Here is a 44220-nt window from a genome sequence, read left to right on the forward strand (position 1 = left end):
GGCGCCGCGCCCGGGGCGGGCGGGGGGGCGGGCGCGCGCGCCCGCCCGCGCCCCCCCCCCCCCCGGGGGGGGGGGGGGCGCGGGGGCGCGCCGGCCCCCCCCCCCCCCCCCCCCCCCCCCCCCCCCCCCCCCCCCCCCCCCTCTGGAAGGCGACGTCAGCTGGGGTTGGTGTCGATGACCCCGACCCGGTTGCTCTTGCTCAACAGCGCCTGGCGCAGGGCGACGTAGACGTCCTGCGGGGTGACGGCCGTCTTCTCACCGGTGGCACGGGTGATCTTGACGCCGTCGAAGGCATTGCCGTAGAGGTCCTTGAGGGCGTTCAGATCGGGGCTGTCCACGAGCTTGCCGTCGACCGCCTTGACCCGGAGGAACTTCCACAGGGAGTTCTGCGGGCTCATCGGCACCGGGACGCCGTTTTCCGTCTTGACCGAGACGAGCGCCGACATCGCCGGCTCCGCGAACGCCTTCATCTCGCGGTCGACCTCCGCGTTGGAGACCGTCGGCTGCACGGTGGTCGTGGACACCGTCACCGGTGAGGCCGAGTTGGTCTCGACCATCGTCTCGTAGGCCTGCTTGACCGCTGTCGTCGACGCGGCCGCGTCGATGCCCTTGCCCGCCTTGCCGTAGACCGCGACGGCCTTGCCGGAGGTGAACTTGATGGTGCCCTCGGTGACGGAGCCGGAGCTGCCGCCGAGGTCCTTGAGGGCGGCCTGGAGCTTCTCCTCGTCGACCGGCATGACGGGGGCGACGACCCGCTTCTGGCCGAAGAGGGAGCCGATCACGGAGACCGGGTTGTAGTCGCTCTTGGCGGCGGCCTCGACCGTGTTCTGCATGTCGAACTGCAGGCCCGCCTGGTCCGGCGGCAGCGAGACGGTCTTGCCGTCGACGGACAGCTTCAGCGGCTGGTTGACCCGCTTGCCGAAGGCGTCGTCGAGCTTCTTGACGGCGTCGTCGCGGGTGCCGCCGCCGATGTCGACGCCGAGCACGGTGGTGCCCTTGGGCACGTCGGAGTGGTTCATGAGCAGCCCGGCGCCGTAGACGCCGAGGCCGGCGACCACCACGACACCGACGAGCAGCGGCAGCTTGCTCCGCTTCTTCTTGGCCTTGCCCTTCCCCTTGGACCCGGCGGGCGGCGGCGAGACCGGCTCGGGCAGCTTCGGGGGCGTGTGCGGCAGCGGCCCGTCGGCGGGCGCGCCCGGCGCGAACGGGGAGCCGGAGCCCGGCGGGACGACCGGGATGCCGCTGGTGACGGTGTGGCCGGAGACGTTGTCCGCCGGTGCGCCGTAGCCGGGCGTGCCCGGTTCGGGGGCGGGCTTCTGCGGGGTGAGGATCGCGGTGTCGTCGCTCAGGCCGCCGCCGGGGCCGAGGCCGGCACCGGCGGGGGCGGTGCGCGCGCCGGGTCCGGCCTGGGCGCCCGGGCGGGCGGCGGGGCCGGCGCCCGGGCGGCCGGTGCCGTTCGGCGCGCCGAAGGGCTCACCGCCGCCGAAGGACTCGCCGCCGGTGACCGGCGGGACGAACGGGCCGTCGCCGGTGACCGGGCCGCCGGTGGGGCCCGCCGGACCCTGCGGGCCGCCGGGGCCGCCGGGCAGGCCGGGGCCGTTGAAGCCGCTGGGGCCGCCGGGACCGGCCGGGCCGCCGCCGGGCGCGCCGGGACCGGCCGGGGCGCCGTGCCGGCCGCCGTTGTCGGAGAAGTACGGGAGTTCGTCGCGGCGGGTCTCGCCGCCGCCCTTCGCGCCGCCCCGGGGGCCGCCGAGCGGGCCCGCGGCGAGCGCCTCGGTCACGTCGAAGGAACCGGTGCCGCCGCCGTGCCCCGGGGCCACCGGGCCGCCGGTCGCGCCGGTGGGCAGCCCCGCGCCGTTCGTGGCACCGGGGCGCACGCTCATGGAGCCGACGACACCGCCGGGACGGCCGCCGCCCGGACGCGCACCGCCCGGGGCCGCCGGACCGCCCGGGCCCGCAGGGCCGCTCGGCGGGGCGGCGGGCGAAGCGCCGGGCGTACCGGCGCCGTTGGTGGCGCCGCCGCGCTGAGGGCCCTTGGCGGGGCCGGACTTGCGGGGCGCGAACCAGTCGCTGGCCTTCTCGTCGGGGGCGGGCGCGGGCGCCGGATCGGCGGCGGGCGGCTCGGTGGTGCCGGTGGCCATGGCGGGGGCCGTCGGCATCGCGTGCGTGCCCGTCTCCTCGCTCACGCCGGCCTCGGCCGTGTCCGTGACGGGAGTGCGGACGACCACGGGCGGAATCGGCCGGGATCCGGGGATGTTGATCCGGATCCGGGTCGTCAGCGTGGTCTCGGTCTTGCGCTCCTCCGGCTGCGCGGCCGAACGGCCCGCGCCCGTACCGTCGTCGGAAGCCATGGGGGTCCCGTACGGCGGCGTGCCCGAGGGGTATGCGGCTCCGCCGCGCCCGTCGGGCCCGGAGGACGGAGTGTCAGTTTCACGACTCAAGGCAGGTTCTCCCGGTTGGCTCCACCGCCTGTGACGACCTTGCGAGGGCGGCTCGGCGGCGCGCACCACCATACTGGCCACATCTGGCGCTTATCCCATGACCGCTGGGGAAACCCACACCGGACTCGCACGTGCGCCCTATGGCGAAGTGGTACGTCACTTGCCAAGTCGGGCGTCGTCGGCGTCGGGTTGCCGCCCCAAACCTATTGTGGCGCAGATCACAGCCAGCGCCATGCCGCCGAGCAGGAAGAGATACGAGCCCACTCCCGCGCCGAACAGGAAGTCCCCTTCGGGCCGGCTGGCGGTGAGGAAGATGACGGCGACGACCCAGCCGGCGGCGGGCGCCACGGCCCCGCCGCGGCTGCCCGTGACCCGGGAGCCGCCGAGGAAGAGCCCGGCGGCACCGGCCAGGGCGAGCAGCAGCCCGCCGGGGAACCAGCCGGCCTGCACCAGGGCTCCGGCGAAGCCGACCACGGCGCCGAGCACGACCAGCCCGACCAGGGCGGCGACCCGTCCGGCGGAGGGCGCCCGCAACGGTTGCGCGAGCATCGATCCACGTCCGGCGGAACTCATGACGCCTCCCCGATACCGGCGAAGAGATCGGTCTCGCGCGCCGCGCCCGGCTCGCCGACCGCCAACTCGTAGTACTCGGTGGTGAATACGGGCTGGGCCAGCTCATTGCTCAGCGCGAACCAGGGGGCCGCACCGGGCGCCACCTCGATCTGGGTGGCGTGGGCGGCCATCGCGGCGGTCTTCGCGGTGGTGTACGCGGTGCCGTCGATCTCGGCGGTGATCCGGTGGTCGTCGACCACACCCGGTACGTCCTCGACGGCGGCGGGCTTGTCGAAGGGCAGCCCCGGCAGTTCGTCCTGGAGCCGGGCGAAGGCGGCCTCGGCGACCGAGCGCGGCACGCGGTTCCAGTAGACCTTGGGGACGCGGTGACCGGCCTCGGCGGCCAGGGCGACGGCCCGCATGGCGACCCGGTGGGCCTGGATGTGGTCCGGGTGGCCGTATCCGCCGTTGTCGTCATAGGTGACGAGGACCTGGGGGCGGGTCTCCAGGATGACCGCGACCAGGTGTCCGGCGGCCTCGTCGAGGTCGGCCTGCCAGAAGCAGCCGGGCACGTCGTTCTCGGGCAGGCCCATCATCCCGGAGTCGCGGTAGCGGCCGGGGCCGCCGAGCAGCCGGAAGTCGCCGACGCCGAGTGCGCGCATGGCGGCGGTGAGCTCGCCCAGCCGGTACTCGCCCAGCGCGGGACCGGTCAGATGCCGCAACTCGGGCGGGATGACCTCCCCGCCCTCGCCGAGCGTGCAGGTGACCAGCGTCACATGGACGCCCTGGTCCGCGTAGCGGGCCATGGTGGCGCCGTTGTTGATCGACTCGTCGTCCGGGTGTGCGTGCACGAGCAGCAGGCGCCGGGCAGGGTCTTCCGTCATGACCCCACCCTACGAAACGACACCGACAGTGCCGCGCAGCCCCGGCGCCCGACGGGCCGGGGTCAGAACTTGATGCTGCCGATCATGCTGGCGACGTTCGTCGTCAGATCGCTGATCGTCGGCGCGATGGTCGAGGAGGCGAGATAGAAACCGAGCAACATGCAGACGACGGCATGACCGCCCTTCAGACCTGACTTCTTGATCAACAAGAAGACGATGATCGCCAGCAGCACCACCGCCGAAATCGAGAGTGCCACGGCGGCTCACCTCCAAAGATCCCAGGGACGCGGGGGGTTCGGGTATGGGGGTTGTAGATCGGTACAGCAATTCCATGCTCAAGCCAGCAGGTTCATACCCACTCAGCGGTAGTGATCATAACTATGCGTGCTCGCGCATCGCTCGGCGCACGGCCGCACAAGGGGGCGCATGGCCAATATGGTCGGGGGATGACGACCGAGGCTGTCTCATTCCCCCGCCGGCACGCCCGCACCCAGCGTTTCACGCTCGGCGCGCCGCGCGCGTTCACCGTGGCCCCCGACGGCTCCCGCGTGGCGTTTCTGCGCTCGGGTTCCGGTACGGACCGGGCCAACTCCCTGTGGGTTCTCGATGTTCCGGGCGGCCGGGAGCGCCTCGCGGCGGACCCCCGCGCCCTGCTCGACGGCACCGAGGAGCACCTCTCGCCGCAGGAGCGGGCCCGTCGTGAACGCAGCCGCGAGGGCGGTGCCGGCATCGTCGGCTACGCCACCGACGCGGCCTTGGAGCTGGCGTCTTTCGCCTTGTCAGGGCGGCTTTTCACGGCGGAGCTCAGGGCCGGCACGGCACGCGAACTCACCGTCCCGGGACCGGTGATCGACCCCCGTCCGTCCCCCGACGGCCGCCATGTCGCGTACGTCGCGGAGGGCGCCCTGCGGGTGGTGGGCGCCGAGGGCGAGGGCGACCGGGCGCTGGCGGAGCCGGAGTCGGAACAGGTCACCTATGGATTGGCCGAGTTCATCGCGGCCGAGGAGATGGGCCGTTCGCGCGGCTTCTGGTGGTCCCCTCGGTCCGACCGGCTGCTCGTGGCACGGGTGGACGACACGCCGGTACGGCGGTGGTGGATCGCCGACCCCGCCCACCCCGGGCGTGAGCCACATCATGTCGCCTACCCGGCGGCGGGCACCGCGAACGCGGAGGTTCGGCTGTTCGTCCAGGGCCTCGACGGGGAGCGCACGGAGGTCTCCTGGGACCGGGCGCGCTATCCGTATCTGGCGCATGTGCACTGGTCAGAGGCGGGTGCACCGCTGCTGCTCGTACAGGCGCGCGACCAGCGCAGCCAGCTGTTCCTCGCCGTGGACCCGGCCTCGGGGGCGACCCGGATGGTGCACGCCGACGAAGATCCAACATGGCTTGAATTGTTCGGTGGAGTGCCCTGCTGGAGCCCCTCCGGTCAGCTCGTGCGGATCGCCGACGAGGGCGGCGCCCGGGTGCTCGCGGTGGGTGAACGACCGCTCACGGGAGCCCAGTTGCACATCCGCGCGGTGCTCGACGTGACCGCCGATGACGTGCTGGTTTCCGCGTCCGCCGGCGAGGAGGCCGAGTCCCCCGAGATCGGCGAGGTGCACGTCTACCGGGTCAACGAACTCGGCGTGGAGCGCGTGTCGCAGGAGCCCGGCGTGCACACGGCGGTGCGCGCCGGGGGCGTGACCGTATTGGTGTCCGCCACCCTGGACCGTCCGGGCGCCCGCGTCCAGGTGCTGAGTGACGGAAAAGTCGTCGCCACTGTCCCGTCGTACGCCGAAGATCCCGGTCTGTCCCCGCGCGTGACGCTCACCGAGGGGGGCGCACGCCGAATTCCGTGCGCCGTGCTTATGCCACAGGACTACGACGGGAACACTCCCCTTCCGGTTTTGCTCGACCCCTACGGGGGTCCGCACGGCCAGCGGGTGGTCGCCGCGCACAACGCCCACCTCACCTCGCAGTGGTTCGCAGACCAGGGCTTCGCGGTGATCGTGGCCGACGGGCGGGGCACCCCGGGCCACTCCCCCGCCTGGGAGAAGTCCATCAAGGACGACGTCGCGGCGGTCGTCCTCCAGGACCAGGTCGACGCACTCCAGGCGCTCGCCGCCGACTTCCCCCTCGACCTCACCAAGGTGGCCGTCCGCGGCTGGTCCTTCGGCGGCTACCTCGCCGCCCTCGCGGCCCTGCGCCGCCCGGACGTCTTCCACGCGGCGGTGGTCGGCGCCCCGGTGACCGACCTGCGCCTGTACGACACCCACTACCAGGAGCGCTACCTCGGCCACCCGGCCGAGCAGCCGGAGGTCTACCGCCGCAACTCCGTGATCGACGACGAGGGCCTGGTCGACGCGGCCGACCCGCACCGCCCGATGATGATCATCCACGGCCTGGCGGACGACAACGTGGTGGTGGCCCACTCGCTCCGGCTCTCCTCGGCGCTGCTCGCGGCGGGCCGCGCGCACGAGGTGCTGCCGCTCTCGGGCGTCACGCACATGACCCCGCAGGAGCAGGTGGCGGAGAACCTGCTGCTGCTCCAGCTGGACTTCCTGAAGAGGTCCCTGGGGCTCGTCGACTAGAGGTGTCGACCAGAGGTACGGCAACGGGCCGGGGCGACATGGCGCGCCCCGGCCCGTTTACGGCACCCGCACGGCCGTACGCTCATTAGAGTGCCGCGTCCGTATATCGAGACCGGGTCGGAGAAGTTGCCTGCGTGTTAACGCGATTGGCCCGGATATGCCCCGCTATACACCCCCGTTGCCAAGATCGTCCGGCGCCTCCTGGGCCGGCTCCTCCGGCGGCACCACCTGCTTCTCCTCCGCGAAATGGCAGGCGGAGTCATGGGCCGCCGGACCCGACGCGAGCCGGAACTCCTCCGGGACCGCCAGCAGCGGCACCTCCACGGCGCACCGCTCCCGCGCCTTCCAGCACCGGGTCCGGAACCGGCACCCGGACGGGATGTTCGTCGGCGACGGCACGTCCCCGCTCAGGATGATCCGCTCCCGGTGCTCCCGCGCCTCCGGGTCCGGTACCGGCACCGCGGAGAGCAGCGCCTGGGTGTAGGGGTGGGTCGGGTGGTCGTAGATCTCCTCGTCCCTGCCGATCTCCACGATCCGTCCGAGGTACATCACCCCGACCCGGTCCGAGATGTGCCGCACGATCGACAGGTCGTGCGCGATGAAGACGTACGACAGCTCGAAGTCCTTCTGGAGCCGGTCCAGCAGGTTGATCACCTGGGCCTGCACGGACACGTCGAGGGCGGAGACCGGCTCGTCGGCGACGATCACCTCCGGGCGCAGCGCCAACCCGCGCGCGATGCCGATGCGTTGCCGCTGGCCGCCGGAGAACTGGTGCGGATAGCGGTTGATGTACTCGGGGTTGAGACCGACGACGTCCAGCAGGTCCTGGACCCGCCCCCGCCGGTCGCCCTTGGGGGCGGCCTCCGGGTGGATCTCGTACGGCTCGCCGATGATGTCGCCCACGGTCATGCGGGGGTTGAGCGAGGTGTACGGGTCCTGGAACACCATCTGGATGTTGCGGCGGACCGCCTTCAGCGCCCGGCCGCTCATCCTGGTGATGTCCTCGCCCTTGTACCTGATCGACCCCGCCGTCGGCCGTTCGAGGTTGACGAGCATCTTGGCGACGGTCGACTTGCCGCAGCCGGACTCCCCGACGATGCCGAGGGTCTCTCCCTTGTTGAGCGTGAAGTCCACACCGTCAACGGCCTTGACGGCGCCCACCTGTTTCTTGATCAAGATGCCCTGGGTCAACGGGTAGTACTTGACCAGTCCACTCACTTCCAGGATCGGCTCAACCACGGCGTCAACCATTGAGGCACTCCCTCCAGAAGTGACAGGCGCTGCCCCGGTGTTGATCCACCTCGTACAGCGGTGGTTCGTCGGTGCGGCACACGTCCTGGGCCATGGGGCAGCGCGGGTTGAAGGCGCACCCCGGAGGGATGTGCAGGAGGTTGGGCGGCAGACCTTTGATGGCGTAGAGCTCCTGGCCCTTCTGGTCGAGACGCGGGATGGAGTCGAGCAGCCCGCGCGTGTAGGGGTGCGCCGGCGCCTTGTAGATGTCGTGCACGGGTGCCGACTCCACGATCCGTCCCGCGTACATCACGGCGATCCGGTCGGCGACGTCCGCGACCACGCCGAGGTCGTGGGTGATGAGGATCAGGCCCATGCGGTACTCGCGCTGCAACTCCGCGAGCAGGTCCATGACCTGGGCCTGGACGGTCACGTCCAGGGCCGTCGTCGGCTCGTCGGCGATGATGAGCGCCGGTTCCAGGGCCAGCGCCATGGCGATCATGATGCGCTGGCGCATGCCCCCGGAGAACTGGTGCGGATAGTCCCGCACCCGCTGGGCGGCGGCCGGGATCCGCACCCGCTCCATCAGTTCGACGGCCCTGGCCCGGGCGTCCTTCTTCGACATCCCCCGGTGCACGACGAACATCTCGCCGAGCTGGTCGCCCACGCTCAGCACCGGGTTCAGCGCCGACAGCGCGTCCTGGAAGATCATCGCCATCCCGGCGCCCCGGATCCTCCGCCTCTCCTCTTCCTTCAGCTTCAGCAGGTCCCGCCCCTGGAAGAGGATCTCGCCCCCGCCGATCCGTCCCGGCGGCATGTCCAGGATCCCCATCACCGCCTGGGCGGTCACCGACTTGCCGGACCCCGACTCGCCCAGCACGGCCAGCGTCTCCCCCGCGTCGACGGCGTAGGAGACCCCGTTCACGGCGTGGGCGACGCCGTCCCGGGTCCGGAACTCCACGTGCAGGTCGCGCACTTCGAGCAGCACGGCGGCGCTCACCTCAGCTTCGGGTCGAGGGCGTCGCGCACCGCGTCGCCGAGCATGATGAAGGCCAGAACGGTGAGCGCGAGGGCCCCGGAGGGCCACAGCAGCGCGTGCGGGGCGTTGCGGATGTACGGGGAGGCGGCGGAGATGTCGATGCCCCAGGAGACGCTGGGCGGCTTCAGGCCGACGCCGAGGTACGACAGGGTCGCCTCCAGCGCGATGTAGGTGCCGAGCGCGATGGTCGCCACGACGATCACCGGGGCCACCGCGTTGGGTGCGATGTGCCGCAGCAGGATCCGGGAGTTGGAGGCGCCGAGGGCGCGGGCGGCCTGGACGTAGTCGTTCTGTTTCGCGGTGATCACCGAGCCGCGGGCGATCCGGCAGATCTGGGGCCAGCCGAGCAGCACCATGAACCCGATGACCGGCCAGACCGTATTGCTGGTCACCACGGAGAGGAGGACGAGACCGCCGAGGACGACCGGGATCGCGAAGAACACGTCGGTGATCCGGGACAGGATCGCGTCCCAGCCCCCGCCGAAGAACCCGGCGAGCCCGCCGAGCACCGACCCGAGCAGCGCGACCCCGAGCGTGGCGCAGACGCCCACCGTGACGGACGTACGGGCCCCGTAGACGGTCCGGGTGTAGACGTTGCAGCCCTGTCCGTCGTATCCGAAGGGCGCGCCCGGCTGGGAGCCCTCCTGGGCCTTGGCGAGGTCGCACTTGAGGGGGCTGCCGGAGGCGATGAGCGAGGGCCACAGGGAGATGACGACCAGGAAGAGGATGACGAGCGCGGAGACGATGAAGACCGGGTTGCGGCGCAGGTCCCGCCAGGCGTCGGACCAGAGCGAGCGCGGTTTGGCGGCCGGCCCTGTGCCGAGCGGCCCGCCTGGGGTCTTCTCCAGCGTCGCGGCCTCGCTCGTCGCGAGGTCCATCGCCCCGCCCGCGCCGGTGCCCGCGATCGCCCGGTCGGGCTCGAACGGCTGCTCAGGCATAGCGGATCCTCGGGTCGAGTACGGCGTAGAGGAGGTCGACGAGGAGGTTGGCCACCAGGAAGACGAGGACGAGGACGGTCACGAAGCCGACCACCGTCTGGGTGTTCTGCCGCAGGATCCCCTGGTAGAGCTGGTAGCCGACGCCGTGGATGTTGAAGATCCGCTCGGTGACGATGGCGCCGCCCATCAGCGCGCCGATGTCGGTGCCGATGAAGGTGACCACGGGGATGAGGGAGTTGCGCAGCAGATGCCGGGTGATGACCCGGTGGCGCGGCAGCCCCTTGGCGACGGCCGTACGGACGTAGTCGCTCCGTTTGTTCTCCGCGATGGAGGTACGGGTCAGTCGCGTCACGTACGCGAGCGACACGGAGGCGAGCACGAGTCCCGGCACGATCAGCTCGCCGAAGGTGGCCTCCGGGGAGACGGACGGTTTGATCCAGCCCCACTCCACGCCGAGCAGGAGCTGCAGCAGCAGACCGGTGACGAAGGTCGGTACGGAGATGACGACCAGGGTGGCCAGCAGCACGCCGGTGTCGACCGGCCGGCCGCGCTTGAGACCGGTGAGCACGCCGAGCGTGATGCCGATGACGATCTCGAAGAGGATCGCCACGATCGTCAGCCGGATGGTGACGGGGAACGCGGTGGACATCAGCTCGGTGACCGGCTGCCCGTTGAACGCCGTACCGAAGTCGCCGGTGAAGACGTTCCCCATATAGGTGAGGTATTGCTGCCACACCGGCTTGTCGAGGCCGAACTCCTTCTTCAGCTGGGCGGCGGTCGCCGGGTCGCAGGCGCGCTCGCCGCACAGCCCGGCGATCGGGTCGCCCATGACGTTGACCATCAGGAAGATCAGCAGCGTGGCCCCGACGAACACCGGGATCATCTGGAGCAGCCGCCGGACGACATAGCGCCCCATGCCGGCTCAGCTCACCTTGATCTCGTTGTAGACGGGGACGCTGAACGGATTGAGCGCCACGTCGGACAGCCGCTCCGAGTACCCCGCGCTGCCGTTCTGGTACCAGAGCGGGATGGCCGCCATGTTGTCGCGGACGACCCCCTCGGCCTGCTGGAAGGTGGACACGGCCTTGGCGGTGTCGGTATCGGCGTTGGCCTGGTCGACGAGCTTGTCGAAGTCCTTGTTGGACCACTTGCCGTCGTTGGAGGAGGCGTTGGTGTAGTAGAGCGGCTGGAGGAAGTTCTGGATGAGCGGGTAGTCCATCTGCCAGCCCGCGCGGAACGGGCCGGTCATCTTGTGCTGGCCGATCTGGTTGCGGAAGTCGGCGAAGGTGCCCACCGGGTTCCCGACGCACGCCTTGTCGTTGCCGAGCGCGTTGTTGATGGAGTTGCACACGGCGTCCACCCACATCCTGTGCGAGCCGGTGTCGGCGTTGTACGTGATCTTGAGCTGTCCGCCGGGCAGTCCCCCGCCCTCCTGGATGAGCTTCTTGGCCTGGGCCGGGTCGTAGTCGCAGGCGCTCCCGCACAGCCCCTCTTTGAAGCCGCCCTCGGCGCCGAGCACCGGCGAGGTCCAGTCGGTGGCCGGGGTGCGGGTGTTCTGGAAGATGGTGTCGGTGATCTGCTTCCGGTTGATGGCCATGGAGAGGCCGGTGCGGACCTTCTCCGATCCGCTCTTGTTCCAGGCGCTGTCGTAGTAGGGGAAGGCGAGCGTCTGGATGATCCCGGCCGGAGTGTTGATGTAACGACCACCGAGGTCGTTCTTGACGTTCTTCAGCTGCGAGGCGGGCACGTCGTCGACGAGGTCGAGGTTGCCGGCGATCAGGTCGGTGTAGGCGGTGTCGGTGTCCGTGTAGACCTTGAGGGTCACCCCGTCGTTCTGCGCCTTGTCGGCACCGGGGTAGCCGTCCCACTTCTTCAGGGCCATCTGTGAGCCCTTGGTGTACGAGTCGATGCTGTACGGCCCGTCACCGACCGGTTGCTTCAGCCAGCCGGCGTGGTCGGTGAAGAAGGACTGGGGCAGCGGGGCGAAGGCCGCGTAGCCGAGGGTGTCGGGGAAGCTGGAGAACTTCTGGCTCAGCTGGACGGTGAAGGTCTTGTCGTCGACGACCTTGAGTCCGCTCAACGTGGTGGCGGTCTGGGAGCCGGTGTCCGGGTGGGCCTTGTCGTAGCCCTGGATGTAGCCGAAGAAGTAGGCGTTCTTCTGGTTGTTCTTGAGGCTCGCGCCGTAGTTCCAGGCGTCGACGAAGGACTTGGCCGTGACCTTCTCGCCGTTGGAGAAGGTCCAGCCGTCCTTGAGGGTGATCGTGAAGTTCTGCGAGTCGCTCGTGTCGATCTTGTCGGCGAGCATGTTCTGGGCCTGGCCGGTCTTCGGGTCGTACTTCTTCAGGCCCCGGAAGATCATGTCGAGGACCTTGCCGCCCTGGACCTCGTTGGTGTTGGCCGGCTCCAGGGGGTTCTGCGGGTCGCCCCAGGAGGAGCTGAGCACACCGCTGCCGCCTCCGCCACCACTGCTGCCGCCGCCCCCGCAGGCCGTGGCGGCGAGCGCCGTCACCACCGCGCAGGCCGCCCATCGGGCGGGCGTGGCTGAACGCATGGCGTGCCTCCTCCGTGAAGGGTGATCCGTTACCGGTCAATATCGACACAATCGGCCGATACCGCTCACCCGGTGCGCCGAACGGAGGCCTTCCGAGGACCCCATGACGACCTTTAGAGGGACACGTCACCCGATTGCAGACGGACCCTCCGGAGCCCTCCGAGGATCTTGAAACGGCGGCGCAATGGATCTCCGCGCAACGATGCCGAAACGTTGGATTGCGACCTGCCCATGTACGCATTTCGGCACCCAGGCGTCCGCATAACGAACTCCTTGCCCGTTTCGCCCAGTTCGCCCGAACTAAAGCACGGTGCGATTACGAGGCGCTACCCGCGTAGCTACGGAACGGTCAAGACCAGGCAAAGAAAGTAAAGAGAAGCCCAAGTCGACCGAGAATTTATTGACCTTGAATGAATTGCGTTGAAAAAGTCCGGCGTAGCCCGTAGGGGAGTGTGCCCTGCGGAGTCATCAGACCCTCCCTTGGGCCAGGAGCACCATGACCCCCCCAACTTCATCCGCGGCTGCCCCGCTCGAGGTGACCGACGAGACCGAGAAGAAGTCGATCACTTCGGACGGCTCGAAGGGCAACGAGAGCAGGTCCCCGGGACAGCTCGCGTGGCGCCGCTTCAAGCGGGACCGCACGGGCGTCATATCCGCGGTCATCGTGATCTTCTTCTTCGTGATCGCCCTGGCCGCTCCGCTCATCGCCAAGCTGTACGGCAAGGATCCGTACACGACGTACGGGCTGAACACGCCCGGCCTGCTCGGGGACAACGGCTTCCCGGTCAAGCCCAACGGCGGCATGAGCCCGGACTTCTGGTTCGGCATCGACCCGCAGCTCGGCCGTGACGTCTTCACCTTCCTGCTCTACGCGATCCGCAACTCGCTGCTGATCTCCATCGCCATCACCCTCTTCGTCGTGATCTTCGGTGTGGTGATCGGCGTGACCGCCGGCTACATGGGCGGCAAGACGGACTGGTTCTTCGGCCGGGTCATCGACATCCTGCTCGCCTTCCCGCAGCAGCTGTTCTTCGTGGCCTTCACCCCGGTGGTGGTCTCCTTGTTCGTGCCGGACAACGAGAACACCCCGACCTGGCTCGTCGTCATCTGCCTCGTCGGCCTCCTGACGGCCTTCGGCTGGGCCTCCATCGCCCGACTGCTGCGCGGTCAGGTGCTGGCGCTGCGCGAACGCGAGTTCGTCGAGGCCGCCAAGGTCACGGGTGCGTCTCCCGCGCGGATCATCTTCAAGGAACTGCTGCCCAACCTGTGGACCCCGATCTTGATCCAGGGGACTCTGACTCTCCCGGCGATGGTCACCACAGAGGCAGGTCTCGCGTTCCTCGGTGTCGGTCTTCAGGACCCGACGCCCGACTGGGGCGTCATGATCGGATACGCCGCCAAGTTCTACCAGGACGACATCACCTTCCTGCTCTTCCCGGGCGTGGCCATGGTGATCTTCGTGTTGGCGTTCAACCTTCTCGGTGACTCGATGCGTGACGCGCTCGACCCGAAGACCAAGCGCTGATCTCCGGCTTCTTCAGGACCACGGCAAAGGCGCCGGGTGCCGGATTTCTCTCATCAACCCACATCAAGGCAGGATGCGATGTCTTTCTCGCGCAGAAACTTCCTGATAGCCACCGGTGTCGCCGCCGCGGCAGGCTCCGTGCTGACCGCGTGCAGCAGCGGTGACTCCAGCGGTGGCTCCGGCGGTGGCAAGCAGGAGGCCGCCAAGGCCCAGACCACCACGGTCAAGATCGGCACGGCGGAGGACTCCAAGGGCCCGGCTCCCGAGGTCTCCGGCGCGAAGAAGGGCGGCAAGGTCTACCTTCTGAACGACGACGACTTCTCGCACCTGGACCCGCAGCGGGTCTACTACGCCTGGAACTCCCTCGCGGTCGTCGTCATCAACCGCGCCCTGACCGGTTACAAGGTCGCGGACGACGGTTCCCAGACCCTCGTCGGCGACCTCGCCACCGACACGGGCACCATGAAGGACGGCGGCAAGACCTGGTCCTTCACCCTGAAGGACGGCGTCAAGTGGGAGGACGGCTCCGACGTCACCGTCGATGACGTCCGCCACGGTTTCGAGCGTGCCTTCGCCAGCTACATCACTGAGGGCGCCATGTACGTCCAGTCGTGGCTGACCGGCTCCACCGACTACCGCAAGTCCTACTCGGGTCCGTACTCGGGTAAGCACCTGAAGTCGATCACGACGAGCGGGAAGACCATCACCTTCCACCTCGCCGAGGCTCGCCCCGACTTCAACTACGTCGTCGCGATGCAGTCGTACGCACCGACCCCGGTGAAGCACGACACCAAGCAGAACTACGACAAGAAGCCGTTCTCGAACGGCCCCTACAAGGTCAAGTCGCACGACACGGACAAGTCGATGGTGCTCGTCCGCAACGAGCACTGGGACGCGAGCACGGACCCGATCCGCAACGCCTACCCGGACGAGTTCGACTTCTCCTTCGGCATCGAGCAGCTCACGGCGATCGACCGGCTGCTGGCCGACTCCGGCAACGACCAGTACGCCGTCTCGTGGCGCACCATCCCGCAGGAGCGCGTCCAGAAGGCCCAGACCGACGCCAAGGACCGCATCTTCCAGGGTCTGAGCAGCGGCGTCAGCGTCTACTGGATCAACACCACCCGGGTCGAGGACAAGGACGTCCGCGAGGCCATCATCAAGGCCTGGCCGACCGCCGCGATCCGTCAGCTGCAGGGTGGCTCGGTCCGCGGTGACTACGCGACCGGCATCATGAGCCCGCTCGTCGCCGGCTACAAGTCGCAGGACGTCTGGGGCAAGCTGAAGAACCCGGCGGGCGACACTGCGGCCGCGAAGAAGATCCTGCAGAAGGCCGGCAAGACCGGAACCAAGATCGTCTACGCGTACCAGCAGGACCCGACCCAGGCGAAGATCAAGGTCGTCGTGGAGAACGCCCTCAAGGCGGCCGGCTTCGACGTCGTCTCCAAGGGCATCGACTCCACCACCTGGTACGACCAGACCGGCAAGGTCGCCAACCCGTACGACATCTACTGGGGTGGCTGGTCCTCCGACTGGCCGACCGGTTACTCGGTCTTCCAGCCGCTGTTCGACAGCAAGGCGATCGCCGACGGCGGCTCGAACTACTCGCACCTCAAGGACTCGGCCGTCGACGCCGCCATCAAGGCCGCCACCGCCGAGACCGACAACGACAAGGCCAACGCCATGTGGGCCGCCCTGGACAAGCAGGTCACCGAGACCGGCGCGTTCATCCCGGACGTCTACATGCGCCGTCTGTACCTGCACGGTTCCAAGCTCGGCAACGTGAAGATGGACCCGAACTTCGACGGTTGCATGCTCTACAAGCTGTACGTCAAGGCCTGATCCATCACCTGAGAGGTGGGGCGGTCACCGGCCGCCCCACCCTCGGCTCGTCCACCGGACCTCCGGTCACCCCGGCACGGCCCGATCCGCACGACGGCCCTCCCAGGAAAGCCACTCCCCATGTTTCGCTTCCTCGTCCGCCGAGTCCTCGGCGCCGTGATCACGCTGTTCATCATCAGCGCGATCACCTTCATGCTTTTCTATGCGGTGCCTCGTGACCCGGCGCGGATGGCCTGCGGCAAGCTCTGCACGCCGGAGACGCTCCAGCTGATCCGCCACAACATGGGAATCGATGAGGCCCTGCCGGTCCAGTACTGGCACTGGATCACGGGCATCTTCCTGGGGCGCGAATACCCGGGCTTCGGTCACTGCAACGCCCCGTGCCTGGGCTACTCCTTCGTCAACCGCGAGCCCGTGCTCTCCACGATCGCGGACCGGTTCCCGACGACGGTCTCGCTCGCCCTCGGCTCCGCCGTGGTGTTCCTCATCTTCGGTATCGGCGCCGGCATGCTCGCCGCGGTCAAGCAGGGCAAGGCCCTCGACAAGATCGCCAGCAGCGCGTCCCTGATCGCCTCGTCGATGCAGATCTACTTCGTCGGCCCGCTGGCCCTGTACTTCCTCGTGTACCAGTTCCACATCCTCGACCAGCCGTCGTACAACGGCTTCCTCGACGACCCGCTCTCCTGGGCCAACGGTCTCCTGGTGCCGTGGCTGGTGCTGGCCCTGATCTGGACCGCCAACTACACGCGTATGACGCGCTCCCAGCTGGTCGAGACACTCACCGAGGACTACGTGCGCACCGCCCGGGCCAAGGGCATGTCGCGGCGCAACGTCTTCTTCCGCTTCGCCTGGCGCGGCGCGATGGCCCCGATCATCACGATCTTCGGCATCGACCTGGGCACCCTGCTCGGCGGCGCGATGATCACCGAGTACACCTTCAGCCTCCAGGGCATCGGCCTGCTGTCCGTGAAGTCGGTGCAGACCAACGACCTGCCCATGCTGCTCGGCATCATGGTGATCACGTCGTCCTTCGTGGTGATCGCCAACATCATCGTGGACGCCGTCTACGGCCTCATCGACCCGCGGATCCGGCTCGCCTGACCCCGCACCGCCCCTCGCTACCCCTCGCGACCCCCCGCATCACCCCCTCTGGAGCGTCCCCGTGACGAGCACCGATCAGCAGCCCTTCCTGTCCGTCAAGGATCTGAAGGTGCACTTCTCGACCGAGGACGGCGTCGTCAAGGCCGTCGACGGCCTCTCCTTCGACCTCATGCGCGGCAAGACGCTCGGCATCGTGGGCGAGTCGGGGTCCGGCAAGTCGGTCACCAACCTGACCATCCTGGGACTGCACAACCCGGACAGCACCACGGTCGACGGCTCCATCGAGCTGGACGGCCAGGAGCTGAACGGCGCTCCGGAGAAGACGCTGGAGAAGCTCCGCGGGAACAAGATGGCGATGATCTTCCAGGACGCCCTGGCCTCGCTGTCGCCGTACCACACCATCGGTGCGCAGATCGGCGAGGTGTACCGCAAGCACAAGGGCGCCTCCAAGAAGGAGGCCCGGGAGCGGGCGATCGAGATGCTCCGGCGGGTCGGGATCCCGCAGCCGGAGAGCCGGGTGGACAACTACCCGCACGAGTTCTCCGGCGGTATGCGCCAGCGCGCGATGATCGCCATGGCGCTGGTCTGCGACCCCGAGCTGCTGATCGCCGACGAGCCGACCACCGCGCTCGACGTGACGGTCCAGGCCCAGATCATGGACCTCCTCAAGGACCTCCAGCAGGAGTTCGGCACCGCGATCATCTTCATCACCCACGACCTGGGTGTGATCGCGGACATCGCCGACGAGGTGCTGGTCATGTACGGCGGCCGGTGCGTGGAGCGCGGCACGAAGGAGGAGGTGCTGCGCAGCCCGCAGCACCCCTACACCTGGGGTCTGCTGGGCTCCATGCCGAGCCTGGACGGCCCGGTGGACGTCCCGCTGAACCCGATCCCGGGTTCCCCGCCCTCGCTCCTCAACCCGCCCTCCGGCTGCCGCTTCCACCCGCGCTGCGCCTTCGTCGAGAAGGTCGGCGGCAACCGGTGCGCCACGGAGAGCCCGGTCCTGCAGATCGCGGACGGCCGGGGCAGCGCCTGCCACCTGACCCAGGAGCAGCGCACCGAGTACCTCGCCGACCTGGCCGCGGCCAAGGGCCACTGACGTACAAGAGACGGGATTTCACCACCATGAGCAACACCACTCCCCTCCTGGACGTCTCCGGGCTGACCAAACACTTCCCGATCAAGGGCGGCTTCCCGATCCGGCGCACGGTCGGCGCGGTCCAAGCCGTGGACGGGCTGGACTTCCAGGTCTCCGAGGGCGAGAGCCTGGGCCTGGTCGGCGAGTCGGGCTGCGGCAAGTCGACGACCGGCCGGCTGATCACCCGCCTGCTGGAGCCGACGGCCGGCAAGGTCAGCTACCGGGGCCAGGACATCACCCACGCCAGCCGCCGGGAACTGGCGCCGGTCCGCTCCGAGATCCAGATGATCTTCCAGGACCCGTACGCCTCGCTGAACCCCCGCCACACCGTCGGCAAGATCATCTCCGGCCCGATGGAGATCAACGGCATCAACCCGCCGGGCGGTCGCGAGAACCGCGTCCGTGAACTCCTGGAGATCGTCGGCCTCAACCCGGAGCACTTCAACCGCTTCCCGCACGAGTTCTCCGGCGGCCAGCGCCAGCGCATCGGCGTGGCCCGCGCGCTCGCCCTCGAACCGAAACTGATCGTCGCCGACGAGCCGGTCTCGGCCCTGGACGTCTCCATCCAGGCCCAGGTCGTCAACCTTCTCCAGAAGGTCCAGAAGGAACTGGGCATCGCGTTCGTCTTCATCGCCCACGACCTCGCGATCGTGCGGCACTTCTCACAGCGCGTCGCGGTCATGTACCTCGGTAAGATCGTCGAGATCGCCGATCGCGAAGACCTGTACGACAACCCGCGCCACCCCTATACCCGTGCCCTGCTGTCCGCCGTACCCGAGGCGACGGTGGAGGCGGAGCCGCGCGAGCGCATCCGCCTGGTCGGAGACGTGCCGTCGCCGATCAACCCGCCGTCCGGCTGCCGCTTCCGCACCCGTTGCTGGAAGGCCACGGAGAAGTGCGCGACGGAGGCCCCGCCGCTGGTCCAGGCCGACGGCAACAAGGCCGGTCACCTGACCGCCTGCCACTACCCGGAGGTGCAGGACACGGTTCCCGCCCCGCGCCTCGCCAAGGACCCCGAGGCAGCGGCCTGACACACCCCTTTCGTCAGCCGCCGCCTGCGGAACGGACTTTCACCGGCCCATTGACCCGAGCCCTGAACGTCCGCTCCAGGGGAGATCGGCCCGCACCTTCCCCGGTGCGGGCCTTTCTTCATTCCCTCTCGACACCCTCGGAGGGGCGCGGTGCCTCCTGGTCCCGGACGGAGACGTCCGAGGCGGGAACCGGCTCGTTCGCATCCGACGCCCGCAGCGACCGCACCCCGGGAGACAGCAGCGCGGCGAGGGTGGCTACGACGATCAGGACGGCGCAGACCACCAGCATGTGGTCGGTGCCGAAGGCGTCGGCGGCGGGTCCGGCCAGGGCGAGGCCGAGCGGGGCAAGGGCGAGAGAGCCGAACCAGTCGTAGGAACTGACCCGGGACAGAGCCTCCTCGGGCACCTCTCGCTGGATGGTCGTGGACCACAGCACCCCGAAGAAGTCCAGGCTGACACCGGCCGCGAAGGCTCCCCCGGCAACCGTCCACAGAGATGCTCCGGCCCCGAGGAGGGCTGGGGGCAGGGCGGCGGGCAGGGTGAACAGCACCGCTGCCAGGATCGGCCGACCGACACGGGCGCGGGCCGCGATCCCGGCACCCGCCACGGACCCCAGGGCCTGCGCGGCCACCACCAGCGACCAGGCGCGGGCCCCGCCGAAGTGGGTACGCGCCGCCAGCGGTCCCAGTACGCCGGCATTGGCGTTCATGGCGGCGACCACCAGGGAGAACTGGACGACGACCACCCACAGCCACTGTCGGGAGGCGAACTCCCGCCAGCCCTCACGCAGATCGGCCCAGCCCGAGGCGGACTTCCGTGGACGCCGGCTCAACCGCAGGGAGACCGTGAGAGCGGCGCTGACCACGAAGGACAGACCGTTGAGAGCCAGCGCCCAACCTGCACCGACCCATGCGACGGTGACACCCGACAGGGCCAGTCCCAGCAGCAGTGACGTGTTGGTGCCGACCCGCAACAGGCCGTTGGCCCGCTGGAGCGCCTCGACCGGCACCAGCTGCGGGACGACCCCGTCCATCGCGGGCCCGAAGAGGGCGGATGCGATTCCCGCCGTGACGGCCAGCGCGCACAGCGCCGCGACAGGGGCGTGGCCGCCGAGCACCATGGCCGCGAGTCCACCGTAGGAGAGGGCACCCAGCACATCCGCCGCGGCCATCAGCCCGGAACGGGAGACCCGGTCGGCGATCACCCCTCCCACCAGGACCAGCACGAGCTGCGGAACCGCCTGGCAGGCCACGACGAGCGACAGTTCTCCCGGGCTTGCGCCCGGCAGCGAGAGCACCGCGAAGGCGAGTGCGATCCGGGCGAACCCGTTCCCCAGGACGGAGATGATCCGGGCCAGCGCCAGACGGACGAACCCGCCGTTGCGCAGTAAGGAAGGAACGCGCTCAGCGACAGGCACGGACCGGCACACTACCCTCCGGTCACTCCTCGCCGAACAGCTCCGCGGAATCCGCGACCTGGAGCGCACGCCGGGCCCAGACCTCAAGCCGGTCCAACTCCGTACAGGCCTTCACCCGCTCGCGGACGGACAGGCTCACCGGAATCCCGCGCCACTGCAAGATCTGAAGAACCGTCTCGGCCTTGGCCTCGGCCCGCCCTTGCTCCCGCCCTTCCTGGCGGCCTTCCTCGCGCCCTTCCTCCCGCCCTTCCTCCCGCACCTGCTCCGCCAGCGGATGCCGCCAGAAGTACTGGATGTCCGTCATCAGGTCCCTCCACATCTGCTTCGCCCGGGAATCAGCCAGGCACGAGTCGACGAACTGCGCGAAGGCCGCGGCACTGTCACTGTCAAGGGTTTTCAGGGCGGCTGCCACCGATTCCAGTATGGCCGCCGCGTTCCTCCCCTTGCCGTGCGTCATGGCCGACAGCACCGCAAGGGATGGATCCGCCACCGCCTCACCTTCGTCCGCGATCACCGGCACGTTGTCCGGCCCCAACACCAACGGACGCACGATCAGCGACTCCCACCCCGGGAAGCCCAGCTGGATGGGGCGCGACGCCCACTTCGCCGTCGCGCTGCTCTGCGTGATCACGATCAGCACCGGCTCACACCGGTACTTCTCATGCAGGTACGCGAGGTAGTACGGCCAGCTCCCCCGTTTCCGGTCGTCCGTCTTTCCCTGCGACTCGACGACCAGGAGATACGTCTTCTCCTCCGTCTCCGCCCGCAGCAACGTGTCCACCCGGCGCTCGACCGGCTCGATCTCCGTCAGGTCCACGTTCATCGCCGCGATCTCCCGAGGCTCGGGAAACTCGACACCCAGCACCTTCTGCAGGGCCTTGGTCAGCAGCCCCGGGTCCTTCTGGAAGATCCGGTGCAACGACTCGTGCGTCGTCCCCACCATCACGCCACCCCCAACTCACACCACACGTACTTGCCCCGCTCCCCGAACCGAGCGGACGGCTGCCAGCCCCAGCAGTCGGCACACGCCACCACCAGCCCCAACCCCCGCCCCGCCTCTTCGAGCCCCGTCACCCCCTCCAACGACCCAGGCGGCTCCGGAGGCACGGGATCCGCATCCCACGCCCCGATCCACACCACGCCCTCCGGGGAGCGCCGGACCCTCAGCGCGGCCGGCCCCTTCGTGTGCCGTACGGCATTCGACACCAGCTCCGCCGCCAGCAGTTCCGCCGTGTCGGCGAGGCCGATCAGGCCGTGCAACGTCAGGATCAGGCGGAGGGTACGGCGGCAGACGGTGACCGCTCTGAGGTCGTTGGGGACGGAGAGCGTGTAGTCCCAGGATTCGGGCATGTGTCATCAACTCCGGGGCGATGGATGGGATTTCACGCGCGGTGGCATCGCCGCATGACCCTGCGGTGCACTTCCGCAGCGCGCTCGTTACGTCACCGAACGTAGGGCATAAATTTCAGTCCGAGCAAGCCGGTCGCGTATTCTGACTCCGAACGAGTCGGGCTCACCAGGGCAGTTGAACGAAGGGGGACGCGTTGCCGGCACGACGGCACCCCACCGCACGTCAGGTACGACTAGGTGCCGAGCTGCGGAAGCTCCGCGAAGCCGCAGGGCTCAAGGCAACGGAGGCGGCGAGCCTGCTCGGGGTGAACTCCGTCCAGATGAGCCAGATCGAGGCGGGCATCACCGGTGTCAGCGAGGACCGGCTGCGCCGACTGGCGGCCAACTACGCCTGCTCGGACCATGAGCTGATCGACGCTCTGGCGACCATGGCGACGGACCGCACCAAGGGCTGGTGGGAGGAGTACCGGGGGCTGCTGCCCACCCCGTTCCTGGACCTGTCCGAGCTGGAGTACCACGCGGCCCACCGCTGGGACGTGGACTTTCTGCATATCCCGGGCCTGCTTCAGACCGCGGACTACGCGCGGGCACTGTTCTCCCGCCGCCTTCCCGAACTGCCTCCGCACGAGACCGAGTTGCGTGTCCGCCATCGAATGCGGCGACGGGTCATCATCGAGCGTGCGGACCCCGTGCCGTACGAGACGCTGGTGCACGAGGCGGCGTTGCGGATCAGAGTGGGGGGCCGTGCCGCCAACCTGACCCAGCTGGCTCACATCCTGGAGCTTTCGGAAGCAGACCATGTGACGGTGCGCGTCATCCCCTTCGAGCTGGAGGACTTCGCCGACATCACCGCCGCCATGGCCTACTCCGGCGGAGACGTCCCCAAGTTGGACACCGTGGTGCGCGACGGCCCCCACGGCTCCCTCTTCATCGACGCCGAAGCACAACTCGGGGTCTTCCGAACACTCTTCCGTAGAGTTGAGGGGGCGTCACTCGACCCCGCACGATCGCGTGACCTCATCCACAGGCTGCTCAAGGAACTGTGAGGCGCACAGTGACCACCCTGCCCAACTGGCGCAAGTCCTCCTACTCCGGGAGCGGCGACGGCAACGCCTGCGTGGAGATCGCCGCCTCCCCCGCCCACATATCCCTCCGCGACTCCAAAACCCCCACCGCCGCCACCCTCACCTTCCCCACCTCGGCCTTCGCCCCCTTCCTCGCGGCGCTCAAAGACCCCCGCCGCACAGGAAGTTGATAGAAAGTCAAGAAGAAAGCCGTTTCTCGGCCCCTCGTTCAACATCATGTGCCACACTGCCGCGGTGGTCGATCATTCGTTCGCGGATCTTTCACTCGCCGCGCTCTACGACAGCCTGAACCCGTGGGGGCCGGGTGACGACTTCTACCTGGATCTGGTGATGTCGGCCGGCTCCGTGCTCGATGTCGGCTGCGGTACCGGCCGGCTGCTGCGGCGGGCGCGTGGGGAGGGACACGAGGGGCGGCTGATGGGGCTGGACCCGGCAGCCGCGATGCTGGTGCAGGCGCGGCGCGGGGAAGACGCCGTCGAGTGGGTGCTCGGCGATCTGCGGACCCGGCACTGGGAGACCGAGGGGTTCGACCTCGTCGTGATGACCGGTCACGCCTTCCAGGAACTGCTCGGCGACGAGGAGTTGCGGGCCGCGCTGGCCGCCGTACGCGCCGCGCTGTCCCCCACCGGACGGTTCGTGTTCGAGACCCGGAACCCGGCCGCGCGGGCGTGGGAGCGCTGGACCCCTGACCGCGTACACCGGGTAACCGACGCCAATGAGCGGCCGGTCCGGGTCTGGCACGAGGTCGAGGGGACCCCCAACGGGGACCGGGTGACCTTCACGGAGACCTATGAGGGCGGACCCTGGTCCCAGCCCCGGGTGTCCCGTTCCACCCTGCGCTTCCTCGGCGCCGACAGCCTCTCCGGCTACCTCGCCGGCGCCGGGCTGGAGGTCGTCGAGCAGTACGGCGACTGGGGGCGCGGGCCGCTGTCCCCGCGCTGCCCGGAGATCATCACCGTCGCACGCCCCGGCTAGGACTTGTCCGGTCGATCACGGTCTCGACTGCCCCGGGGCCTGAGGTGTCCGGTCCAGAGGGTGGCCGCTGACCAGGTGCCGGCAGATTTTACGATGGCGATGCCACGACGGTACGGGGGGATCCTGAGTTCTTTGCGCGCGCCCGTCAAGCGTGCTTGGCTCGCCCGATGAACTTTCTGTTGACTGCGAGTGGCCTGCGCAACGAGGCGCTGCGGGACGCGCTGCGGGACATGCTGGGAAAGCCGTTCGGATCGGCGAACCTCGTGTACGTTCCCACGGCGTCATTCGCCGAGCCCGGGGACCACGGGTGGATCCTCGAGGACATGAACCGGCTGCACGGCCTCGGCTGGCGGGAGTTCGACGTCCTTGAACTGAACGGCCTGCCCCGGCAGATGGTGCTCGACCGGCTGCTCCACGCCGACGTCATCCATGTCGAGGGCGGCAGCCATTACCATCTCGCGCGCAGCATCACCGGCAACGGCCTGGCCGACGGCTTCCTGGAGGCGCTGGAGAACCGGGTCTATGTGGGGGTCAGTGCCGGATCAATGATCTTCAGCCGTCATCTCACCGGACACTCCGCCGACGTCATCGGGGACACCGCGGACCTCCACGTGCTCGGCGCGACGACCGTGGAGCCGCCGTTCGGCCTCTTCGACTGGTATCTCAAGCCCCACCTGTACTCGCCGCATTTCCCCGAGCGGGACGACGCCTGGGCTGATCGCATCGCCGCGCGGGCGGACTTCCCGATCTACTTCATCGACGACGAGACGGCCGTCCGCGTCAGGGACGGCAAGCTGGATGTCGTTTCGGAAGGCCGGTGGCGCTTCCATCCATGACGGGGAGGCATTCGTCGGCGGCGTGTTCGTTCCGCCGGATGATGTGACGGCGGATCATGCTGCCCGGTTCCTTGTGGCCGTGCTCGACCGACCTGGACATGGCGTTCTTCTCGATCTCCCGGCGTTCCGGAAGAGTGAAGGTTTGAAGGGTCCGGGCCGGCCACCCCGACCGCCCAGGCCACCCTTGCAGTTCGGGTAGAGCGCCTGGCGAAGGTCACCTCGGCGCTCTTCGCCACCGGCATGCCGCGTGCGCTGCTCCGGGACAGTACCGCACCGTCGCGGGCTACCGGACTCGAACCGGCTCAGACCTTGCGGTCACAATCTCGAGGATTGAAGCGGATTTCCCACCACGCCTTTGCCCGCGACGGCTGACCACAGCCTACTGACAACCACCGTGCTCCACAGGGCGAAGGTTGCCCGATGCGGCACTAGTCCTCCTCCAGCGCCGCCAGCGCCGGGTCCAGCACGATGTCCTCGGCGCGGGCCTCGGTGGTGGGGTCCTCCGGGAAGTGGCAGGCGGTGAGGTGGCCGTCGTGGTTGCCGGAGATGCGGACCAGTGGGGGTTCCTCGGTGGCGCACTTGTCCTGGGCCTTCCAGCAGCGGGTGCGGAAGCGGCAGCCGGAGGGCGGGGAGATCGGGGACGGGACGTCTCCGGCGAGGCGGATGCGTTCGCGGCCGGCCGCGTCGGGTTCGGCCGTGAGGTTGACCTCGGGTACGGCGGAGAGCAGGGCGTGGGTGTAGGGGTGGCGGGGGCGGTTGTAGATGGCCTCCCGGTCGCCGACCTCGATGATCTTGCCGAGGTACATCACCGCGACGCGCTGCGAGAAGTGTCGTACCACCGCCAGGTCGTGGGCGATGAAGAGGAACGCGATGCCCAGTTCCCGCTGTACCTCCTGGAGGAGGTTGACCACCTGGGCCTGGATGGAGACGTCCAGGGCCGAGACGGGCTCGTCGGCGACGATCAGCTTCGGTTCGAGGGCGAGGGCGCGGGCGACGCCGATGCGCTGGCGCTGGCCGCCGGAGAACTCGTGCGGGAAGCGGTTGTAGTGCTCCGGGTTGAGGCCGACGATTTCAAGGAGTTCGCGGACTCGCTTTTCGCGGCCGCCGTCCGGTTCTATGCCGTTGATCTCCATGGGGCCGGAGATGATTTTGCCGACCGTCTGGCGGGGGTTGAGGGACGAGTACGGGTCCTGGAAGATCATCTGGATCTCGGAGCGGATCGGGGCCAGTTGGCGGCGCGAGGCGTGGCTGATGTCCTGGCCGCGGTAGGAGATCGAGCCGCTGGTCGGCTCCAGCAGGCGGGTGATCAGCCGACCGGTCGTCGACTTGCCGCAGCCCGACTCGCCGACCAGGCCGAAGCTCTCCCCGACCCGCACGGTCAGGTCGATGCCGTCGACGGCCTGGACGTGCCCGACCGTGCGCCGGACCGGGAAGCCACCCTTGACCGGGAAGTACTTGGTGAGACCGGAGACCTCCAGCAGGGGTTCTCCGGCGGCGGCCTCGCGGGGGGCGGGAAGGACCGTGTCCTGGGTCATGACGTGTCGTCTCCTAGCCCAGACGGGGCTTGATCTCTTCGAGGAAGATGGTGTGCTTCTGGTCCGCGGTGAGGTGGCAGGCCGAGGAGCGGTCGGGGGCGAGCAGCGGGCGTTCGGTGACGCAGCGGGCGCCGCCGACCCGGTCCTGGAAGGTGCAGCGGGGGTGGAAACGGCAGCCGCTCGGCGGGCTCAGCAGCGACGGCGGGGAGCCGGGGATGGGGCTCAGCGGGGTGGACAGGTCGGAGTCCAGGCGGGGCATCGAGTTCAGCAGGCCCCAGGTGTACGGGTGTTGGGGCGCGCGCAGGACCTCGTCCATCGAACCGCGCTCCACCGCGCTGCCCGCGTACATCACCATGATGTCGTCGGCCATGTCGGCGATCACCCCCAGGTCGTGGGTGATGAAGATGATGCCCGATCCGAACTCCTGTTGCAGGTCCTTGAGCAGGTCGAGAATCTGCGCCTGGACGGTCACGTCCAGGGCGGTGGTCGGCTCGTCGGCGATCAGCAGGTCGGGGTCGCAGACCAGGGCCATGGCGATCATCGCGCGCTGGCGCATACCGCCGGAGAACTGGTGCGGGTAGTCCTTGGCCCGCTGTTTCGGGTTGGGGATGCCGACCTTGTCGAGCATCTCGACCGCCCGCTCCCAGGCCGCCCGCTTGGAGGCGCCCCGGTGCTTCATGAACGGCTCGGCGATCTGCCGGCCGACGGTGTAGTACGGCGACAGCGCGGTGAGCGGGTCCTGGAAGATCATGGCGACCTTGTTGCCGCGCAGCTTCTCCATCTCGGACTCGCGGGCGGTGATCAACTCCTGCCCGTCCAGCAGGATCTCGCCCTCGACGGTGGTGAACTGCGGGTTGTGCAGGCCGAGGACGGTCAGGTTGGTGACCGACTTCCCGGAGCCCGACTCGCCGACGATCCCGAGGGTGCGGCCCCGCTCCACGTCGAAGGAGAGGCCGTCCACGGCCCGTACCACGCCGTCCTCGGTCTTGAAGCTGACGTGCAGATCCCGCACCGAGAGGAAGCTGCCCGCGTCGGCCGGTACGGGGGTGCCGGCGCCCTTGGTCAGAGTGGTCACGACGGTTCTCCTCTTGTCCGGCCTAGGCCAGCCGGACACGCGGGTCGATGAACGCGTAGGCCGCGTCGACGATGATGTTGAAGAGCAGGATCATGGCGGCCGAGAACAGCATCACGCCGAGCAGCAGGGGCAGGTCGCTGAAGAACACCGACTGCACGGCGAGCTGGCCGAGGCCCGGCAGGCCGAAGGTGTACTCGGTGATGATGGCGCCGCCGAGCAGGGAGCCCAGGTCGATGCCGAAGATGGTGACGATCGGGATCAGCGAGCCGCGCCAGGCGTAGCGGAAGAAGACGTACCGCCGGGACATGCCCTTCGCGCGGGCGGTGCGGACGTGCTCCTCCTGGAGCTGTTCGATCATCGCCGAGCGCGCCATACGGGTGTACTGCGCGGCGAAGATCGTGGAGAGCACCACCCAGGGGATGATCAGCCCGGCGAACCAGGTGACGGGGTCGGCGGTGAAGTTGTTGTACGCCGGTTTGTCGAACCAGTGGGTCTGGTAGACGAGGACGGCCAGCGCGAGCGGGCCGAGGAAGTAGATCTGCATCGAACTGAGCACCATCGCCCCGGCGGTGGCGGTCTTGTCGATCAGTGTGCCGCGCTTCCAGGCGGCCGTGAGGCCGGTGCCGAGACCGATGATCAGGAAGCAGACCGCACCGCCCAGGGTGAGCGAGACCGTGGTGGGCAGCCGGTCCATGAGCGTCTGCCAGACCGGGTCGTTGGTGTGGTACGAGTACCCGAAGCACGGGGCGGGGCAGGGGCCCTGGTCGAACTGGTTGCTGCCCAGTACCAGGTTGTGCAGGAAGATCCCGTACTGCTCGGGGATCGACTTGTCGAGGCCGAGCACATGGTGGATGTTCGCGAGCGACGTCGGGTTGCACGTCTTGCCGCACATCAGCAGCGCCGGGTCCCGGGGCATCCCGAAGAACAGCAGGAACGTGACGATGCTCAGCAGGAAGAGGATGACGATCGCACCGAGGGTCCGGCGGACGAGGAAACGCAGCATGACAGGGGCAGCTCTCTCGCGTCGGCGGGCCGGGCGGTACCCGGTACGCCGTCACCCGCGCGGGGCGGACGGACGTACCGGGTACCGGACCGACGGCGGCGGTTACTTGATGTAGAGGCGACGCGGGTCGATGCCGCCGATCACGTTGTCGTACACGAGCCCGCCGACCTTGGAGCCGGCGATCTGGACCTGCTTGTAGTACGCGGTCGGAACGGCGTTCACGACGTCGGTGAGCAGGTACTTGTCGATCTTCTCCCAGGCCGCGGCCGACTTGGCCGGGTCGGTGAGCGCGTTGGCGGCGTCGATGTCGCTGTTGACCTTGGTGTCGTTGACGTGCGAGTAGTTCGGCGAGCCGTCGGCGATCGCGCGGCCGTCGTACAGCGGCGGGATCACGGTCGAGGCGGACGGCCAGTCGGCGCCCCAGGCGGTGTGGTAGATGTCGTAGTTGTTGTCGACCTTGCCGATCTGGTCGTAGTACGTCTCGGCCGGGATCTCCTGGCGCTGGACGTTGAAGCCGGCCTTCTCCAGACCGGCCGCCATGGCGGTGGAGTACTGCTGGCCCTCAGGGGTGTTGATGTAGCCGAAGGTCAGCTTCATGCCGACCTTGCCGGCCTCCGTGAGGAGCTTCTTGGCCTTGTCCGGGTCGCCGGCCGGCTTGGCCTTCTTGCCGAACGGGTCGAACTTGGCGTCGTAGCCGGTGACGGTCGGGGAGATGAAACCGCCGGCCACCTCCATGGCGTCGTTGCCGCCGTAGGCGCGGATGAACGGCGTGATGGGCAGCGCGTACGCGATGGCCTCACGGATCTTCTTGTCCTTGATGTGGTTCATGTTGATGTTCATCTGGCCCACGTACGGCTGGTAGCCGGCGACCGTACGGGCCTTGAGGGTCGTGTCGCTGAGGACCTTGGACAGGTTGCCCGCGTCGACCTGGTTGTTGAAGCTGACGCCGGTCTGGTCGGCGCCGCTGTCCGCGAGGAGGGCCTTCGTGGACGTCTCGAACTGCTGGTTGAAGGTGAAGTCGAACTCGTCCACGTACTGGTTGCGGATCGGGTCGGTCTTCGGGTCCCAGTTGGTGTTCTTCACCAGGACCATCGACTTGCCGGACTTGAACGACTGGATCTTGTACGGGCCGCTCGTGACCGGGCTCTTGTCGTACTTCGCCTGGGTGTCGCCCTTCTTGGACACCACCGCGTAGCCCGCCATGGCGAGGGCGTACGGCAGGTCGGGGTGGGCGGTCTTGAAGTGGAAGACGATGGTCTTGGCGTCCGGCGTCTCCAGGATGCTGTCCGGCAGGTGCTTGCCCTTGTACGGGCCGTCCGGCAGCAGCTTGCGGTAGTCGGCGCCGGTGGTGTCGGCCAGCCACTGCTGGAGGTAGGTCGGGCCCTGGTTGATGAACGGCGCGAAGAGCCGCTCGTAGGTCTGCCGGAAGTCCGCCGAGGTGATCGGCGTGCCGTCGGCGAACTTGATGCCGTCCTTGAGGGTGTACTTCCAGGTCTTGCCGCCGTCGGTGGTGGTGCCGGAGTCGGTCGCGAGGTCGCCGACGACCTCGTGGCCCACGCCCTTGTCGTCGGTCGACTTGTAGCCCGTCAGCCCTCTGTGGATCAGGTTCGCGAGGGATCCCTCGTCGGAGACGTAGATCTGGGCCGGGTCGAGGTGCGCGTAGCTGTCACGCTGGAGCACCTCCATCTTGCCGCCGCTCTTGGCGCCCGGCACCTGCTTCGCGGGTCCCGTGGAGTCCGCCGCGTCGCCGAACTTGATGGCCGCCTGCTGCGCCTTGGCGTTGTCCTGGTCCTTCTTGCTGTCGTCGCTCGCATCACTGCCGCCCTTGCTGCAACCGGTGAGCACGAGAGCTCCGGCCGCGAGCACTGAGACCACCGTGTATGCGTGGCGTCCGCCCCTACTCATCACTGAATTTCCACCTATCTCCGTGTCACCGGTGCACAAAGGGAATTGCCGTGCGGTATCCGGGCGAGGACGCCCACGAGCGATCGGTCAGCGCGCCGTCTTGGGGTCGAACGCGTCACGGACCGAGTCCCCGAGCAGGTTGAAGGCCACGATGAAGATGATCATCGAGACGCCGGGGAAGAACATGTAGGTGATGTCGTTCTGCAGGACCAGCTCTGTGGAGGCCTTGGCGAACATCTGGCCCCAGTCCGGGGTGGGTTCGACGATGCCCACCCCGAGATAGGACAGTCCGGCCTCCGCCGTCACGAACCCCGGCAGCATGTACGTCGACTGGACGAGGATCGGGGTGACGAGGTTCGGCAGGATCTCCTTGCTGATGATCCGCCAGGGCGATGCCCCGGTGACCTTGGCCGCCTCGATGAACTCCCGTTCCCGCAGTGCGAGCGAGGTGCCGCGCAGGATGCGGCCGAGCCCCATCCAGCCGAGGAACCACTGCACCAGGATCAGGGCGACCACCCGCACATAGGTGGGGGTCTCGTCGCGCGGGCTCACGAAGAGCGAGACCACGACGGGCATGCTGGCGATGAAGAACAGCTGCGCGGGGAAGGCGAGCAGGAAGTCGATGACCCGCCCGATCCAGTAGTCGGTCCTGCCGCCGAGGTAGCCGGCCGCGATGCCCAGCAGGATGCCCGTCAGCACGGTCGCGAGCGTCACCGCCACGGAGATCATCAGCGAGGTCCGGATGCCGTAGATCAGCTTGGTGAACACGTCGTAGCCGTTGCCCGGTTCGAGACCGAACCAGAACTGGCTGCTGATACCGCCGTTGGGCTGGATCGGCACGCCCGCGCTGTCGAAGAGTTCGGGACGTTCGTCCGCGTAGACGGTGTACGGGTTCTTGCCGTACAGCTTCGAGATCAGCGGTGCGAGCACGGCGATCAGGAAGAAGAAGCCCACGACGTAGGCGGAGATGACGCCGCTGCGGTCGCGCTTGAAGCGCATCCACATCAGCTGGCCCGGAGACCGGCCTTCCAGCTGCTTGACCTCGGTCTTCGCGTCGGGCCGCGGACCGCCGTCGACGGCGGCCGGCCTCCCGCCGCCCTCAATGTCCGTAGGACTTGTCACAGTTCGTCCAATTCACAGGTGTGGATGTGCCGAACCGGCGGCCGGCCGGGGTCGGCGCGGCCGCGGAGGCATGTTCTGATGAAGCGTCAGGGCGCCCCCGGGGTACGGGAGAAGCCCGCAGCCGGACGCGCGTAGGCGTACGGCGGCGCTAGAGGGCCGACCGCTTCTTCAGGACCAACCACCGGACGAACAAGGGTGACCGGACACGACGGGTGACGGAATCCACCTGGTGCCTGTGACACTGCACATGGGACTTCTCCTCATGACTTCACGTGTTCACCAACAGGAGGTTCCGTCCTCACCCTCCGACACCCCTGACGGAGGGTCAGACACCCCCTGGTGCTCGTGAGTCGGGCGCTGTCCCCACAGCGCGAGACCCATTGACCCGAGCGCTACGCGGCTAACTATCTGCCATGAGCCAGGTGCCGACCACTGTCTTTAAATCTCAATTCAGTCACAGCTGGCGCCTAGTTCTTCCGAAAAATGGACAAAGCGTTCGACGGGAGAAGGCCGCGAAACGGACTTGTTACATGGCTATCGGGCGCGGATCTCCGCATTTCGGACAATGGCTGAAGATCGCCCGCCTGCTGTCCATCGGAAAACGGGTTGCAAAAAGCCCGGGCACCCCCATCATGGGGGCACCCGGGCTCAGGCGTCCTGCGATCAGCCGTGCTTGGCGCGGCTGGCGGCGCGGGCCCGCTCGCGGGCGTCCAGGTTCACCTTGCGGATGCGAACGGCCTCCGGGGTCACCTCGACGCACTCGTCGTCACGGCAGAACTCCAGCGACTGCTCCAGGGAGAGCTTGCGCGGCGGGACGATCGCCTCGAACGAGTCGGCCGAGGACGACCGCATGTTCGTGAGCTTCTTCTCCTTGGTGATGTTCACGTCCATGTCGTCGGAGCGCGAGTTCTCGCCGACGATCATGCCCTCGTACACCTCGGTGCCGGGGTCGGTGAACAGCACACCGCGCTCCTGGAGGTTCGTCATCGCGAACGCGGTGACGGCACCGGAGCGGTCGGCGACGAGCGAGCCGTTGTTACGGGTCTGCAGGGCACCGAACCAGGGCTCGTGGCCCTCGTGGATGGAGTGCCCGATACCCGTACCGCGGGTCTGCGTCAGGAACTCGGTACGGAAGCCGATGAGACCGCGGGACGGCACCACGAACTCCATGCGGACCCAGCCCGAGCCGTGGTTGGACATGTTGTCCATCCGGCCCTTGCGGACGCCCATGAGCTGCGTGACCGCGCCCATGTGCTCCTCCGGCACGTCGATCGTCATGCGCTCGACCGGCTCGTACGTCTTGCCCTCGACCTGCTTGGTGACGACCTGCGGCTTGCCGATGGTCAGCTCGAAGCCCTCGCGGCGCATCTGCTCGACCAGGATGGCGAGCGCCAGCTCACCACGGCCCTGGACCTCCCAGGCGTCCGGACGCTCGGTGTCGAGCACGCGCAGCGAGACGTTACCGATCAGCTCGCGGTCGAGGCGGTCCTTGACCTGGCGGGCGGTGACCTTGCGGTCCTTGACGGCGGCCTTGTTGTCGGCGCCCTTGCCGGTACCGCCCCGGCCGACCAGCGGCGAGGTGTTCGTACCGATGGTCATCGAGATCGCCGGCTCGTCGACCGTGATCAGCGGCAGCGGGATCGGGTTCTCGGTGTCGGCGAGGGTCTCGCCGATCATGATGTCCGCGATACCGGCGACCGCGCAGATGTCACCCGGGCCCGCCACCTCGGCGGGCTTGCGGGTGAGCGCCTCGGTCATCAGCAGCTCGGTGATGCGCACGTTGGACATCGTGCCGTCGCGCTTGATCCACGTGACGGTCTGGCCCTTGCGCAGCTCGCCCTGCTCGACGCGGAGCAGCGCGATACGGCCGAGGAAGTTGTCGGCGTCCAGGTTGGTGACGTGCGCCTGGAGCGGGGCCGTCTCGTCGTACTCGGGGGCCGGGACGTGCGACAGGATGGTGGAGAAGAACGGCTCCAGGTTGTCGCTGTCGGCCGGGACGGTGCCGTCCTCCGGCTTGGTCAGCGAGGCCACGCCGTCCCGCGCGCAGGCGTAGACGATCGGGAACTCGATCTGGTCCTCGTCGGCGTCCAGGTCCAGGAAGAGGTCGTAGGTCTCGTTGACGACCTCGTCGATCCGGGAGTCCGGGCGGTCCGTCTTGTTGATGCAGAGGATGACGGGCAGGCGCTGCTGGAGGGCCTTGCGCAGCACGAAGCGGGTCTGCGGCAGCGGGCCCTCGGAGGCGTCGACGAGCAGAACCACCGCGTCCACCATCGACAGACCGCGCTCGACCTCGCCACCGAAGTCGGCGTGGCCCGGGGTGTCGATGATGTTGATGGTGATGACGTCGCCGCCATCCTTCGGGTGGTACTTCACGGCCGTGTTCTTGGCCAGGATCGTGATGCCCTTCTCACGCTCCAGGTCGTTCGAGTCCATCATTCGGTCGTCGAGCGACTCGGCGGCGTGCGCCGCGAAGGCACCGGCCTGCTTCAGCATGGCGTCGACGAGGGTCGTCTTGCCGTGGTCGACGTGGGCGACGATGGCGACGTTGCGGATGTCGTGGCGCGTGGCCATGGTGCGGCGTACTCCCGGGGTATTGAGAAGGCCCTGTACGTACGTCCGTGTGACGCGGGCCTGCCGGGCTTGACACGCCACGGCCTCACCCCATGTTACGTGGCCTTTGTAACTGAGGCTCGCCGGGCCGCCCCGCAAGGGGCGCGGGCGGATTCATATGCGGCTCCGCCGCGTGGGCGCGACCAGCCACAATCCACCCACACCCGACACCGAATCCGCTTCCCCTGCCCCCTGCTCGGACCTACCCCTTGCTCGGGCTCGCCGACACCTTCGCGCCCTTCTTCAGGTATCCCATGTCCTGGTAGACCGGTGTCTGGAACCCGAAGGCCCCCACGTTCACCAGGCCCTTCCGGGCGCCCACGATCTGCGGCCGCTGGTAGAGCGGCAGCGACCCCGCCGAGGCCCAGATCCGCGAGTCCGCCTTCCTCAGCAGCCCGTCCGCCTCGTCCTCGTCCAGCGTCCCCAGGGCCTGGTCGAAGAGCTGGTCCACCTGGTCGGTGCCGACCCGCGTGTAGTTCTGCTCGACGTTCAGCGACCCGTCGGCCGCGGGCACCGGCTTCGCGTAGATCGGCCGTGCGTCCGTCGCCGGGAACGCGGACGACGGCCACGAGTACAGCGCGAGGTCGTACTGGCCGGAGGCGATGTGGTCCTTGAAGTAGCTGTCGTCGGAGACCTTGGTGATCTCGGCCTGGATCCCGACCGCCGCCAGCATCTGCCGGATCCGCCCGGCGACCGACTGCAGCGTCTCCGACCCCGGCCCGGAGGGCACCACGAACCGGAGGCTCAGCGCCTTGCCGTCCTTGGCCAGCGGCGCCGACGCGGCCTGCACGCCCCTGGGCGCGGCCGTGCCCTTCGGCGCGTACGCCCCGGGCTGCCCGTGGGCGTGGTCCTTCTGGTGGTCGCGGGTGTCCTTGCCGTCGGGGTCCTGGTCGTCCTCGCCGACGATGAACTGCCCGTCGTGCCCGCCGTCGGACTGGTCGCCCTTGGCGCCCTTCTTCTCGGTCTCCGCGCCGGCCGCCTTGCCCGCGGCCTTGATCGGGCCGCCGGCCACCCACCCGGCGTCGGCGAGCAGCGCCTGCGCCTCGTGGGTGTCGAGGCCGCCGATCGCCCCGCTGCTGTCGGCGTAGGCGGGCTGCCCGGAGAGGGCGACATGGCTGCCGACCGGGACGGCGGGCAGCCCCAGCGGGGTGAGCACCAGCTTGGCGAGGGCCGTGCGGTCGAGGGCGCGGGCGACGGCCCGCCGGACCCGCTCGTCGGCGAGGGGGCCGGCGGAGCCGTTGAGGGCGAGCTGGGTGTAGGCGGGCTCCAGCGACTTGCGGACGTCGAAGTCGCGCAGCTCGTGCTGGGTCTCCAGCCACTTGGCGATGGTCCTGCCGAGCTTCTTCGGCCCGTCGGGCAGCTTCTCCTCGTGCATGCCGAGGGTGAGCGCCCAGGACCGCAGCTTCTTGGCGGAGGTCTTCCCGGCGCCCTGCAGGGGCATCGAGGTGCCCTTCTCGCGGCCGGCGATGATGATCCGCTCGGCCTCGGAGGCGTCGATGTCGGCGACGTCGACCGTGCCGTCGGCGAGCGCGGACGCCCGCTTCTCGCGGGGGACGGCGTGCAGGTCGATCTCGTCGAGCTTGGCCGGGCGGCCCCACCAGCGCGGGTTGCGGGTGAGCGCCACGTCCTTCTTGGCGGTGTCGATCCTCGCGACCTGGAAGGGGCCGGCGGTGACCGCGAGCTTCCGGCGGGCGCCGTCGTTGAAGGCGTCCGGGGTGCCCATGACCTCCTTCGGGTACAGCGGGGAGAACAGCGACTTCCAGTCCGCGTAGGGCCGGTCGAAGGTGACCCGGACCTCCAGGTCGTTGGCGCCGCGCTCGATCTTGCCGATGCGGTCGTAGCCGGCGTTGCGGGCGGTCCAGTAGGCGGAGTCCTTGCCGGACAGGGCGCGCCACTGGGCGGCGAAGTCGGCGGCGCCGATCTCCCGGCCGTCGCTCCAGACGGCCTGCTGGTTCAGCTTGTACAGGACGACCTGGCGCGGCTCGGTCTCGATGACCTTCGCGGACTCCAGGTAGTCCGGGTCACGGACCGGGCGGCCCTCGGCGTCGATGGTGAACATCGACGGCAGGACGGCCTGGGCGATACGGGTGGTGCCCGCGTCGGCGTCGGCCTGGAAGGTGTTCAGGGTCTCCGGTACGGCGTCCACGGCCATCTTCAGGGTGCCGCCCTCGGCGACCACGTCCCGGCCGACCGCGGCGATGTCCTGGACGGCCAGCGGCTTGCTCTGCTCGTCGTCGGAGCTACAGCCGGCGAGGAGGGGCACGGCGAGGGCGCCGGCCGCGAGAAACGCGAGGGCGCTGCGCTGGCGGTGCCGGGAGGGGCCGGTTTTCGTCTGCGGCGCCGTTGTGGCTGGTCGCGCCCGCGCGGCGGTAGCCGCACATTCGATACGGTCCCGCGCCCCTACGGGGCGCGACCCGACGCCGTGATGAGACATCTCTGCTACCTCCGGAAGGCCCCGTGACACGGGTGCGGTCTGTTCACATTTGGGGGTATTTTGGAGTTGATCACATGTACGCAGAAGTACGGACCCCACTGAAATGGACGGGGTCCGTCGGCCGGGGACGACACGGCGGCGGGAGCTGCCAAACCCCACCCGTGCGGCGCAATCCCGGCGCAAACAGAGCGCGTGCGGGCGTGCGTCGGAGGCGCGCAATCCGCCAATCGCTGCACATGGCTTCACATCAGCAGGTGTGACGCGCAACACTCGCAGGCGCATGAACGTTGCCACCCAGGACCACGGGGTCCGGAAGTGAGGTCACGTCATGTCCGTGCACGACGACCTGACGTCAGTCCAGCGCTGCCTAGAGGACCTGAACCGGTCCGTCGGGCGCCTGGAGCAGCAGCTCGGGAGCGGCGGACTGGAGATGCGCCGCGTCCGTGCCGACGCCGATCACCTGCGCGAGAGCGTGGCACTGCTGCGGGAGACGGCCGATTCCGGCGTCCCCGGCAAGCGCCCCGAACTCGTCACCATCTCCGACGATCCGTACGACATCAACCTGTGGACGGACACGGACGACGAGGGTCTCGGCGCCCGCGACCGGCGCGCACCGTAGGAGCGCCGCCCGCAGGCCCACGATCCCCGACCCGACCGGAGTCATCCGTTGGCCACTGGTACGGAACCACATCCGAACAGCGGCGGCGTACGTGCCCGTACGCGCGCCGCGATCTCCGCCCCGCACCTGCGGACCGACCGCTGGTGGCTGGCACCCGCCGTCACCGCGGCCGGTCTGTTCGCGTTCGTCGTCTACTCGACGTGGCGGGCCTTCTCGAACGCGCACTACTACTCGGCGCCGTACGTCTCGCCGTTCTACTCGCCGTGTCTGGCCGAGAACTGCAAGACCATGCCGTCCGGCCCGAACGCCGACCTCTTCGGCAGCTGGTGGGCGATCTCCCCGGCGATCATCATCCTGATCTTCCCGCTGGGCTTCCGCCTGACCTGCTACTACTACCGCAAGGCGTACTACCGCAGCTTCTGGGCGTCCCCGCCGGCCTGCGCCGTGGCCGAGCCGCACGCGAAGTACACCGGTGAGACCCGCTTCCCGCTGATCCTGCAGAACGTCCACCGGTACTTCTTCTACTTCGCCCTCCTGGTCGCCTGCGTGCTGACCTACGACACGGTGCTGTCCTTCCGGGACACGGACGAGAACTGGGGCCACATGGGCCTCGGCACCCTCGTCTTCCTGGTCAACATCGTGCTGATCTGGGCGTACACCCTGTCCTGCCACTCCTGCCGGCACATCGTCGGCGGCAAGCTCAAGCACTTCTCCAAACACCCCGTGCGCTACAAGGCGTGGCAGTTCGTCGGCAAGCTCAACAACCGGCACATGCAGCTCGCCTGGGCGTCGTTGGTGAGCGTGGCGCTCGCCGACTTCTACGTCTACCTGCTCGCGTCCGGTGTCTTCGACGATCCGCGATTCTTTTAAGGACTGGGGCTTCTGATGACAGCGCTGGAGCGGCAGCAGTGGGACGTCGTGGTCGTCGGCGCCGGCGGGGCCGGACTGCGCGCCGCGATCGAGGCGCGCGAGCGGGGCGCGCGTACGGCGGTGATCTGCAAGTCGCTGTTCGGCAAGGCGCACACGGTGATGGCCGAGGGCGGTATCGCGGCGGCCATGGCCAACGTCAACGAGCACGACAACTGGCAGGTGCACTTCCGTGACACCCTGCGCGGCGGCAAGTTCCTCAACCAGTGGCGGATGGCCGAGCTGCACGCCAAGGAGGCCCCGGACCGGGTCTGGGAGCTGGAGACCTGGGGCGCCCTCTTCGACCGCACGAAGGACGGGAAGATCTCCCAGCGCAACTTCGGCGGCCACGAGTACCCGCGCCTCGCCCACGTCGGCGACCGTACGGGCCTCGAACTGATCCGGACCCTCCAGCAGAAGATCGTCTCCCTCCAGCAGGAGGACAAGAAGGAGACCGGTGACTACGAGTCGCGGCTGAAGGTCTTCCAGGAGTGCACGGTCACCCGGATCCTCAAGGACGGCACCCGGGTGTCGGGGGTCTTCGCGTACGAGCGGGAGACCGGCCGTTTCTTCGTCCTCGAAGCGCCCTCCGTGGTGATCGCGACCGGGGGCATCGGCAAGTCCTTCAAGGTGACGTCGAACTCCTGGGAGTACACCGGGGACGGGCACGCGCTCGCCCTGCTGGCCGGGGCGCCGCTGCTCAACATGGAGTTCGTGCAGTTCCACCCGACCGGCATGGTCTGGCCGCCGTCGGTGAAGGGCATCCTGGTCACCGAGTCGGTGCGCGGCGACGGCGGGGTGCTGCGCAACTCCGAGGGCAAGCGGTTCATGTTCGACTACGTCCCGGACGTCTTCAAGGAGAAGTACGCCGAGTCCGAGGAGGAGGGCGACCGCTGGTACGAGGACCCGGACCACAACCGGCGTCCCCCCGAGCTGCTCCCCCGCGACGAGGTGGCCCGCGCGATCAACTCCGAGGTGAAGGCGGGCCGGGGATCGCCCCATGGCGGGGTCTTCCTGGACGTGTCGACGCGGATGCCCGCCGAGGTGATCCGGCGCCGGCTGCCGTCCATGTACCACCAGTTCAAGGAGCTGGCGGACGTCGACATCACGGCGGAGGCGATGGAGGTCGGGCCGACCTGCCACTACGTGATGGGCGGGGTCGCGGTGGACTCCGACACCGCCGCCGCCCGGGGCGTACCGGGGCTGTTCGCGGCCGGTGAGGTGGCCGGCGGCATGCACGGCTCCAACCGGCTCGGCGGCAACTCGCTCTCCGACCTGCTGGTGTTCGGGCGCCGGGCGGGCTGGCACGCGGCCGACCACGCGGCGGACCTCGACGAGCGGCCCGCCGTGGACGACGAGCAGATCGACGCGGCCGCCGCCGAGGCCCTGCGGCCGTTCTCGGCGGAGAGCGAGGCACCGGACTCCGGGCCGCCGGAGAACCCGTACACCCTCCACCAGGCGCTCCAGCAGTCCATGAACGACCTGGTCGGCATCATCCGCCGGGAGGGCGAGATGGAGCAGGCCCTGGAGCGGCTCGCCGAGCTGCGGGTGCGGGCGCGCCGGGCCGGGGTGGAGGGGCACCGCCAGTTCAACCCCGGCTGGCACCTCGCCCTGGACCTCAGGAACATGCTGCTGGTGAGCGAGTGCGTGGCGCGTGCGGCCCTTGAGCGCACCGAGTCGCGCGGCGGGCACACCCGCGAGGACCACCCGACGATGGACCGCCGCTGGCGCCCCGTCAACCTGCTCTGCCGGCTCGCGGACCCCACCGGCGGGCTCGCCGCCACCGACCCGGAGCGCGGCCAGATCGACCTGACCCGTGAGACCACCGACCCCATCCGAGCCGACCTGCTCGCCCTCTTCGAGAAGGAGGAGCTGGTCAAGTACCTCGCCGAAGAGGAGCTGTACGAATGAGCGGCTACACGGCCCACTTCCGGGTGTGGCGGGGCGACGTCGAGGGCGGCGGCCTGGAGGACTTCAAGGTCGAGGTGAACGAGGGCGAGGTGGTCCTCGACATCATCCACCGCATCCAGGCCACCCAGGCCGCCGACCTGGCCGTCCGCTGGAACTGCAAGGCGGGCAAGTGCGGTTCGTGCTCGGCGGAGATCAACGGCCGCCCGCGCCTGATGTGCATGACCCGGATGTCCGTCTTCGAGCCGGACGAGACCCTCACGGTCACCCCGCTGCGCGCCTTCCCGGTCATCCGCGACCTGGTCACGGACGTCGGCTTCAACTACCAGAAGGCCAGGGAGGTCCCGTCCTTCGTGCCGCCCGCCGGGGTCGCCCCCGGCGAGTACCGGATGTTCCAGGAGGACGTGGACCGCTCGCAGGAGTTCCGCAAGTGCATCGAGTGCTTCCTGTGCCAGGACACCTGTCACGTCGTACGTGACCACGAGGAGAACAAGCCGGCCTTCGCCGGGCCGCGTTTCCTCATGCGGGTCGCCGAGCTGGACATGCACCCGCTGGACGCGGCGGACGCCTCCGGCCTGGACCGCAAGCGCACGGCCCAGGACGAACACGGCCTCGGCTACTGCAACATCACCAAGTGCTGCACGGAGGTGTGCCCGGAGGGCATCCACATCACCGACAACGCGCTGATCCCCCTGAAGGAGCGGGCCGTGGACCGCAAGTACGACCCGCTGGTGTGGCTCGGCTCGAAGATCAGGAGGCGCCCGACAGAAGGCTGAGCACCCGCCGGAGGTTGGATTCGGCGATCTCCTGCATCGGTTCGCGCTCCGGGAAGTCGCCGTCGAGCAGCCGCAGCGGCCCGGCGACGAGGTTCAGGTGCATCGCGAGCCGGTACAGCTCCATCCGGTCCTCGTCGAGGTCGGCGGTGCGCAGCAGGTCGTAGGCGGGCCCGAAGCGGAGCTGGAGGAAGACGTGCTCCCATTCGGCGTCGAAGTACATCAGGCCCTCGATGTCGATGAGCGCGGGATCGCCGTCCTCGGTCACCAGGACGTGGTCCGGGCCGAGTTCGCCGTGCACGAGGGAGGCGTGCTCGCGCGGCTCGATCCGGTCGTAGAGCTGGTGCACCCGCTCGGCCAGCGCGTCGCGGACCGCGCGCACCCGGGGGTCGCGTGCGGCCACCTCCGCGATGTCGTGGACCGCGCGGTCCGCGACGACCTGCTCGCAGGAGTTGCCGATCGGCTTGCTGCCCTCCTCGACCAGGGCGGCCTTGCCGTACCCGGCCGAGACGCACTCCCGGAGCACGCCGAGCGTGCCCGCCAGCCGGGCCAGCGGCACCCGGGCCGCGCCGGGGTCGCTGCGCAGCAGCATCTCCAGGCTGCCGCCCCGGACGTCCTCGACGACCGCCGCGTAGGCGGGCAGGTGCTCGGCGTCCTCGTCGGCGAAGAGCAGCCGCGGGGTGCGGACGCCGAGCTCGGTCAGCAGGTCGTGGGCGGACAGGAAGAGCCCGAGGCCGGAGGCGTGCGCGAAGGGGTCGCGGATGTCGGCGTCGGCGGGGCCCCAGTAGTCCTCCTCCGGCGACCAGACGTACGCGATCGCGCTCCTTCCGTTGTCCAGGGCGAGCCGGTAGACGCCTTTCTTGGAGCCGCCGCGCAGCCGGGTGACGGCGGCGGGGGCACGGCCGAGGGCCTCGCGGGCGAGCGGCGCGAGGTCGTCACGGGTGAGGTGGGCACGAGCGGTTGTCATGACGTACGAACCCAGTCCTTCCGATAAGAGGTCCAGTCATCCTCGGTGGCGGCGAAGTCGACGTACAGCGCGACGCCGAAGTTAGCGCGATCCGGGTCCGTCCGTGACAGTCCCAGCCGAACCCCGCGCACGGCCGCCGGCACGGTCTCCGCGCCCGCCCGGTGCCCGAACCGGTTCTCGTGGAAGAAGGGCAGCCCCATCAGCAGGTCGGTCCCGGCCGGGGTGACCTCGATCGCCAGGCTGGTCTGCTGGGCGACGTACCCGCCGTAGAGGCTCTCCAGCGGCTGCATCGTGTCGTACGACATCACCGCGATCTGGTCCACCCGGCGGGCGACTTGCCCGAAATACTCCTGCGACCACCACTTGGGATGGCCGGTGACGGTACCCCAGAAGGAGTGAAAGGCCGGGAGCGGGTCGATCTGGTGTGCGGCCACGGACAGCAGCGGGGTCGCGGGGCGCAGGGCGTCGAGGAGGGCGAGGTAGTTCCGGTCGCCGGAGTGCAGGGGCTCCAGGTCGAAGTGGACCCCGTCGAACCCTTCCGCGACGACCTGCCGGGCGGACGCGACCACGGCGGCGCGGGTCTCTCTCTTCTCCAGATGCATGGCGTCGGGCTTCTCGGGCGCGATCTCGTCCCCGAGCCAGGCCTGCACCCGGACGCCGGGGAGTTTTCGATGCACGGCTGTTATCAGCCAACGGGCCTTGAGATAGGCCGATTTGGGCAGCGTGCCGTTGTGTTCCAGTGGTCCGGCATGGACGTAGAGGTCGCGAATGCCGGTGTCCGCAAGGCGGGCGGCGAGGGCGGTGACGTCGGCGTCGGTCCTGCGGCCGTCGACCCAGGCGTGACCGAGCCAGAGGGCGTCCTTGTCCCGGGTACGGGTGCCGGCCTTCGGGTCGCCGGTGAAGTTGACACGGAGGGCGGTTTCGGCGGTGAGCAGGGGGACGAGGAGGAGCAGCACGGCGACGAGCGCGACGCGCCGAACCCGCCGGACCCAGGGTTTCGTCGGCTTGCCCGGCCGTACGTCCGGCTTCGTCTCTTCGGTGGTGGGTGCGGGGCTGTTCTCCGGGCTGCTCTCCGGGCTGTTCTCCTTCTCCGTGCTCCGTTCCATGTTCGGTCCCCCTGCTCTCGTCGTCCCCCGCCTGCCCTCGCCCGGGTCGCGAACCGGACTTGCTGCCCATACGCTCCGAAATGTGACGTCATCCTTGTTCCGGGGTCGGCCGAGGCATGCCACCGGGCACATAGGTGTGCGGGTGGGGCACGCGGTGCTGGGCGGGGCGGCCGGGGTGGTCTGGCTGGTGTTGCCGGTGATGACGAGCACCACTCAAGATCCGGTTCCCGCGGCCCGCGGCGGGACGGTCGTCACGGCCGAGGCGGACGGGGCCTCCGCCACCGACTACGTGCTGCCCCTCGTCGCCGTGGCGGCGGCCGGGGCGCTCGGCGGCTACGGCTACGTACGGCGGATACGCCGGTCCCGCTCCCGGACCACACCGGGGCTCGTCTCCCCCGCCCCGCCGGCGCCGTCCCCCGTCGACGTCGAACGCCAGGCCCGCGCGTCCCTGGTCCTCGCCGACGACTGCGTCCGCACCAGCCGGGAGGCGCTCGGGTACGTGACCGCGGCCGATCCGGTCCTGCGGGCCCTGCGGGCGGCCGAGACCGAGCTGTCGGCCGCGTTCGCGATATGGCGGCGGTACGAGGAGGGGACCCCGGAGGATCCCGCCGGCCGTCGGCAGGCGCTGGTGGGGGTGGTCGGGCGGTGTGCCGAGGCGGGGCGGCAACTGGACGGGGAGGCGGAGGGGTTCGACGCCGAGTGGGGCGCGGGGGACGCGCTGGCGGTGGCCGAGGGCCGGTTCCGGGAGCTGGCGGGGCGGACGGGCGGGGTGGAGCGGGCGCTCGCGGAGGCGGAGCGGCGGTACGGGGCGTCCGCGGTCGCCTCCGTCGTCGGATACGTCGAACAGGCCAAGGACCGGCTGGTGTTCGCGACCTCCCGGCTCAACCGGGCCCGCCAGGACGACGATTCGGGCGACGGTGACGGATTCCGGCGGGGGCTGCGCGCCGCCGAGGGTGCCGTGGCGCAGGCCGGGGTGCTGCTGGGCGGGGTGGCACGGCTCACGGAGGAACTGCGCACGGCGGCGGCGCTGTTGCCGGCCGCCCTCACCGGCGCGGAGGCGGAACTGGCGGCCGTGCGGGCGACGGGCTTCCCGCCGCGGCTGGCCCACGCGGACGGGGTGCTGGCCGCCGTACGGGACGAGCTGACGGGCGGGCCGTACGACCCGCTGGACGCCCTGCGCCGGGTCGTACGGGGCGTGGAGGGGACCGGGGGCGGGCGGTCCGGGGTGATCGCGGCGGGGGCGGAACTGGTGGCGCGCAGTACGACCGGCTCCGCCGACGACTTCGTGGGCACGCACCGGGCGGCGGTGGGCACGGAGGCACGGGCCCTGCTGGCCGCTGCGCGGGGCGCGGGGGCGGCGGACGCGGACCGGCTGGCCCGGAAGGCGCGGGACCTGGCGGAGCGGGATGTACGGGCACACGGGAACCCGTTCGCCGGGGAGGGCGCCGCCGCTCAGGGGAGCGGGGTGGCGGGGGCGGTGCTCGGGGGTGTGCAGCTGGGTGAGGAGGCCGACGGGGGGCCGGTGGTGGCGTTCGGGGGGCCGGATACGCGGGGGAGGCTGGGGTAGCGCGGCAGGGGGTGGAGCGGCGGGTTGTCGGGCGGGTGCGGGTGAGTGGGGGCTGGTCGCGGGGGGGGGGGGGGGGGGGGGGGGGGGGGTTTGGGGGGGGGGGGGGGGGGGGGGGGGGGGGGGGGGGGGGGCTGGTCGCGCCCACGCGGCGGAGCCGCACATCGACACAGCCCCGCGCCCCTACG

General features: G+C 69.3%; 36 protein-coding genes. 15 read left to right on the plus strand and 21 right to left on the minus strand.

Features of this window, described 5'->3' with window-relative positions; all coding sequences use genetic code 11:
* Positions 1 to 155: 155 nt before the first annotated feature.
* From ACGFZS_RS11505 to ACGFZS_RS11520, 4 genes are all read right to left on the minus strand, one after another.
* Entirely contained in the window at positions 156 to 2441 is a 2286-nt protein-coding gene (locus tag ACGFZS_RS11505; protein WP_393794912.1) for a hypothetical protein, read from the minus strand.
* Between the two features lie 156 nt (positions 2442 to 2597).
* Positions 2598 to 3014, minus strand: coding sequence for a DUF6113 family protein (locus ACGFZS_RS11510; protein WP_393794913.1), 417 nt, complete (start codon positions 3012 to 3014; stop codon positions 2598 to 2600).
* Positions 3011 to 3877: an N-acetyl-1-D-myo-inositol-2-amino-2-deoxy-alpha-D-glucopyranoside deacetylase gene (gene mshB, locus ACGFZS_RS11515; RefSeq protein WP_393794914.1), complete on the minus strand. Its 867-nt coding sequence runs from the start codon at positions 3875 to 3877 to the stop codon at positions 3011 to 3013. The genes ACGFZS_RS11510 and mshB overlap by 4 nt, the downstream gene beginning before the upstream one ends.
* 62 nt (positions 3878 to 3939) lie before the next feature.
* Positions 3940 to 4134: a hypothetical protein gene (locus ACGFZS_RS11520; RefSeq protein ID WP_089098958.1), complete on the minus strand. Its 195-nt coding sequence runs from the start codon at positions 4132 to 4134 to the stop codon at positions 3940 to 3942.
* Between the two features lie 189 nt (positions 4135 to 4323).
* Between ACGFZS_RS11520 and ACGFZS_RS11525 the strand changes: the two genes are divergently transcribed.
* On the plus strand, positions 4324 to 6447 hold the full coding sequence (locus ACGFZS_RS11525) for an alpha/beta fold hydrolase (RefSeq protein WP_393794915.1): 2124 nt from the start codon (positions 4324 to 4326) through the stop codon (positions 6445 to 6447).
* Positions 6448 to 6612: 165 nt separating this feature from the next.
* On the opposite strand, the gene ACGFZS_RS11530 is transcribed toward ACGFZS_RS11525, so the two are convergent.
* The 5 genes from ACGFZS_RS11530 to ACGFZS_RS11550 are packed head-to-tail and all read right to left on the minus strand — an operon-like array spanning position 6613 to position 12205.
* A complete protein-coding gene (locus ACGFZS_RS11530; protein WP_393794916.1) occupies positions 6613 to 7698 on the minus strand; it encodes an ABC transporter ATP-binding protein in 1086 nt (361 codons plus the stop codon).
* Positions 7691 to 8665: an ABC transporter ATP-binding protein gene (locus ACGFZS_RS11535; protein ID WP_393794917.1), complete on the minus strand. Its 975-nt coding sequence runs from the start codon at positions 8663 to 8665 to the stop codon at positions 7691 to 7693. The genes ACGFZS_RS11530 and ACGFZS_RS11535 overlap by 8 nt, the downstream gene beginning before the upstream one ends.
* Positions 8666 to 8673: 8 nt before the next feature.
* Entirely contained in the window at positions 8674 to 9654 is a 981-nt protein-coding gene (locus tag ACGFZS_RS11540; protein WP_393794918.1) for an ABC transporter permease, read from the minus strand.
* Complete coding sequence (locus ACGFZS_RS11545; RefSeq protein WP_390969528.1) at positions 9647 to 10570, minus strand: ABC transporter permease subunit; 924 nt, start codon at positions 10568 to 10570, stop codon at positions 9647 to 9649. Before ACGFZS_RS11545 ends, ACGFZS_RS11540 begins: the two co-directional genes overlap by 8 nt.
* Positions 10571 to 10576: 6 nt before the next feature.
* Positions 10577 to 12205 carry an ABC transporter substrate-binding protein gene (locus tag ACGFZS_RS11550; RefSeq protein ID WP_393794919.1) on the minus strand — a complete coding sequence of 543 codons (1629 nt, stop codon included), beginning with the start codon at positions 12203 to 12205 and terminating at the stop codon, positions 10577 to 10579.
* 496 nt (positions 12206 to 12701) lie between these two features.
* Here ACGFZS_RS11550 and ACGFZS_RS11555 point away from each other — a divergent pair, with 496 nt between their 5' ends.
* From ACGFZS_RS11555 to ACGFZS_RS11575, 5 genes are all read left to right on the plus strand, one after another.
* A complete protein-coding gene (locus ACGFZS_RS11555; RefSeq protein WP_393794920.1) occupies positions 12702 to 13730 on the plus strand; it encodes an ABC transporter permease in 1029 nt (342 codons plus the stop codon).
* A 78-nt stretch (positions 13731 to 13808) separates the two neighbouring features.
* Positions 13809 to 15572 (plus strand): ABC transporter substrate-binding protein, encoded by a 1764-nt coding sequence (locus ACGFZS_RS11560; RefSeq protein WP_393794921.1) that lies wholly within the window; start codon positions 13809 to 13811, stop codon positions 15570 to 15572.
* A gap of 120 nt (positions 15573 to 15692) precedes the next feature.
* The gene (locus ACGFZS_RS11565; protein WP_355724702.1) at positions 15693 to 16673 is read left to right on the plus strand and encodes an ABC transporter permease; all 981 of its coding nucleotides are present in this window, start codon (positions 15693 to 15695) and stop codon (positions 16671 to 16673) included.
* A 61-nt stretch (positions 16674 to 16734) separates the two neighbouring features.
* A complete protein-coding gene (locus ACGFZS_RS11570) occupies positions 16735 to 17772 on the plus strand; it encodes an ABC transporter ATP-binding protein (protein WP_393794922.1) in 1038 nt (345 codons plus the stop codon).
* A gap of 26 nt (positions 17773 to 17798) precedes the next feature.
* On the plus strand, positions 17799 to 18842 hold the full coding sequence (locus tag ACGFZS_RS11575; protein WP_355724696.1) for a dipeptide ABC transporter ATP-binding protein: 1044 nt from the start codon (positions 17799 to 17801) through the stop codon (positions 18840 to 18842).
* Positions 18843 to 18960: 118 nt separating this feature from the next.
* On the opposite strand, the gene ACGFZS_RS11580 is transcribed toward ACGFZS_RS11575, so the two are convergent.
* The 3 genes from ACGFZS_RS11580 to ACGFZS_RS11590 are packed head-to-tail and all read right to left on the minus strand — an operon-like array spanning position 18961 to position 21609.
* Complete coding sequence (locus ACGFZS_RS11580) at positions 18961 to 20259, minus strand: MFS transporter (RefSeq protein WP_393794923.1); 1299 nt, start codon at positions 20257 to 20259, stop codon at positions 18961 to 18963.
* A gap of 22 nt (positions 20260 to 20281) precedes the next feature.
* Positions 20282 to 21202 (minus strand): hypothetical protein, encoded by a 921-nt coding sequence (locus tag ACGFZS_RS11585; RefSeq protein ID WP_393794924.1) that lies wholly within the window; start codon positions 21200 to 21202, stop codon positions 20282 to 20284.
* Positions 21202 to 21609, minus strand: coding sequence for an ATP-binding protein (locus tag ACGFZS_RS11590; RefSeq protein ID WP_393794925.1), 408 nt, complete (start codon positions 21607 to 21609; stop codon positions 21202 to 21204). The genes ACGFZS_RS11585 and ACGFZS_RS11590 overlap by 1 nt, the downstream gene beginning before the upstream one ends.
* Positions 21610 to 21803: 194 nt before the next feature.
* Between ACGFZS_RS11590 and ACGFZS_RS11595 the strand changes: the two genes are divergently transcribed.
* The 4 genes from ACGFZS_RS11595 (at position 21804) to ACGFZS_RS11610 (ending at position 24505) form a co-directional block, all read left to right on the plus strand.
* Positions 21804 to 22655, plus strand: a complete 852-nt coding sequence (locus tag ACGFZS_RS11595) for a helix-turn-helix domain-containing protein (protein WP_393794926.1) — start codon at positions 21804 to 21806, stop codon at positions 22653 to 22655.
* A gap of 8 nt (positions 22656 to 22663) precedes the next feature.
* The gene (locus ACGFZS_RS11600; RefSeq protein ID WP_393795454.1) at positions 22664 to 22864 is read left to right on the plus strand and encodes a DUF397 domain-containing protein; all 201 of its coding nucleotides are present in this window, start codon (positions 22664 to 22666) and stop codon (positions 22862 to 22864) included.
* 64 nt (positions 22865 to 22928) lie between these two features.
* Positions 22929 to 23669, plus strand: coding sequence for a class I SAM-dependent methyltransferase (locus tag ACGFZS_RS11605; protein WP_393794927.1), 741 nt, complete (start codon positions 22929 to 22931; stop codon positions 23667 to 23669).
* 167 nt (positions 23670 to 23836) lie between these two features.
* A complete protein-coding gene (locus ACGFZS_RS11610) occupies positions 23837 to 24505 on the plus strand; it encodes a Type 1 glutamine amidotransferase-like domain-containing protein (protein ID WP_393795455.1) in 669 nt (222 codons plus the stop codon).
* A gap of 428 nt (positions 24506 to 24933) precedes the next feature.
* On the opposite strand, the gene ACGFZS_RS11615 is transcribed toward ACGFZS_RS11610, so the two are convergent.
* The 7 genes from ACGFZS_RS11615 to ACGFZS_RS11645 form a co-directional block, all read right to left on the minus strand.
* Positions 24934 to 26040, minus strand: coding sequence for an ABC transporter ATP-binding protein (locus tag ACGFZS_RS11615; RefSeq protein ID WP_393794928.1), 1107 nt, complete (start codon positions 26038 to 26040; stop codon positions 24934 to 24936).
* 13 nt (positions 26041 to 26053) lie between these two features.
* Entirely contained in the window at positions 26054 to 27115 is a 1062-nt protein-coding gene (locus ACGFZS_RS11620; protein WP_393542193.1) for an ABC transporter ATP-binding protein, read from the minus strand.
* Positions 27116 to 27137: 22 nt separating this feature from the next.
* Positions 27138 to 28118 (minus strand): ABC transporter permease, encoded by a 981-nt coding sequence (locus ACGFZS_RS11625; protein WP_359222820.1) that lies wholly within the window; start codon positions 28116 to 28118, stop codon positions 27138 to 27140.
* 102 nt (positions 28119 to 28220) lie between these two features.
* Positions 28221 to 30023 (minus strand): ABC transporter substrate-binding protein, encoded by a 1803-nt coding sequence (locus ACGFZS_RS11630; protein WP_393794929.1) that lies wholly within the window; start codon positions 30021 to 30023, stop codon positions 28221 to 28223.
* Positions 30024 to 30110: 87 nt separating this feature from the next.
* The gene (locus ACGFZS_RS11635) at positions 30111 to 31145 is read right to left on the minus strand and encodes an ABC transporter permease (protein WP_393794930.1); all 1035 of its coding nucleotides are present in this window, start codon (positions 31143 to 31145) and stop codon (positions 30111 to 30113) included.
* 663 nt (positions 31146 to 31808) lie between these two features.
* Positions 31809 to 33716 (minus strand): translational GTPase TypA, encoded by a 1908-nt coding sequence (typA, locus tag ACGFZS_RS11640; RefSeq protein ID WP_359222826.1) that lies wholly within the window; start codon positions 33714 to 33716, stop codon positions 31809 to 31811.
* A 241-nt stretch (positions 33717 to 33957) separates the two neighbouring features.
* Complete coding sequence (locus tag ACGFZS_RS11645) at positions 33958 to 36189, minus strand: ABC transporter family substrate-binding protein (RefSeq protein WP_393794931.1); 2232 nt, start codon at positions 36187 to 36189, stop codon at positions 33958 to 33960.
* A 328-nt stretch (positions 36190 to 36517) separates the two neighbouring features.
* Here ACGFZS_RS11645 and ACGFZS_RS11650 point away from each other — a divergent pair, with 328 nt between their 5' ends.
* From ACGFZS_RS11650 to ACGFZS_RS11665, 4 genes are read left to right on the plus strand one after another with little or no spacing between them, the layout of a single operon-like run.
* Positions 36518 to 36808 carry a hypothetical protein gene (locus ACGFZS_RS11650; protein ID WP_393794932.1) on the plus strand — a complete coding sequence of 97 codons (291 nt, stop codon included), beginning with the start codon at positions 36518 to 36520 and terminating at the stop codon, positions 36806 to 36808.
* Between the two features lie 48 nt (positions 36809 to 36856).
* Complete coding sequence (locus tag ACGFZS_RS11655; RefSeq protein WP_393794933.1) at positions 36857 to 37678, plus strand: hypothetical protein; 822 nt, start codon at positions 36857 to 36859, stop codon at positions 37676 to 37678.
* A 15-nt stretch (positions 37679 to 37693) separates the two neighbouring features.
* Complete coding sequence (locus ACGFZS_RS11660) at positions 37694 to 39625, plus strand: fumarate reductase/succinate dehydrogenase flavoprotein subunit (protein WP_393794934.1); 1932 nt, start codon at positions 37694 to 37696, stop codon at positions 39623 to 39625.
* Positions 39622 to 40398: a succinate dehydrogenase/fumarate reductase iron-sulfur subunit gene (locus ACGFZS_RS11665; RefSeq protein ID WP_393794935.1), complete on the plus strand. Its 777-nt coding sequence runs from the start codon at positions 39622 to 39624 to the stop codon at positions 40396 to 40398. Before ACGFZS_RS11660 ends, ACGFZS_RS11665 begins: the two co-directional genes overlap by 4 nt.
* Here ACGFZS_RS11665 and ACGFZS_RS11670 read toward each other — a convergent pair.
* A complete protein-coding gene (locus ACGFZS_RS11670; protein ID WP_393794936.1) occupies positions 40373 to 41362 on the minus strand; it encodes a phosphotransferase family protein in 990 nt (329 codons plus the stop codon). The genes ACGFZS_RS11665 and ACGFZS_RS11670 overlap by 26 nt on opposite strands.
* The gene (locus ACGFZS_RS11675; protein WP_393794937.1) at positions 41359 to 42468 is read right to left on the minus strand and encodes a hypothetical protein; all 1110 of its coding nucleotides are present in this window, start codon (positions 42466 to 42468) and stop codon (positions 41359 to 41361) included. The genes ACGFZS_RS11670 and ACGFZS_RS11675 overlap by 4 nt, the downstream gene beginning before the upstream one ends.
* 82 nt (positions 42469 to 42550) lie before the next feature.
* Between ACGFZS_RS11675 and ACGFZS_RS11680 the strand changes: the two genes are divergently transcribed.
* Positions 42551 to 44035: a hypothetical protein gene (locus ACGFZS_RS11680; protein ID WP_393794938.1), complete on the plus strand. Its 1485-nt coding sequence runs from the start codon at positions 42551 to 42553 to the stop codon at positions 44033 to 44035.
* Positions 44036 to 44220 lie beyond the last annotated feature (185 nt).

This window comes from Streptomyces sp. NPDC048288 (assembly GCF_043201555.1).
In the GTDB taxonomy this organism is placed as follows: domain Bacteria; phylum Actinomycetota; class Actinomycetes; order Streptomycetales; family Streptomycetaceae; genus Streptomyces.

Excerpts from the sequence above, each read along its gene's own strand:
- ACGFZS_RS11625 (WP_359222820.1), bottom strand. The coding sequence starts at position 28,118 with ATGCTGCGTTTCCTCGTCCGCCGGACCCTCGGTGCGATCGTCATCCTC.
- ACGFZS_RS11630 (WP_393794929.1), bottom strand. The coding sequence starts at position 30,023 with ATGAGTAGGGGCGGACGCCACGCATACACGGTGGTCTCAGTGCTCGCG.
- ACGFZS_RS11670 (WP_393794936.1), bottom strand. The coding sequence starts at position 41,362 with ATGACAACCGCTCGTGCCCACCTCACCCGTGACGACCTCGCGCCGCTC.
- mshB (WP_393794914.1), bottom strand. The coding sequence starts at position 3,877 with ATGACGGAAGACCCTGCCCGGCGCCTGCTGCTCGTGCACGCACACCCG.
- ACGFZS_RS11540 (WP_393794918.1), bottom strand. The coding sequence starts at position 9,654 with ATGCCTGAGCAGCCGTTCGAGCCCGACCGGGCGATCGCGGGCACCGGC.
- ACGFZS_RS11545 (WP_390969528.1), bottom strand. The coding sequence starts at position 10,570 with ATGGGGCGCTATGTCGTCCGGCGGCTGCTCCAGATGATCCCGGTGTTC.
- ACGFZS_RS11610 (WP_393795455.1), top strand. The coding sequence starts at position 23,837 with ATGAACTTTCTGTTGACTGCGAGTGGCCTGCGCAACGAGGCGCTGCGG.
- ACGFZS_RS11575 (WP_355724696.1), top strand. The coding sequence starts at position 17,799 with ATGAGCAACACCACTCCCCTCCTGGACGTCTCCGGGCTGACCAAACAC.
- ACGFZS_RS11560 (WP_393794921.1), top strand. The coding sequence starts at position 13,809 with ATGTCTTTCTCGCGCAGAAACTTCCTGATAGCCACCGGTGTCGCCGCC.
- ACGFZS_RS11530 (WP_393794916.1), bottom strand. The coding sequence starts at position 7,698 with ATGGTTGACGCCGTGGTTGAGCCGATCCTGGAAGTGAGTGGACTGGTC.
- ACGFZS_RS11615 (WP_393794928.1), bottom strand. The coding sequence starts at position 26,040 with ATGACCCAGGACACGGTCCTTCCCGCCCCCCGCGAGGCCGCCGCCGGA.
- ACGFZS_RS11675 (WP_393794937.1), bottom strand. The coding sequence starts at position 42,468 with ATGGAACGGAGCACGGAGAAGGAGAACAGCCCGGAGAGCAGCCCGGAG.
- ACGFZS_RS11585 (WP_393794924.1), bottom strand. The coding sequence starts at position 21,202 with ATGGTGGGGACGACGCACGAGTCGTTGCACCGGATCTTCCAGAAGGAC.
- ACGFZS_RS11525 (WP_393794915.1), top strand. The coding sequence starts at position 4,324 with ATGACGACCGAGGCTGTCTCATTCCCCCGCCGGCACGCCCGCACCCAG.
- ACGFZS_RS11510 (WP_393794913.1), bottom strand. The coding sequence starts at position 3,014 with ATGAGTTCCGCCGGACGTGGATCGATGCTCGCGCAACCGTTGCGGGCG.
- ACGFZS_RS11645 (WP_393794931.1), bottom strand. The coding sequence starts at position 36,189 with ATGTCTCATCACGGCGTCGGGTCGCGCCCCGTAGGGGCGCGGGACCGT.
- ACGFZS_RS11650 (WP_393794932.1), top strand. The coding sequence starts at position 36,518 with ATGTCCGTGCACGACGACCTGACGTCAGTCCAGCGCTGCCTAGAGGAC.
- ACGFZS_RS11665 (WP_393794935.1), top strand. The coding sequence starts at position 39,622 with ATGAGCGGCTACACGGCCCACTTCCGGGTGTGGCGGGGCGACGTCGAG.
- ACGFZS_RS11555 (WP_393794920.1), top strand. The coding sequence starts at position 12,702 with ATGACCCCCCCAACTTCATCCGCGGCTGCCCCGCTCGAGGTGACCGAC.
- ACGFZS_RS11565 (WP_355724702.1), top strand. The coding sequence starts at position 15,693 with ATGTTTCGCTTCCTCGTCCGCCGAGTCCTCGGCGCCGTGATCACGCTG.
- ACGFZS_RS11660 (WP_393794934.1), top strand. The coding sequence starts at position 37,694 with ATGACAGCGCTGGAGCGGCAGCAGTGGGACGTCGTGGTCGTCGGCGCC.
- ACGFZS_RS11590 (WP_393794925.1), bottom strand. The coding sequence starts at position 21,609 with ATGCCCGAATCCTGGGACTACACGCTCTCCGTCCCCAACGACCTCAGA.
- typA (WP_359222826.1), bottom strand. The coding sequence starts at position 33,716 with ATGGCCACGCGCCACGACATCCGCAACGTCGCCATCGTCGCCCACGTC.
- ACGFZS_RS11550 (WP_393794919.1), bottom strand. The coding sequence starts at position 12,205 with ATGCGTTCAGCCACGCCCGCCCGATGGGCGGCCTGCGCGGTGGTGACG.